Raw genomic sequence first — 57671 nt, forward strand, 5'->3', positions numbered from 1 at the left:
GACCCTTTTGTAAAAGGGTCCCTCCCCCACGCCCCCACCCCCTAAAACTTTTGGAAACGCTCAGTTGTTCCGTTTGGCGGCGTTGCTTCACTTTTTTTGAAACAGTCGAGGACGGAAGAGTCCACTCCTGCTTCAAAAAAAGATTGGCCTTGCCAAACGGAACAACTGCGCGTTTCCAAGAGGCTCTCCAATCTGTATTTTCTTTTATTCCTGTTTCAGCCTCTTGCGGCGCCACACTGCCGCAACGTGTCCCAACTGCCTAAAATTCCCAGAGCGCCTTCACTGGCGCTGCTGTCACCTTTTGTAAAACTCCCCAGATTATCAGCGGTTTTTTTCGTTTTCCTGCGGGAAAGAAAACTGCTGGAAATCATTCTTAAAATATGTTCCCATACTAAAAAACTATGAAAATATGCGGGCGCATCCCGCATCCACTACACACTGCCACGGAGAAGACATGCGTCACCCCCACACCATAGGATACTCTGCCGCCAAGGCCATACCACTGCCCTTTGACCGCCAAATTCGCGCCCTGATTCTGACGGCCCTTGCCCTTTGCTGTGCGCTCTTTGCCTCCCCTGTCCATGCCGGGCCTTTCGACAGCCTCTTCAGCAAGGAAACTGTGCTGGAAGTAAAGGACGGGGCCGTTTCTCTGCCCGTATCCGGCGTGAGCGCCAAGGCTTCTTTCTACAAAGTTAAAATTGACGGAACCGACGTAATCTTTTTTGCCCTGCTGGATTCCGCCGGGAAAGTGCGCGTGGCTCTGGATGCCTGCGACTCCTGCTGGCAATCGGGCAAGGGGTATAAACAGCAGGGCGATTCAATGATCTGCCAGAACTGCGGCATGGCCTTCCACTCCGACCGCATCGCCATGCGCAAGGGGGGCTGCAATCCGCACCCCGTGACCTACAGCCTTTCAGACACTACCGTCGTCATTCCGCTGGCGGAACTGCAGGCTGGCGTCAGGTTTTTCGGGTCCCGGTAGCACATGAATATCATAACCATTCCCTTACGCTGCCTGCGGCAGAAATGGGGGCGTTCCGCCGCGCTGCTGTCGGTCTTTCTGCTCGGCGTGGCGGCCATTACCGCCCTCAACAACGTGTCTTCGTCCGTGGCCGAGGGTTTTGAAAAAAAACTCAGCGCCTTCGGCGCCAACATCGCCATTACCCCCAAGAGGGAAACCCTCCAGATTTCCTATGGCGGCATCCCTCTTGGCAACGCCACAGTGGACAACGGCTATATTCCCCTGGCCGAAACCCTGCGCGCCATTGAGGGCATCCCCCTGCGGGACAGAATATCCGTGGTGGCTCCCAAGCTCGCGGGTCTCGTGGCCTTTGCCGCAAAGCCAGGCGACGCCACGGTGCTTGTGCCCCTTGTGGGCGTCGACTTTGAGTCCGAAGTGGAGTTGAAGCAGTTCTGGCATGTGCGGGGTTCCATACCCGGCGTTGCAACCATGCTGGCCCCCGACCCGCTCATGCAGCGCCTGGAAGAACAGCACGCCAAACACGCCAGCCAGGCAGGGCAAAACGACCAGACGGGCACAGCAGGCAACATGGGCCAGTCAGCCAGCGCCCCACAGGAACACGCGGGCAATTCCACCATGCTGGGCTCTGCACAAGGTGACGGGCAGGACATCGACCATACCGCACCCAACGCACAGCACGCCGCGCCAAACGGCGGGCAGCATGCCGCATCGCAGCACCCGGATCAGGGGCTTACGCCCGAACGCAGCCTGCTGGCCGGAGCAACCGTGGCGGAGCGCCTCAAGCTCAACCCTGGGCAGGCGATCTGGCTCAATGGCGGGCAGTATCTGGTGGAGGGCGTGCTGCAGCCCACGGGCAGCGATGACGACAGCGTTCTTTTCGCCCATATGCCCGAAGCGCAGAAACTGTTTCACGCGCCCGACGCAGCCAGCTTTATTGAAGTGGCCGCGCTCTGCTCCGGCTGCCCCATTGAGGATATTGTCAGCGAACTGGGCGCGGGCCTGCCCGGCCAGGACATCCGGGCCTTGCGGCAGGTGGTGGCCCAACGCATGTACTCCATTTCCTTTGCGCAGAACATGGCCCTCGTGGTTACGGTGGTCATCCTGTTTTCCGCATGCGTTATGGTGGTCATGTCCATGCTGGTTTCGGTCAACGAACGCCGCAAGGAAATTGGCCTGCTGCGTGCTGTGGGATTTTCACGGCGGGCGGTCTTCTTCATCTTTGCCGCCGAAGCCCTTGTTATTGGCTTTCTGGCAGGCATGGCGGGCTACGCGGCGGGATACTTCGCGGGCAGCAAGGTGCTTGTGGCCATGCAGATAGAGGCCGCGGCCTACCCGGCCTTTTCCTTCGCGGCCCTGTTCGGCTACGGACTGATGGCAAGCGCTCTGGCGGTGCTCGCCGCCGCTTTTCCCGCGTGCAAGGCGGCGCGCGCCAATCCGGCGGAAGCGCTCACTTCGCTGTAGCCATAAGGATACATATATGCTTGAAGCAATTGATATAGTTAAATCCTACCGGGCTGGCGGTCAGGCAGCGCCAGTGCTGCGCGGCGTAAACCTGCGCATTGAAGAAGGCGAGTTTGTGGCGGTGACGGGCCGCTCCGGGTCCGGGAAGTCCACCATGCTCAATGTGCTCTCCACTCTTACGGAACCGGACAGCGGCCAAGTGCTGTTTCAGGGGGCCGACCTTGCCTCCATGCGCGAGCACGAGCGCGACCGCCTGCGCAACAGAGCCTTTGCCATGATTTTTCAGGCCCACCACCTCATGCCCTACCTTTCGGTGCTGGAAAATGTCCTGCTGCCGGGGGCCCACGGCTTTCGTGGCATAAACGGCCAGCAACGCCAAAGGGCCATAAGCTGCCTTGAGCGCGTGGGCTTGGGGCACAAGAAAAACAGTCTGCCTTCCGAGCTTTCGGGCGGCGAACAGCAACGGGTGGCCATTGCCCGAGGCCTCGCATCCGACCCGCGCATGCTTTTTGCCGATGAGCCCACGGGCAGCCTGGACATGGCCACCGGCGACTCCATCATGCAGCTTTTACGGGAACTCAATGGCGAAGGGTTGACCATCGTCATGGTCACGCACAATCCCGACTATGCAGCACTGGCAGGGCGCTGCGTCCAGATGCGCGAAGGACGCGTGCTGCCGGACGGCACTCCGGCATAGGCGGCATCACCCGAGAGGCCAAATCGGTTGGGAAGCCCAAAAAGATATACGCACGCTGGCAAACACGCGCGCCTTGCCCGCGTGCGGGGCATGCCCCATGCGCGCCCGAGCCAGCGCACCCCCTGCGGCAAGGTATTGCCTGTTGACAGACGCGCCCCTGTGGGTAATGGAAGAACGAGTCTTTCACCAAGGGAGTTTTCATGAAGAAAGTTCTTGTTCTCTGTTGCCTGCTGCTGGGCCTGCCTGTGGCGGCTCAGGCCGCCAACGACAAAATCGCGCCCAATAGCTTTATTTGCGCCGAGCTTGTGACCATGCCCATGACGGACGGCGGCCAGCCGCCCATATTTGAAGCGCTTCAGATCGACGGCTACGTCAGCGCCGGCATAGGCGACGCCGTGGCCCATCCCGACATCATGGCCACGCTGCTTACCGAAGTATACACCTACTGCCAGAGCCACCCCACTGACAAGGTCGCCGACGTATGGGCCAAAGCGCGCAAGGCCCAGACCATGCCCCAAGGCGATGTCTGGCAGGCTGACAAAACCAAGTGCAGCGACTACAACGCCGACCCCGACAACGGCAGCGGCTTTGTGATCTGGCTGGACGGCTACAATCGCGGCAAAAACAAGACCGAAGCCTCTGTGCTTGAAAGCGACGCCACCATCAAGTCATTTCTGGATGCCTGCGTCAAACAGCCGGACGCCCTTATGCTGGACGTAATGGCCAAGAGCGCCAAGTAGCTCACACAAAGAATTCTTTGTCGCCTACAGGCGCGGCGTCAGCGCCAGCCCTGTGCGCAGTCTAAAAAAAACAGCCGTCTCTCTGGAGACGGCTGTTTTTTTATGTATTCGCGCTGACTTGGCGTTTTTTACGCCTGGAGCAGATTCACTTTGAAATATTCACGCTTCAATTTGTCACTCTGCCGACAGTGCGATTTGCGGCAGAATCCACGCCACGTTTGGGCGCGCTGCGCTCTCGTGCAGCGTTGGAGCATTCAACTTTTTACAAAGTTACAATGCTCTCAAATGCCATAAAGGTTTTAGGGGGTGGGGGCGTGGGGGAGGAGACCCTTTTGCAAAAGGGTCTCCTCCCCCACAAAGCAGTTCAAAATGGCATTGCTCTACCCTGTCGTGCCTCCGTAAGGCGTCGGAGCTTCCCGTGCGCGGCGAGCATGGCCGCATCACAAAATGGTCATGTACAGGGGCACAGTAAATATGCAGAGCAAGGTGGACACGGTCACGGCCTGCGCGCCGAACTCCGCGTCCGTGTGGTAATAGGCGCTCAGAATGGCCGCCTGGGCCATTACCGGCAGCGAGGACTGCATGATGAAGACCTTTCCCATAAGCCCGCCCACGGGAAAGAAGGTCAGCAGCGTGTACATGACCAGCGGGCCAAGCAGTATGCGGCCCGACAGGGCCAGGGCCATGTCGCGCGTGATCTTGATGCCGCGCAGGCCCATATCGTGCATGGTGATGCCTATGAATATGAGCGCCAGGGGCGTGGTCATGTTGCCGAGATAGCGGGCCGCGTCCTGGATGAAGAGGGGCAGTTCCACATTGCAGAGTATCAGCAGCACACCGGTCAGAAAGCCCAGCAGGGGCGGCGAAAATATCTGCATAACGCGGCTGCGCAGGGGAATCAGCCGTGCTTCGCCCTCGATGTCCCGCGTGATGGCATACTGCCCCACTGTCCAAAAAAATACGGTGCTGGCAAAATAGTACAGCAGCACATAGGGCACGGCCCCTTCGCCAAACAGGGCCAGATTGACGGGAATACCCACAAAGATGGTGTTGGAATTGGCCACACTGGCGCAGAAAAGGCCAAAATGCTGCTTCTTCACCCTGGCGATCTTGCCAATAATGATCGCCAGCACAAAGGTCAGCGCCACCGAGGCCAGGGGCAGCAGCGCCCCCTGCATGAAATCCAGCAGGCCGTCGCGGCGGAAGGACCGCATGATGGTGGACATAAGATAGGGCGGCAGAGCCACATAGGTAATAAGCCGAGGCAGCAGGATGCGGGTTTCGGGGCCAAACCACCCCTTGCCCGCAAGCACATAGCCCACCATGCCCATAAGAATGAGGCCGAAAACGCCCCCCATTGCATGCAAAAAAGCCATGACGCACTCCGTAAAAGATCTTTTGGGCGGAGCCATCCGCCCAACTCAAAACACCCTGGCAGATGCACCGAGCCGTTTCAGGCCGTCCTCCTCGAGGTCTTCCAGGGGAGCGCGGTCATAAAACCCCACGGGCATGACAGCTCGTGGGGTCAGCAACTTAAGGCTACGGGCGCAGTGTCCACGTGGGCGCATTTGCCGGGGAACACATTGCCTCAAAAGCGCCCTTTGCGCCCCGGCCCGCAGTTTTGCTTCGGCAGGCGGCATTCACCGCGCCGCCCGAAGCAAAACAAAAAGCATCGAGCCGGAACACAAAGGAACCCTTAAAAACCTATAGTGCAGAGTAACTTTGAAGTGTGAAGCATTTCAAAGTTATTCTGCGCTAGATATCCTGGTATCTCGCACCATTGGCCGCAGAGCTCACAAGGTGGGCGTAGCGGCGCAGTACGGGATAGGGGCTGCGTTTTTCCACAGGTTTGTGCCCGGCGCTGCGGCGTTCCAGTTCGGCGGCGTCAACCATGAGGTCAAGCTTGCGGTTGGGGATGTCGATATGGATCATATCCCCTTCCTGCACCAGGCCGATAATGCCGCCGTCCGCCGCTTCAGGCGAAATGTGGCCGATGGCCGCGCCGTTGGTGCCGCCGGAGAAACGTCCGTCCGTCAGCAGGGCCACGTCCTTGCCAAGGCCCATGCCCGTGATGGCCGCTGTGGGCGAAAGCATTTCACGCATGCCGGGGCCGCCGCGCGGACCTTCGTAGCGGATGACAACTCCGTCGCCGGGCTTGATCTTGCCGTCAAGAATGGCCTTCATGGCGTCTTCTTCAGACTCGAACACCCGTGCGCGCACGTCGCGGCACATCATCTCCGGCGCAACGGCGGACTGCTTGACCACCGCTCCGCCCGGGGCAAGGCTGCCCCGCAGGATGGCAATACCCCCCTGTTTGGAATAGGGGTTGTCCACACTGTGGATGACGTCGCTGTCCAGCACGCGTGCGTCGCGCAGATTTTCGCCCACGGTCTTGCCGGTGACCGTCATGCAGTCTTTATTGATAAGGTTCAGCTTGTCCAGTTCCGTCATGACAGCGGGGATGCCGCCCGCATTGTCCAGATCCACCATGTAATGCTTGCCCGCCGGGGAAAGCTTGCACAGGTTGGGGCTCTTGCGGCTTACCTCGTCAAAAATTTCCAGGCCAAGGTCAAGCCCGGCCTCGCCGAACACGGCGGGCAGGTGCAGCACCGTATTGGTGGAGCAGCCGAGGGCCATGTCCACGGCCACAGCGTTGGCCACGGCCTTGGGGGTGACGATGTCTCTGGGCTTGATGCCGCACTCGAGCATATCCATAACGCGCATGCCAGCCGTTTTGGCCAGACGGATGCGCGCGCCGCTCACGGCGGGTATGGTGCCGTTGCCGGGCAGGGCCACGCCGATGGTTTCGGCCATGCAGTTCATCGAGTTGGCCGTGAACATGCCCGCGCAGGCTCCGCAGCCGGGACAGGCGCGCTCGGCCATGTATTCCAGTTCCTCTTCGGTGATGGCGCCGCTGCGCACCTTGCCCACAGCCTCAAACACGGTGATGAGGTCGCCGCGCTGTTTCGGGCCGATGTTGCCGGGCAGCATGGGGCCGCCGGAAACCATCACGGAGGGAATGTTCAGGCGCATCATGGCCATGAGCATGCCGGGCACGCACTTGTCGCAGTTGGGTATGAACACCAGGGCGTCAAAGGCGTGTCCACGGGCCATGATTTCGATGGAATCCGCAATAAATTCGCGTGACGGCAGCGAAAAACGCATGCCTTCGTGGTTCATGGCCAGGCCGTCGCACACGGCAATGGCAGGAAACTGCAAGGGCGTGCCGCCAGCCATGCGTACACCGGCCTTGACCGCGTCTGCCAGAGCATTTAGGTGCAAATGCCCCGGAACCACTTCACTGGCGGCATTGACCACGCCAACCAGCGGGCGGTCCATTTCCTCTCTGGTCAGACCCAGAGCATAAAGCAGGGAACGGTGGGGGGCTTTTTCAAGGCCGGATTTCATCTTTTTACTGCGGCTCTCATCCATGACGGCATCCTTACGTTGTGATAACAAACTCTCCCGCCGCCACATCCGGCGTGCGGGCAACGGTCAAGTCATACGGCAAAAGATTACGCTCGTAAACAATATCGGTTCCTGTCGGCCCGCCGGGACGCAGGCCCAAGGATGGACAGATCGCCTTCAAAAATAAATAATCCTTACGGTTACGACACGCCTGTCGCGGGCCGTAACAGCGCAGGCAAACGGGATTGCGCCCTTACGGCGAACGGCTGCCCACGGTCCACTTTTTTTGCTACAGAGGGCTGCCCGCTATTGAGGGCCGTAAGGAAGTGGGGTAGTTTCCGGGCATGCAAAGCTCCACCCCGACGCTGGCGCGCCGCTACATCTTCAAGCTTCTGGCAAACATCGCCACTGTACCCGTCTACCTGGTCATGGAGGCGATTCTTCCGCGTGCTCTGGGCCCGCACATGTACGGCAACTACAGCTTTGCCACCAACCTTTTCCAGCAGCTTACGGGCTTTCTGGATATGGGCACTTCCACCTGCTTTTACAACGCCCTGTCCCGCCGACAGAACGAAACCGGGCTCGTGGGATTCTACGCCCGCGTGACCGCGCTGGTGTTCGGCATCATCCTGCTGGCGGCGCTGGCCCTGCAAGCGCCTGCACTGGGTGATCTGCTCATGCCGGACGTGCCCCTGTGGCTGGCTCCCCTGGCCGCCCTGTGGGCCTTTCTTACCTGGTGGGGTCGGGTGCTGCGCTCAATGAACGACGCCGTGGGGGCCACTGTGGCCTCGGAAATGGTGCGCACGGTGGTCTCACTGTTCATGGTGGCCCTTCTGGGCCTCATGTTCTGGCAGGACTGGCTGAACATCCACACCCTTTTTGCGCAGCAGTACCTTATGCTTGGGCTTATGGCCCTTGGCTACTGGCTGGTGACGCGCCGCCACTGGCGCAGCCGCGAGGTGGCCCTGGCGTTCCGCCTGCCTGAAGGGCAGAGCAAGGCGTACCGCCGCGAATTTTTCAATTACAGCCATCCGCTTTTTGTGCAGGCCCTGCTTTCGTTCCTGCTGCTCACCGCCGAGCGCTGGCTCTTGCAGTGGTTTGACGGCAGCGTGCAGCAGGGCTTTTTCGCCCTGTCGCAAAAAGTCAGCATGGCCTGTTTTCTTTTTGTCTCGGCCATGACGCCGCTGATCATGCGCGAGCTTTCCATAGCCTGGGGGCACAATGACCGTGAGGCCATGGGTCGGCTGCTCACGCGCTTCGCCCCCCTGCTCTATGTGGTGGCGGCCTATTTTTCCTGTTTCACGCTGGTGGAAGGCTCCGCCCTGGTGGATTTTTTTGGCGGGGCGGAATTTGCCGCCGCCACACTGCCCGTGCAGATCATGGCTCTTTATCCGCTGCATCAGGCTTACGGCCAGCTGGCCGGATCGGTCTTTCACGCCACGGGGCGCACGCGCGTACTGCGCAACATGGCGGCCCTTGAGTGTGTTTATGGCTTTACCACCGCATGGTTTCTGCTGGCCCCGCCGGAATATCTGGGCCTGAACCTGGGAGCCGTCGGCCTTGCCATCAAAACCGTGGCCGTGCAGATCATCACGGTCAACGTATACTTGTGGCTGGCTTCACGCTTTCTGCCCCTGAGCTTCTGGCGCAATTTCGCCCATCAGATATGGAGCCTCGCCGTTCTGCTCACCCTGGCGTGGCTGTGCCGTGAAGGGACCATCATGATCGGTCTGGGCGACCTCAACACCATTTCCCGCTTTCTTATCTCCGGCGTGCTGTACAGCATTGGGGCCGGGGTGGTCTGCGTGGCCATGCCCGCCCTGCTCGGACTTTCACGGCAGGACGTGCGGGAGCTTGTGACCCGCTTCAGAAAGTCCCGTCAAAAGACCGGGGAGTAGGCTGCGCCGTTGATGTTGTTTGCGCTGCGCGCGGCGCGGGGCGAGAACTCGCGTGGCCGGTACTCTGGAGCGCGTTAAAACCGGGTCTGTCCTTTGAGAGGAAGCCTCTGCGCCCTGCGGGCACGGGGGCTTTTCTTTTTCTGCTGTTTGGGCTGCCTGCGCAGCATGCGGCTGAGTGTGGGCTGCGGCTGATGCTTTGAAGAAAGCAAAGCAGGGCTTGTCCTTTGCGAGGTGGCTTCTGCACCCTGCGGGCACGGGGGCTTTTCCTTTATTTAGTTTGGGCCGCCTGCGCGGCGCGCGGCAGATGGGGGCCTGTTAGGGGCTGCCGCCCCTCCGAGGCCCCCTCTGCACTCCCCCCGGACGACCCCGCTGGGTTTGTCGTACATCCCACACTCCCACGGACTAGCCTTAAAGGGCCGTCCATATCCCACCATTCTGCGAGGGCTGCGCGGCCTCTGCTTCGGGAGCTTCCCTCCCTCTGGTCGGGTGATATCCCTGCGCGCCGCGCAATGCCAGCATGCGCCTTCGCGTTGAATGGGATATCGGTGAGGACGTCTTGTTAACGACAGACTGCCTCAAAAATGGCGCTAGATTGTTAAGGGCAAGCCCAGTGTTACTCTCCCTGAAACACCAACTGCGCAAGCCACTTCGCACGCCGCGCAGGCGGCCAAAACTAAATAAAAAAAAGCCCCCGTGCCCGCAGGGCGCAGAAGACACCTCTCAAAGGACAGGCCCTGCTTCATTGCCTCTGCCGCACCGCTACGTAAGCTCCAACACCCGGACCCGAAGTGCAGATCCTGCGTCACAACGAGCCCTCCCGTAACAACCGGCCGCCATTTCTGGGACTCCATACAGCTAGCACGACGGCCCCGGCCTCTCATTCAGCGCGAAGGCGCACGCTGGCATTGCGCGGCGCGTAGGGAGATCACCGAGCGCAGCGAGGAAGCTCCCGAAGCAAAAGCCGTGCAGCCCTCGTCAAATCACGGTAACGGGAAAGCCCCAGCAGGGTGCTTCGGGGGGGATGCAAGGGGGGCCGAGAAGGGGGCGCAGCCCCATAACCGGCCCCGCCTTGCCGCACGCCGCGCAGGCGGCCAAAACTAAATAAAAAAAGCCCCCGTGCCCGCAGGGCGCAGAAGACACCTCTCAAAGGACAGGCCCTGCTTCATTGCCTCTGCCGCACCGCTACGTAAGCTCCAACACCCGCAGAGCATTGCCCACGCGTCTCAAAGACCAGACCCGAAGTGCAGATCCTGCGTCACAACGAGCCCTCCCGTAACAACCGGCCGCCATTTCTGGGGCTCCATACAGCTAGCACGACGGCCCCGGCCTCTCATTCAGCGCGAAGGCGCACGCTGGCATTGCGCGGCGCGTAGGGAGATCACCGAGCGCAGCGAGGAAGCTCCCGGACCAAAAGCCGTGCAGACCTCGTCAAATCACGGTAACGGAAAAGCCCAGGCAGGGTGCTTCGGGGGGATGCAAGGAGGGCCGAGAAGGGGGCGCAGCCCCATAACCGGTCCCGCCTTGCCGCACGCCGCGCAGGCGGCCAAAACTTGATAAAAGAAAAGCCCCCGTGCCCGCAGGGCACAGAAACTTGCTTTCGAAGGACAGGCTTGTTTTTAACTCGCCCCGGGGTTTCCGCCGCACAAACTTTCCCGTCTTGCCGCCGCCGAGCAGCCCCCCCAACGCTTTGAAATGACTCCCCCCAGGACGCAACCAAACCGCTTTTTAACGCAAAAGGCCCCGCCGAACAGCGGGGCCTTTCGCAGTATCCAAAAATCAAACTACAGCACAAGCCCTACCCATTCGCGCTCAGGCTCGTGATGAGCCTTTCCAGTTCATTCGCCTGTCTGGACAGGTCCGCAATGGCGGTACTGCACTGCGCCATGCCCTGATCCGTGGCGTCGGCTATGCTGCTGATGGAGATGATGGCCTTATTGATTTCTTCTGACGTGGCGGACTGCTCCTCAGCCGCAGTGGCGATGGAATGCACCTGATCCCCGGCAGCTTCCACCATGCGCACCACCTGGGCAATGGCCTCGCCAGAGCGTTGCGCCAGACTGGTGGCCTCGGCCACGCGCTGCACCGCAGCTTCCATCTGGGTTACGGCGTCCTTGGTTCCGTCCTGAATGCCACCGACCGCATGGCGCACTTCCGTAGTGGCCTGAGCGGTTTTTTCCGCCAATTTGCGTACTTCGTCCGCCACCACGGCAAAGCCCCGCCCGGCGTCGCCCGCGCGGGCGGCCTCAATGGCGGCGTTAAGCGCCAGCAGATTTGTCTGGTCGGCAATGTCGGAAATGACGCCCATAATGGCCCCAATCCCCCGTGCCTGCTCGCCAAGATTGTCCATTATACTGGTCAGACGCGAAGCTTCATCGTGGATGGACTGCACTGCAGCCGTTACCTCGGTCACCAGATGCGCCCCGCTTTGCGCCTCGGCTTTGGCAACGTCCGCGCTTTGCGAAGTGGCGGCGGCATTCTGCGCCACCTCCATAATGGTGGCGTTCATTTCTTCCACCGCCGTGGCGGTCTGGGCTACGCGGGAGCTTTGCTCACGCGCCCCCTGGCTTGAGTGCCCGATCTGGTCGGAAAGCTGTTTCGAGGCGTCGGCCATATGCTCAACCACCCGCGAAGCCTCATGGGCCGCCTGGGCAATGGCCGCGTTCTGGGCTTCAATACGGCTCTTCTGGTTATATATCTCGGTCAGATCATTCCAGAAAGCTATGGAGCCAAGAAGGGTGCCGTCAAGGTTGTAAAAAGGCGTGGACCGCGCGGTTATGCGCAGTTGGCGGCCCGAAGCCGTGATGTAGTCGAATTCCAACGAAAGAGCCTTGCGCTCCCTGATGGCCTGATCCGACAAAGTTTCGTGCGACGCGTCATTCTGGAAAAACAGGCCGGAACGCTGCCCGACGTAGGATTCACGCGGCTCTGTTTTTTCAAGCATCTGACATATTTCGTCATTGACCCAGATCATATTGAAATCCGGGCCCACAATGCCGCAAGGCGTGGGGATGCCGTCCAGCACTCCCTGCGAAAAGCCAAGGCGCTTCTTGAGTTCCTCCACCATAGTGTGCAGGTACCCGGCAAATGTGGCCATTTCAGCCCTGAACTGGCCGTGCATGGCAGCCTTGAGGTCACCCGCCGCCACCCTGGCGGTAAAGTCAGACAAGGCGCGCAAAGGCCTGAACACCAGGCGCTGATTGATCACGGTCAGCAGCACGGCCAGAAACACAATGGCCACAAGGCCCACGCCGCACAACACCATGCGCTGGGTCAGGGCGGGCGCCGCCAGCTCTGCGTCATAGGCGCTCATGCACACGAGCCAGCCCGTGGCCGCAATGGGCGCCACGGTCATAAATTTTTTCTCGCCTTCCCAGGGATATTCGATAATGCCCTTCTGGGCCTTCAAGGCTTTCTTGATAAAGTCCTGTCCAGAAAGATCGGTCAGCAACAGCTTTTTATTGGTTCCGTGGGCGATAATGCGCCCCGTAGCATCCAGGGCGAAACCGTAGCCCCGCTGCCCAAGCCGAATGGGATCGATGGTTTTGGCGGTAAAGTCGCTCCAGCGCGGACATACGGCCACGGCTCCCACCAGGGTGCCGTCAGCGGCGTATACCGCCTTGGCGACAACATATATGAGCATGCTCGCATCCGTGGTGGCCGTCATGACGCTGCTGCTGAAGGCCAGACTTTTGCCGCTGAAAATGGCCTTGCTGTAGTCGCGGTCAAAACGGTCGCCGCCCGTCATGTCCTTGAGATCGGCATTAAGTCCGGCCACGATGCGGCCCCTGACATCAAACACAAAAAAAGACCAGTACGCCGGAAAGGCTTTTACATAGGTATGCAAAAGCTGCTGCGCGTCCTGCGCCGCCAGGGTCGAGCCGTCCAGCGCATCACGGATAACTTCCTGCCCAGCCAGGGACGAGGCCACGCCGACGGACTGCTCGATATAGTTCTCAGCGGACTGGGCCACGATCATGGCCGTCTGGTCCAGAGCCTTGCTCTGCACACCAGAGACCATCTGGTAGGACGATGAGGACACATAGGCGATCAGAACCGCTATGATGACAAAAATGGATGCTGTTATGGAAACGGTGCAAATGGTATTTATGCGAAGCTGCCGCATTGTGCGCCCCCGACGCTAAAGTGAATCAGAACCCCGCATGTATGCCAAGCTGACAGCATTGACAACTGCTTTTCTTTTGGAAAAGGTCTGCCCGCCGTGGTCGCGCCGAACAGCATACGGTATGGACGCCCCAAAATAAGAAACCAGAACGTTCCCGGTTTCGCCTACCGGGTGTGCGTTTGATTATGAACCTGATAAGGAGTTAAATCGTTAAAGCGCGAAAAAACATTAGCGTTTGTAAAAATTATTCCTGACAGGCAAGCTCGCCCCCTGACCGCCGGTTTTTTATATGGCATTAACCATAGTTTCATGATTATATGGGGTGGCTTGCAAAGACGTGCCAAGGGTAACGTATGACGACATAAATTAAGGAGGGGGCATGAGTACGCATGTAACGTGGGCGCTGGTGGGTTTTGGCATCGCCCTGCTTTTTGTGTGGGTGTACCAGATGCTCAAGCGTCGCAATTTCAAATTTTTCTGGTACCATCCGCTCTTTACGGGCCTCTTTTTGCTCTTTCTTCTTTATCTGCTTGAACGCATGTTTGCCGACCTGTCAGACTTTGAAGTGCAGGAAAGCTGGAACATGCTGACCTATCTGGGTATTCCGCTGGCCGCAGCAGCCATTTTTTTTCTGTTCTGGGGCTTCAAGTCCAAAAAAAAATAGCGCGCGCCTGCGGGCGGCGTTCTTTTTCATTGCCGGACAAACCGGCACAACCGCTGGAAGCGCAGGGTCACCACCCTGCTCTTCTTTTTTTCGGCATAACACTTGCAAAAAACCTTTCAGGAAAGACGTTCGCCGCAACGCAACCTTCCTTGGTTAACACTGCTGGCCGGGACGTGTTTCTGCCCATCCGCCAGGCTTCAGGCAACCTGCCGCCCCATAAGGAGATGTGAGAACCATGCTGGCGCGACATCCCCCCGCTCTTCGAACCCGCCCCGCCCGAACCTTTGGCCAAAGTGGGGGAAAAATATGTTGCGCCCAAAAATCAACTGTTTTGTAGAAATAGCATTATGGACCTAATCTCATAAATTATAAACGCTTTTTAACAAAAATTCACAGTTCCATTTTTTTCTGCACGAAATTTCCTACATAAATGTAAATACTTTTTTGCCCTCTTGCAAAGTCCGTATAAATGTAAACACTTAATGATTTTAGCTGGTTGTATACTCATACAGCCTCAAAATGGCGCTGTTTCGCCACACAAGGCAGATCAATTTTGTCTTGATTATTTTATTTAATAAAATTATACAGTTGAATATATTTGTTTGTTATTTCACAATGTTTTCCTCTCTGTCCATAAAAACACTCCTTGCTCTTCCGCCACAAATTCTGTCGAAATTCACACCATTTCTACACTTTAGTAGAAACAAAATAAGGCAAACTACGGTTCTGTAGGTTTATTTTTTGGTCTTCAGATATTTATTATATAAATACAGATGATTGCAACAATGGAACTCTTTTTGCTTATATGCTTTTCATGGGTCGAGATTTTTCAATCCCGCACGTAAACCACTGGGAGGCTTTCATGAAATTGTTCAAGTTGGCGACTGCTTGTGCTCTCACACTCTTTATGGGGCAGGCGGCCCTTGCGGCGGAACAGCCCATCAAGATAGGCTTCCCCATTCCCCTTACCGGCGAAATCCCCAAAGTAGGCGAAGGCTCAAAATTTGCTGCCGAAATGCTGAAGGAAGAAATCAACGCCAAGGGCGGCCTCAAGGTGGGCGACAAACTCTATCCGCTTGAATTCATCTATGAAGATAACGAATCCAAGCCCGAATCCGCAGTCAACGTCACCCTCAAGCTGATCGAGCGCGACAAGGTTCACGCCATTGTGGGCCCGCAGTCTTCACGTCAGGCCGTCCCCGCTGGCGGCGTGGCCAATGACGAAGAAGTGCCGCTGATCACTCCCTGGTCCACCAACCCCGACGCCACCAACGGACGCCCCTGGGTGTTCCGCGGCGCATTTCTTGACCCCTTCCAGGCTCCTGTAGCAGTGGACTTTGCCAGCAAGCAGTTCAAGGCCAAGAAGGCCGCTGTGCTCTTTGAAGTGTCCAACGACTACTCCAAGGGCCTGGCCGACAACTTCAAGGCAGCTTTTGAAAAAGTGCACGGCAAGGGCTCCGTGGTCGCTATGGAATCCCACGGCCCCAAGGATCAGGACTTTTCAGCCCAGCTGACCAAGATCATCGCGGCCAAACCCGACTTTATCTTTGTGCCTGAAAACTACAGCTTTGCGGCGCTTATCGTGCCTCAGGCGCGCGATCTTGGCTACAAGGGCCCCTTCATGGGTTCCGACGCCTGGGGTTCCGCCGAGCTGTTCAACCTTTGCGGCAAGGACTGCGTGGGCCAGTACTTCTCCACCCACTACACGGCTGAAGGCGCAACAGGCAAGACCAAGGAATTCATCGACAAGTACAAGGCCAAGTACGGCTATGTGCCCGACGACGTCGCCGCCCTTACCTGGGACTCCATCAACATCGTGCTCACGGCCATTCAGAACGCTGGCAAGGTCGATCCCGACCTCAAGAAAGAGCGTACGATTATCCGCGACAACATGGCTTCTCTTGCAAACTTTGACGGCATTACCGGCAGCATGAAGTTCGACGCTAACCACGACCCCATCAAATGCGCCGTCATCGTGCGCGTTACTGATAGTGGCAGCTTCGCCTTCGTTGAATCCGTCTGCCCGAAATAGCCAAACCTGCTGACAAGCCTGGGATGGCAGGCCGTGTGCGCCCGCGGGGGGCGGACGCACACGGCGCACACTGCCCGAGGGTTTTTTTGGCGCATGTCGCGCATATGGGCCACGGCCCATCCCCTCTGTGCGACCTGAAGCCGAAAAAAACCCCAACTGCTGATACCGAATCGGGTGCCCTATGGACTTTTTTTTGCAGCAGATGCTCAACGCACTGCAATGGGGAAGTTTTTACGCGCTTATAGCCTTGGGTTACACCTTGGTTTACGGCGTTCTTCGGCTCATCAACTTTGCCCATGGCGATATTTTCATGGTGGGCGCATACATAGCGTTTTTTGTCTCAACCTGGCTCATTTCCGGTGATGGGCTCGGACTGCCGCAGCAAGCCGTGCTCTGGCTCACCATTCCCCTGACCATGATTCTTACGGCCTTTGTGGGCGTGACCATCGAGCGCGTGGCCTACCGGCCGCTGCGACGCAAGGGCGCGCACCGCCTGTACGTGGTCATCACGGCCCTTATGTGCGGCCTTATTCTTGAAAACGGCAACCTTGCCCTTTTGGGCGCCACCAAGCGCAAGCTTCCCGAGTTGGTCGACAAGGCCGTCTATTCCATCGGCCCCCTGGTCATCACCAACCTGAAGCTCTGGGTCATTGCGGCGGCCATTCTTGTTTTCATCGCCTTACAGACCATCGTCACGCGCACCAAGGTGGGCATGGCCATGCGCGCCGTGTCCTGGGACCGCTTCGCCCTGCCCCTTATGGGCATACCGCTGGACAGCGTCATTGTGGTCACCTTTATTCTCGGCTCAGGCATTGCCGGGCTGGGGGGCATGCTCTTTGCCATGTGCTATCCCACACTTGAACCCTACATGGGGGCCATGATCGGCTGGAAAGCCTTTATCGCCGCCGTGGTGGGCGGCATTGGCGACATACGTGGAGCATTTGTGGGCGGCTTTTTGCTGGCGTTTGTGGAGATTATGGTGGTGGCTTTTCTGCCTTCAACCTATATGGACCTGTTCTCCTTCACCATCCTGCTGCTCATTCTGTGGATGCGGCCCACAGGCATTTTCGGAACCCCCCAAACGACCAAAATCTAGCCGGAGTCTGAGATGCTCACCATTGTGCAAACATTACTTGCGGTCCTCGCCCTGCTCTGCTTCGGTTATGCCATAAAACGTGTCGTCAGCCAGAAAAAGATCGACTGCCTGCTGTTCCTGATTCTCGGCGTGGCGCTCATCTGTGCCGAGCACTTCGCGTGGCTGGACGGCTATTGGCTTTCAGTACTCAAATTTATGGGCATCAACATCGTCTTTGCCTCCAGCCTCAACCTGGTCAACGGCTACATGGGCGAGTTTTCCTGTGGTCACGCAGGCTTCATGTGCGTTGGGGCCTACGTGGGCGGCCTTATTTCCATCATCCTGTTTACGCAGAACAAGCTGCTCGGCGCACCGCTGCTGCCGCCCGAACTGGCGCCGCTGCTCTTTCCCCTGATCGTCCTGGTGGCGGGCTGCGCGGCGGCCATTTTCGGCCTGCTGGTGGCCCTGCCCTCGTTCAAGACTCGTGACGACTACCTGGCCATCATCACCATCGCGGCCAACTACATCATCATCGCCGTAATCATCAATATCGACGTTGTGGGCGGCCCGCGCGGCCTTTCGGGCATGCGCGCCACGGTTCGCGCCATGGAACGGGTGGCCGACGTGCCCTGGATGATGATCTGGGTCGTGCTGCTTGTTATGGTGTCTGTCATGATGCTCTTCAGGCTGGTCAACAGCACCCTGGGCAAAGGCATCCCCGCCGTTTGCCAGAACGAAGTCGCCGCAGAAATCATGAGCGTCAACACCAAGAAGGTCAAACTTGTGGCCTTTATGGTTTCGGCAGGCATCGCGGGCATGGCGGGCGCGGTATACGCCCACATGTTCAGCTCCATTTACGCCAACAGTTTCGGCATCATGAAGTCCACGGAAGCCATGGTTATGGTTTATCTCGGCGGCATGGGCTCGCTTTCCGGCTCCGTGATGGCGGCCATCCTCTTTACCCTGCTCATCGAGGTGCTGCGCTTTGCGCTGCCCGCCCTGAGCGACCTCATGCACAACCTGCCCTTTGTGCCCGACAGCTTCATGATCAGCCAGGAATGGAAGTGGGTGCTTATTCCCCTTATCCTCATCCTGCTTATGCAGTTCCGTCCTGAAGGGCTTTTGGGCAACCGCGAACTTACCCAGGTCTTTCCCCGGCTGAAAAGACTGCTCACCACCGCCCGCGTAGAATAACCGGCGGCGGCAAATCATGGTTGTACGGACAAAATCCTTGATGACCGACAACATACTGGGGGCAAACCTTGGCACTGCTTGAAATGAACGACGTGACGCAACGCTTCGGCGGACTTATAGCGCTGTCATGCTTCAACATACGGATTGAGGAAAACAGCCTGACGGGTCTTATCGGGCCCAACGGCGCTGGCAAAACTACTGTGTTCAACCTGGCTTCGGGATTTTATCATGCCACCGAGGGCGGCATTATCTTTGACGGCTACAAGTACCATTCCAAACTTGAGCCACATGAGGTCACAAATCTGGGCATGGCCCGCACCTTCCAGAACATCCGCCTGTGGAGCGACATGACGGTTCTGGACAATATCTGCGTGTCGCAATACAGCCGCCTTGGCTATGGCCTGCTGGACGCATGGTTCAATACGGGCCGCTACGGCCGCGAAGAAAAACGCGTAAAAGACAAGGCCTCCCATATTCTGGAAGTAATGGAACTCAGCGACGTGGCGGAGGAGATGCCCAAAAACCTGCCCTACGGCCTGCAACGCCGTGTGGAGCTGGCCCGCGCCCTTTCCACAGACCCCAAGCTCCTCTTGCTGGACGAACCGGCGGCCGGGCTCAACTCCTCGGACGTAGACGGCCTGATCAAACACATCGGCTGGATTTACGACCAGTTCAAAATCGCCATCTGGATGATCGAACACCAGATGAAGGTGGTCATGTCGCTTTGTCAGCACATCACCGTGATGGAGTTCGGGCAGATTATCGCCAGCGGCACGCCACAGGAAATCCAAAGCAACCCGGATGTCATCAAGGCATATCTGGGCGACGAAAACGTGTAAGGGGGCGACATGTTGCTGGAAGTTGAAAATCTCTACGCGGGATACGGCAAGATTGAAGCCCTGCACGGCATCTCCTTTAATGTGAACGAAGGCGAGATTGTCACGCTTATCGGGGCCAACGGCGCGGGCAAGTCCACTACGCTCAAGGCAATCATGCGGCTTGCGCCGCCGGAATCTCCCACGGTGTTCAGCGGCGACATCCGCTTCAAGGGCAAATCCATCCTCAAGACCGAAGCGCACAACGTGGTGGCCCATCTGAAAATGGACCTTGTGCCCGAAGGCAGGCACATTTTCGGCAACCTCACCGTGCATGAAAACCTCAAGCTCGCCACATGGACACGCAAGGGCACTGGTATTGAAAAGGACATGAACAGGGTTTTTGACCTGTTCCCCCGCCTCCAGGAGCGCATGCACCAGCGCAGCGACACCCTCTCTGGCGGCGAACAGCAGATGCTGGCCGTTGGCCGGGCGCTCATGACGGACTGCTCGGTCATTCTTCTGGACGAACCTTCCATGGGGCTTTCGCCCCTGCTCATGTACGACATGTTCCGCACATTCAAAAAGCTCAACAGCGAAGGACTCACCGTTGTCGTTGTGGAGCAGAACGCCCGTCTGGCCCTTCAAGTGGCAGACCGGGGGTATGTGCTGGACACAGGGGGCATCGTGGCCCAGGGCACGGCGGCGGAACTGGCCGACACGCCTGAAATAAAGGCGGCCTATCTGGGCGCGTAACAACAGGTACAACTGCCGGCCGTCGTCCTACCTTTCGCGGCGTCCCGGCAATAACAGCCAAGCGGAGCCAGCATCCCTCCGCCCCACAAGAAGCCATGGCTTCCTATACAGGGGCGGAACAAAGGGGTATGCTGGCTCTGCTGCTTTTTTGTATCGGAGCATTTTACCATTGAAAAAGATCGCATGCTCTACTACTGCACAAGAGTGCAGCCCGCCGCAACCTGGCGCAGATTCCGCCGCAAATCACATTCCGGCAGAATGACAAATTGAAATGTGGAGCATTTCAGCATTACTCTGATCTGTTCTGACATATATGTGCCCCAAAACGCCTACCCTGCCACGGCAATGGCAACGCACACGGAGGAAGCATGAATCAAGAACACTGCCCCAGTCCGGCCCTGACCCAGCTTACCCAATGGCTGCGCCAACGCCACGCTCAGGTGATGCAGGCCGAGGCAAAAGCCCTGCAATATCTTGATGATGGAGACGCCCCCAACCACAATGCCTGCATGCGCCAGAAGGCCGAACTGCTGTCCACCATGGCTGAAGACGCCAAGCCCATGCTTGAATTTCTGCCCGGCGAACTGCGCTTCAATCTGGCCATGGCTCTGGAAAAATTTTCCTCCAGCGCCCGCATGGCCCTGCGGCTCAATTCCATCTTCTACATGGGCGCCCTGCTTTACCCGGACGACCACCAAAAAGGCGAGCCAGACAACCTGATTCTGTGCATTGACCGCATTGAAAAACAGGGCGAAGACTTCCACCACGACTAGAGCATGTTGCCATCGCAAAAGGTACATGTTCTACGCTGCGCGGGAGCGTAGCGCACCACAACATGACGTGATCCTAGCGAGAACCGCTTTTTTGCAGAATGACAAATTGAAATGTGAAGCATTCCATCGTTACGCTGTCCCTGGGGCGTTGGCAGTTTGCAACGCCCCGACGGCTACGTGGGCAGATGCCGGACATGACGCGCAGGCCCGGCTTCAGCCTTATCCCAATGCCTACGTATACAAGGCGCGCCGCCTGCATCTGCGCCCCAGGCGGGCCATGGGTACGCCGAACTGTTGAAAATGCCTGCTTTCAAATGTACGCTATTCTGATCTGCCCAGGCAGTACGCCGCAGACCGACGCCACGTACCGGGAGGCGTCAGGCCTGCCGCCGGGGTCCCCGGCCCGGGCAGGCGCACCGCACCGTGACACGCAGGCTTGAAAACCTGCCTACGCGGATGGGCAAAACAGCTGAAGTACGGAACACTTGTCAAAGGTATTTGTGAACTTATTTCAAATTTACACGCTGCCCGCAGGGCGGCGCAACCAGCATACAGCACCGCCCGGCATGGGGCCGCGCGGCTTCAGAACCTCCAAGGAGTACAGCATGACGCGCACCCTAGATTTGCCCGACATTTCGGCCATACTGAAAATATCTCTGCTTCCTCTTCTGGCGGCCCTCATTCTTATGGCATCCCCCGTCCACGCCATGCCCGGCATGGGCGGCGGCGAAGGCGGCGGCATGGGCGACAAGTTCAGCCAGATGGATACCAATAAAGACGGCAAGGTCAGCCGTGAAGAATTCAAGGCGCTCTTTCCCAACATGAGGGAAGAAGCCTTTGTGGCCATAGACAAGGACGGCGACGGCTTCATTTCCGTTGACGAATGGAATGCCTTTATGAAGGACCACTCTTCCGGCATGCGTCCCAACACCATGAATAATGGCCCCATGCCCACCGTTCCTGGCAACCCGATGATGCCTAACCCCGGCAGCCCAGAACTGCCGCTGGTCACGCCGCCCAATGGCAACTAAGCGCTCTGGACCGGCCTTTTCCGAGCCCCGGCGTTCCACTGCGAATGCCGGGGCCGCTTCTGTTTCCGGGCCACAGCCCGGGGCCAAGCCCAAGGCTCAGTCCAGATCGCTGGCCGAGCCTCAGCCTGGCGTTCTGACCGGGCCGCTGCCCCATAAGGAACAGCCCCTCTTTGTACCCATGAGCGCAGCTGAAATGCACGCGCTTGACTGGGACAGTCTGGACGTGCTCTTTGTCACCGGCGACGCTTACGTGGACCACCCCTCGTTCGGCAGCGTTCTGCTGGCCCGCTGGCTGATCCACCACGGCTACCGTGCGGGCATTGTGGCCCAGCCGCAGTGGGAAAACCCCGACGACCTGCTGGTCATGGGCAGGCCCCGCCTGTTCGCTGGCGTCAGCGCTGGCGCGCTGGATTCCCTGCTGGCCCACTACACGGCCTTTCGCAAAAAGCGCCATGACGACGCCTACACCCCTGGCGGTCAAGCTGGCGCGCGCCCCAACAGGGCTTGCCTGGTATACGCCAATCTGGCCCGTCGGGCCTTTCCCGGTCTGCCTCTGGTGCTTGGCGGCATCGAGGGCAGTCTGCGGCGCGTAAGCCATTACGACTTTTGGACAGACTCGCTGCGCAAGCCCATTCTTATGGACGCCAAGGCTGACCTGCTCATCTGGGGTATGGGCGAGCGCGCCACCCTGGAATGCGCCCAACGGCTGGACGCCGGAGAAGATTTGCGCGGCATACCCGGCACGGCCTGGCTGGACAAGCTGGAGCAGACCGCCGACGGCCCGCGCCCGGCCAATCTGCCGCCAGAAATGGCCCAGGCCCCCTGCGTGCCCCTGCCCACGCACGAAAAAATTTTGGCTGATCCCGTAAAACTGCTGACCATGACGCAGGAACTGGAGCGCCAGGTGCACAGGCTGGACGCCTGGGCCTTTCAGCCCGTTGGCGACCGCGCCGTAGTGCTGGCCCGCCCGGCCCCACCACTGACCACGCAGGAAATGGATGCCCTGTACGAAATCCCCTTTACCCGGCGGCCCCACCCCAGCTACAGGGAGGCCATCCCGGCGGCGGAAATGATGCGCACCAGCATTACCAGCCATCGCGGCTGCGGCGGCGGCTGCTCCTTCTGCTCGCTGGCCCTGCATCAGGGTCGTCGCATCAGTTCCCGTTCTGAAGATTCCGTGCTGGATGAAGCCCGCAGACTTGGTCAGGAAAACATGGCCCGAGGCAAGGGGCCAGTAGCCATCTCAGACGTGGGCGGCCCCACGGCCAACATGTGGCAGGGCTATTGCGCCCTTGACCGCGCGGAAATCACCCGCGAGGGGCATGCGCCATCCGCTGACATCTCCACGGAACAAAGCTCCAAACAGCACAGCGCGGCCCACGCCCCGGCAGACGCGCCGGCCAAGAGCCGCTGCCGTCGGGCAAGCTGCTGTTACCCTACCGTATGCAAGTTTTTCACAACACCGCAAAACAGGCATGTGGGGCTGCTGCGCAAGGTTGCGGCCCTGCCCGAAGTCAAACAGGCGCGCGTTGCCAGCGGCGTTCGCGCCGACCTTGCCCTGCGTGACGCCGCCGCCCTGGCGGCCTACACGGGCGAGTTCACGGGCGGGCAACTCAAGGTCGCGCCCGAACACTGCGCCACCGGCGTGCTCTCGCTCATGCGCAAGCCGCCTCTGGAAGTCTTTGAAGCCTTTCTGGCCAGCTTTGTGCGCCAGAGCAAGGCAGCAGGACGCGAACAGTACGTTGTCCCCTACCTTATGAGCGGCTTCCCGGGTTGTACGGACGACGACATGCGCACCCTCGCCAACTGGCTGCGCCAGCGCAACTGGAACCCACGCCAGACCCAGTGCTTTATCCCTACGCCCGGCACCATCGCCACGGCCATGTTTTATTGCGGCAAAAATGAGGCCGGGGAAGACATCTATGTGGCCCGGACCGACGCCCAGCGCCTGCGCCAGCACGGTCTGCTCATGCCAGGCAGAAAACCGGGGGACGAGGACGGCAACCGCCCGCGACGCGGCAATGAAGGGCATGCCCGCAAAGTCGATGCAAATGCCCGTCGCCACGCGCCGAGCGGCAGGCAAGGTCGTGATGCCCGGCCCGATACCCGACGTGACGCCCGGTCCGATATCCGGCATGACGCGGACGCGACCCAGTCGAGGCCCCCGGAAAAGACAGGGCACAAGCCCGGCAGACAGGGCAACCGCCATAAAGAACACGGGGCGGACAGCCGCAGGCTTCCGGCACCCGGACGCCGCGCCTGACAGCAGGAGGACCTATGTCACACAGCATTGAAGACCGCCTTACCCGTCTTGAAGAACTGACTTTTTTTCAGGAAGAACGCATTGAAAAACTCGACGCGGCCCTTATGGCCCAGCAAGGCCAACTTGACGCCGTGGAGCAGGAACTGGCCAGCGCCCGCACAGTCATTCGCGCCTTGCGCGACAAGCTGGCCGATCAGCCGGAAAACGGCCTCCCGCCGCACTCTATGCCTGAACGCTGGTGATATGAAATCGCTGTTGGGGGAGAAAATGCTCTGTGGGGGAGGGACCCTTTTGTAAAAGGGTCCCTCCCCCACGCCCCCTCCACCCAAAACTTTTATTTGCAAATGAGTCAACGCTGAAAGATGGCCGTGGCTGAAGCAAATTTTCAGCGGTCGCGTCTTCCAGCGTCACGCGATTTCAAAGAAAGTCAGCTTCACTGAAAGAGTCCCCCGGCCCAACTTCACGAAAGCCGATCGCTCCAGCGTTCCGAAGCCGCGAAAGGCTTACAATTTTCGGCGCTGCTGCCTACATTACAGCAAGAGGCCCGCACTTCGAAGAAGTGCGGGCCTCTTTACGCATAAAAACTGGCTGCTATTGCGACGCCTCCGTCAGGTCAGGGAGCGTGCAGCAACAGCATAAACCAAGATAAAAGTTTAGAGTAATTTCACTTTGAGATTGCTCCGACGGATGTGGGAGTCTTGGAAGCATTGAGGATGCTTTAGACAGGGTCGCACGAGATGAATTTCCTGTCATATCAAGGAGAACGAGCCTTTTATGCAGGGAGTGTACTCTGATGGCACTCGACCGGAATAAAAGGCGAAGTTCGACGCAGAAATAACTGGAAAGGCGCTCGTGGCGGCACTGTCTAGGGGTGGGGGCGTGGGGGAGGGACCCTTTTACAAAAGGGTCCCTCCCCCACAGAGCTCTCTACCCCACAGAACTCTTCACTCAAAAAAGCTCTGACCTAGAAGCCGAAACCGTCAGAACTCGCGCCGGAAGCACCGAAGCCGAAATCATCGGGCACGGCGTTTTCGTCAAGAGCTTCAGCCACGGCTTCGTCGCCGGAGGCGGCCAGGGCCGCGCCAGCGCCGCCAGCCATGACCATGCCCTTAAGGCCGTCCTTGATGGCGTCTTTGATATTCATGAGCAGGTCGTCGTGGTTGACGGCGATCTTGCCCTGGTATTCGGCCGTCTGACGGCGCAGGCCGCCGATATCGGCGTTCAGGGTCTTGATCTTGGCTTCCAGTTCGTCAACCTTCTTGGACAGGGCTTCGGCTCGGGCTTCCGTGGGCTCAAGGGCGCGCACGCGCTCTTCAAGGGCCGTGGCGGCGGAAGTCTGGGCAACCATGCTGTCATAGACTTCGCTGAGGAAGTCCAGCACCTTGTCTACCATGGCCTTGGTGTGACCGTCCATGGCGGGGAGGGAAACGTTGTCGCCAAGCAGGCTTCTGCCGTTGCTCACAAAGGCGTCCCAGGACTGGCCTTCTTTCCATTCCAGTTCCAGAAACTTGGGGAAGCAACGGGCCAGCCAGGTGGCGGCGAAGGGGCCCACGGCCTTGGCGCAAGTGTCACAGACAACGGTGCGCCCGGCCACAAAACCGGCGATTTCCTTTACGTCCACGCCATCCTTGCCCACCACCAGGGCAAGCACGGACTCCACAGGAAAAACTTTGCGAGATGTATCGGACATGGCGGCCTCCTCCTCGGAGATCGTATTTTTATTCATGAAAACTCTGTTCCAACAGTCCAAACTTTGGCGTCGCCCCGGCTGGCATGAGAGCCAGCCGGGGTCCGTCAGCTAGCTCCTGCCGTACATGCGGGCGTACAGCAGCGCCACAGTGCGGTATAAAATATGCCCGAGCTTGGACCAGGGCAGGTAGGCGAAAAGCATCCATACACATACCAGGTGCAGGTAATACACGACGAAGGCAGGCACAATGGCGTCCGCCAGGCGGAAGCCCTGAGCCATCACGCCCGTGAGCGCGATTACCCATATGATGCCCAGCAGGTACCAGTCGTACCAGCTTGAGCCCTGGAACTTGGGATTCAGACGCAGACGGCGAACCGTCAGCAGGCCCAGGCCCAGCAGCAGCATGAACGCGCCGATGTTGGCCAGAATCTTCACCGGGAAGGTCAGCGGCATGGGCGTTTCAATCTTGATGAGCGGAATGACCTTGCCGCCCCAGTGGCCCAAAGCCACCACAGCCGTCACAAAGGCCAGGATGGCGAAGCTCCACACCAGAAGGAAGTGACCGTTTTTACGGCTGGGCGTTTCCTTGCCGGTGACGGGGCCGTCTTCGCAATCGTCGAACTTGCGGTGGGTGATGATTTCATCCCACAGCACGTCCCACAGATGCCATACCCAGCATTTGGTCTTGCCGATAACGGTCATCGAGCCTTCAGGCTTGAATTGCGCCCATAACTTCATGGCCCCCCGCGCCAGTATGAACAGCGCGGTGAAGAAGGTCAGCATGAAGATGGGGTCAATGGTATAGTCGCCGTAGAATATCTGACCGAAGACGATACGGCCGTCGGCGGCGCGGGGGAACCACTGCCCGCCGTTGAAACCGGCGCGGATCCACCACACCACAAGCCAGAGCACCGCAGGGATGGCGAAGAGAATGGGCAGGCCGGAGGGCTTGCTCATCCACTTGCCCACGATGGAGGGCTCAGTCAGATCTTTATAGATGACGTTGCGTGCCGCGCCCATGAGGTCTGCGGGCTTGGCGCCGCGCGGACACAGGTCGGAGCAGTTGCCGCAGTTGTGGCAGAGCCACAGGTCTATATCAGCGCGCAGTTTGTCCTTGAGGCCCCAGGAGGCCCACACCATTTCTTTGCGCGGATAGGGCGCATTGGCAGGAGCCAGGGGGCAGGCCACGGAACACGTGGCGCACTGGTAGCACTTCTTGAGGGACTCGCCCCCCGCCTCTTCCAGCGCCCTGGCAAACTCCAGGTCAGGTTTGATTGTAATTTGTGCCATTGCTGCCTTCCTCCTACATGCCCTTGAACGGGTTGGGGCCCATTGCCATGATGCGGTCCACAAAACCGTCGATCAGGTTGGGAACCTTGTCGTATTCATCAATGGCCACTTCAAGCAGTTCCACCCGTTCAGGCTGCACGCCCAGACGGTTGAGAGTCTCGGCTATGTTGTCCTTGCGCTTGGCGCAGATTTCGGAGCCTTTCACAAAGTGGCACTGGTAATCGTCACCATATTTGCAGCCCAGCAGCATCACGCCGTCATAGCCTTTGCTCATGGCGTCGGACACCCAAATGGCGTTCACCGAACCGAGGCAGCGCACGGGAATGATGCGGCAGTAGGGGCTCCAGGGCTTGTGGCGCTCACCGGCCATATCCAGGGCGGGGTAGGCGTCGTTTTCGCAAGCCAGGATCAGCACGCGGGGGCCGTCTTTCTTGAAGTCCTTGGGCACCTGCACTTCACGGATCATAGAGCCGATCTGGTCAATATTGTAGTTCGCGAAGGAGATGACGCGCTCGGGGCATGCGCCAAAACAGGTGCCGCAGCGGCGGCAGCGCGTGGGGTTGAGCCTGGGCGTACCCTTTTCATCATCGTCCAGCGCGCCGAAGGGACATTCCTCGGTGCAGCGCTTGCACTGGGTGCAGCGGACCATGTTGAACAGCGGGTAGGACAGGTCGCCCGAACGCGGGTGCACGGCCACGCCGTGGCTTGACGCCTCAATGCACTGCACGGCTTTGAGCACCGCGCCCTTGGCGTCTTCTTCGCAGGCGTCCATGGTCAGGGGCTGACGCACGCAGCCTGCCGCGTACACGCCGGTGCGGCGCGTTTCGTAGGGGAAGCAGATGTAGTTTGAGTCGGCAAAACCGTCAAACAGCGCCAGATCGGGAAAATCCGGACCCTGGCGATAATCGAAATGGATGGTCACGTCCTTGGCCGTGGTGGGCACAAGGCCCGTAGGCAGAACAACCATGTCCACATCAAGGTCAAAGTCCATGCCCAGCAGGGTGTTTTTGCACTCCACGACCATGTGGTTGCCAGCTTCGCGGATATCCGTGACGTCGGCCTTGGTCATCATGACGCCCAGGCGTTCCTGCATCTTCTTGTAGAAGCGCTCCAGAATGCCGGGAACGGTCATGTCCTTGTAAAGGATGAAGGTCTGGCAGGCGTCGTCGGTCTTTTCACAGACGGTGTTGGCCAGACGCAGCATGCCCACGCTGTTGACGGCGTTGGAGTACGCCAGATGGCGGATGCTTTCGAGGTCTTCTTTCACAAAGACTTCTTCGCCTTCGGCGGCGGGAGCTGCGGCGGGGGCTTCAGCCGGGGCTTCCCCATCAAGGGGGCAGCCTTCCACAGCTTCGGTCACGGCCTTTTCAGCCATGGTGGTATCAAGCACAAAGGCTATGCGGTTGGCCTTGACCTGGTCGGCGACCAGCATCTTGCCAAAGGTGGCGGCGTCCACCACCATGGGGCTTTTGCCAAGGCCCATGGGCGCGAGGAACTTCTGGTCCAGGGCCACCCAGCCCGTGGCCAGCACAACTGCGCCCACTTCCACTTCCACCGTGCCGGAGGCTGTGGCGATGGCGGCCTTGAATTCGCCCGGCTGGCCTTCCAGCTTCTGCATCTGGGCGCTTGTGTAAATCTTGATCTTGGGGCTGCCCATGGCCTCGCTGACCTTGGCCACGAGGTTGGTGGGCTGCTTGTTTTCCCAGGGAGAAGCCAGAGGTGAGGCCATGGGAATGTTGTTGGCCGCGCCGCCGAGCTTGTCGCTCTTTTCCACCAGCACCACTTCATAGCCGGTGGCCGCAGCTTCAAGGGCCGCCGTAAGGCCGGTCCAGCCGCCGCCAATAACCAGAATGCGCTGTACGCCCGGCACCGAAGCGGCTTCGGGAGCTTCGCTCTTCTGCAGTTTCACCACGCCCATGTTCACGTAGTCACGGGCCATGAGCTGCAACAGTTCCGGCGCGCCGCTGGTTGTGTCCACAGGGCTTCTGTCGGGATTTTTGTATGCCTGCACGCATTGTTCGCGCAGGTTCACGTGCTCGACCAGCACGGGCAGGCGATAGAGTTCGCCGTCCACACGCGGCGAAGAGCCGCAAAGCAGCACGCCGTCAAGGCCCTGGGCCTCGATGTCGGCCTTGATTTCATCCAGGGCCACTGCCAGCACAGGAACGACCTTGACCACGGCAGTGAGATCGCCCCACTTTTCCGCGGTTTGGGCGGCAAGCGCCTCTACGTCGAGGCCGCCGCCGATATTCTGCTGGTCAAAATAGACGCCAATCTTACCGGCCATGCCGCCTACCTCCCTTTCACCGTTTGTACCGCCTTCAGGGCGGCGGCTGTGCCGGACTGAGCCGAGCGCATCACATCCAGAGGCATGCGTGCGCAACCGGCTGCAAAAATACCGGCCTCTTCACCGCCCGCCACAAAGCCTTCTTCGTCAAGAGGCAGGGGCAGAGGCGCATCTTCACCGGCCAGCGAGGGCTGCATGCCCGTGGCCAGTACAACAAGGTCATAATCAAGGGTGAGTTTTTCACCGCTCACGGCGTCTTCAGCAGTCAGGCGAACCTTGTCGCCTTCGGCCTGCACGGCGTCAGCCACTTTGCCCTTGACAAAATGCACATTGGGCATGGCCTTGACCTTTTCAAGCACCTTCACGTAGCGGCCAGGAGCGCGCAGGTCGATGTAGTACACCGTGATCTGCGTTTCAGGGCTTTGCTCGGCCAGATACTGGCACTGCTTGAGCGTGGCCATACAGCAGATGTAGGAACAGTAGTTCAGGTGGTTCTGGTCGCGCGAACCCGCACACTGCACAAAGGCCACATGGTGCGGCCTGCGCCCGTCAGTGGGACGCACGATGCGCCCGCCGGTGGGCCCGCTGGGGGCGGCAAGGCGCTCAAGCTGCATGTTGGAAATGCAGTTTTTCACGGCGCCGGCGCCAAGGTTGGTGAGGCGGGTCACGTCATAGGGCTTCCAGCCGGTGGCGACGACCACCGCGCCCACGCTGAGCTCGATTTCGCGAGGCTCTTCATTCACGTCCAGAAACTGGTTGCCCGCAACGCGGGCCGCGTCGGCCTTGGAAAGACCCTTCAGATCCAGCGTGTAACGGCTGGGGAAGGCAAAGGGCATGGCCTTGAAGAGGGCCTTGCGCTTGGAAAGGCCAAGGTCAAATTCGCTGGGGGTTTCACCGTCCAGACTGGAAGCCAGCAGGCTGAAATCCACATTGTGGGGCGCCGTGTGGCGCGGTTCGATGCGCACCTTCACGGTGTAGTCGCCCTTGACCCCGCGAAAGCCGACGACTTCAGCCTGGGTAAAGAACTTCACACGGGGATTTTTCCTGATACGCTGGAACTGAATTTCCAGGCCGCAGGAGGGAGGACAGAGTTTTGGGAAATATTTGTTGAGCTGAGCCACGCGGCCCCCGAGCCAGGGCGACTTTTCGACGATATAGACGTCGTGGCCCAGTTCCGCCGCTTCAATGGCGGCTGTAAGGCCTGCAAAGCCGCCGCCCACGACGAGAATGGCATTGGACATCCTGGATATCCTCCTGCGTTGTTGCATAGCGGCTAAAGAAGCGCCAACGGGCTTCCGCCGCGGAAAAAAGGGTGGCCGCATCCGGCCTGTCTTTACGGGCTCCGGCTCTCAACCGGCTGCCGACAATCAATCGCCCTGCCTGAGTGCGATGATCCTGAGCCGTTCACGCGCCCTTAAGACACTGCCTCCCCATAACCGGCAAAAACTCCCGCCGACGGTCTGCCGTCCAGCGGGGAGCGTGAGGACCAAACATGCCATGAAGCAGTTGGTTTGGCATCCGGGCTGCCTGCCTGGGTCGGGCCATTGCCGCTGCTTCAGCGGCGGCTGCCCTGACTTCACGCTCTCTGTGTTTCTTCGCGCAACCCTTGACTGAACATGCGTACAGCCAAGGGGGCGGCCTTACGGCCGCCCCTTTAGTGCTGCAATGCCGCCGACTAGTCGGGGATGATCTGGTAATAGGGCTTCTTGAAGATCTTGGTCTCGCCAGTGGCGGGATCGTACTTGGAGTTCACGAAGCACTTCCACTTGGTGTCGTCCAGGGCCATGAAGTCCGCACGATAGTAGAAGCCGGGATAACGGGATTCTTCGCGGAAGGAGATGTGCTGCATGTGCAGGCGCACCGTCCACAGGCGATGGTAGTTTTCCCAGCAGCGCAGCAGTTCGTGCAGGTCACGGGAGGCCAGCTTGAGGGAGTCTTCTTCCATCATGCCAAGCAGGTTGAAGCCCGTGTCGAGCAGAGCCTTGGAGGTGGTGTAGTAGGTGCTCACGCCGCCGCCGTATTCGTCGGTGCACTTCACAAGACGCATCATGAAGTTCTTGGGCGTGATGTAGTTGGGGTTGACCACGGGGTCGGTGGAGGCGCCCTTGCCAGCAAGGAAGTTGTAGTAAGGACGGTAGATCAGCTTCTTCAGTTCGTCGGCGGTTTCCTTGAACTCGGGCTTGAAGTCCTTGTGGTCAAGGCACCAGCGCACCATCTGCTTGCCGGCGATGCGGCCTTCAGCATGGGAACCGGAAGAGAACTTGTGGCCGGAAGCGCCCACGCCGTCGGCGCAGGTGAACAGACCTTCAACGGTGGTCATGCGGTTGTAGACTTTGCCGTTGGAAGCGCGAACTTTGTAGTCTTCGGGCACCCAGGCTTCGTCGGGACCGGACACCCAGATGCCGCAGCAACCGGAGTGGGAGCCGAGCAGGTAGGGTTCGGTGGGCATGATTTCGGAACCGCGTTCTTCAGGAGCGGTATTGGTGCAGGCCCACAGGTTGGCCTGGCCAACGCACATGTCGAGGAAGTCTTCCCAAGCTTCGGACTCAAGTTCCTTCTGCTGCTCTTCATTCAGAGTGGCGAAGGTGGTCTGCAGGGCAGTCTTGGTGTCCATGTAGATGGGGCCGCGACCTTCGCGCATTTCGCGAAGCATCATGTGGTTACGCAGGCAGGTCGGGATGACATGGCCCTTGGCGTAGCCGCGGTCTTCGTAGGGCTTCAGCATGGCACGGTTGGTCACGCAGTAGTCTTCGCCCTTGCTGTTGGTGGCTTTGGCCTTGAACAGAAGGAACCACGCGCCCACGGGGCCGTAACCGTCCTTGAAGCGGGCGGGCACGAAGCGGTTTTCCATCATGGTCATTTCAGCGCCAACCTGAGCGCACATGGTGTAGGTGGAGCCGGAGTTCCACACGGGATACCAAGCGCGGCCCATGCCTTCACCGGTGGAGCGGGGACGGTACACGTTCACCGCGCCGCCAGCGGCCACCATGATGGTGTTGGCTTTGAAAATGTGCACTTCGTTGGCGCGCAGGTTGAAGCCTACGGCACCGGCGATGCGGTTGGGGGTATTTTTGTCGAGCAGCAGCTTCACGATGAAGATGCGTTCCATGATGCGGTCTTCACCCAGGGCATTCTTGGCGGCTTCGGCCACGATGCACTTGTAGGATTCACCGTTGATCATGATCTGCCAGCGGCCGGAACGCACGGGGGCGTCGCCCTTACGCAGGCTCTTGCCGGCGGCCTTGGCGGCGGCGCCGTTCATGTTGTGGCCGTCTTCACCCTTGATCCAGCAGGGCAGGCCCCAATCTTCGAACAGATGCACGGAGTCGTCAACGTGACGGCCGCAGTCGAAGATAAGGTCTTCGCGGACCAGACCCATAAGGTCGGTGCGGACCATGCGCACGTAGTCGTCGGCGCTGTTGTCACCCAGGTAGGTGTTGATGGCGGAAAGGCCCTGGGCCACGGCGCCGGAACGCTCGAGGGAAGCCTTGTCGCAAAGCATAATTTTCAGGCCATGCTTGTCGCCCCAGCGCACTGCTTCAAAAGCGGTGCCGCAGGAACCCATGCCGCCGCCCACGATGAGCAGGTCAACCGCATGTTCTTTCACTTCGGGTTCGGCAATGGCTACGCCCTTGGTCGCTTCCTTGACGGGAATCATAGGCATAATGGTATCTCCTTATCGCACTAGCGGTTGCAAAAGCCTAGCGGCCGAGTTCCATGCAAGTAAGAGCCTTATCGGCTTCCAACATTTCGAACTTCTTGCCGAGAGCTTCCTTGGGGGCAACCAGGGCAGTTTCGGTGAAGAGCAGTTCGTCTTCAATGTTGGCGCCTTCGGGGTGACCTTCAAAAGGCTTGATGGAACCTTCCGGCGTGGTGCGAATGGGGAACTTGAAACGCTTGACATTGCCGTTCCGGAACTGAACCGTCCACATGATCGAGTCGGCCGAGCGCATGGGGATACAGGTTCCGCCCATGGGAGCGAAGTCAGCGTAGGGGCGAGCCGTAATGGCGCCCTGGGGGCAGATCTTCACGCAGGAATAGCATTCCCAGCAGGCATCGGGTTCCTGGTTGTAGGCCTTCATTTCCTCTGCATCGAGGATCATGAGGTCGTTGGGGCAAATGTACATGCAGGCCGTCTTTTCGCCACCCTTGCAGCCGTCACATTTGGACGGATCGACATAAGTCGGCATACGTATCCTCCAACTCTTTAAAAGTGTTTGAAAACCCACCGGGTTCGGCGTGGCGTGGCGGCAGATTCCGACACGCCGGGGTTAGCCGAGCGCTTTCGCAACAAACGTTGGGCGAATGGCTTGCGCAATTAGTAACAAGCACTTAGCGTCCGAGTCAAGCCCCCTCTGCAAAAATTCGTGGAAAGTCCACAGCGCCAAACCACAATTCTTCTTAAATTCAAGCATGTTAACCGTCTTGTGAAAAAAAATCTAATCCCCGTATCCAACCATCCCCCGCAGAGTCCTCGCGAGCCGACCCTTGCAAGAGAAGCCATTTCAAGCTAACACGCATGCGCAGAGAAAGGAAGACTGTGACACTAAATTGTTACATATTTCTGCCAACCCTCTGTTATTCCATACAACGTACAAGCATTTGCCATATCCCTTCCATTTTTCCCACAGGAAAGAGCATGACTGACCATTCCAACGATTCACGCGGCCCCCGCCCTTTTCGAGACGCCCGCGATGCCCGCGACGCCCGCGACTCTCGCGGTTCCCGCACTCCTCGTGACGCACGCGATGCCCGTGACGCACGCGGGCCACGTCCCCCCCGGGATGCCCGTGATTCACGCGATGCACGCGGCCGTGATGACGCGCCTGTGCGCCGCCCCCTGCGCGAAACTGTTTGCGAAATCGACCGCGACATTCTGCGCCTTTTGCTGCGCCGCCATAACATTCTGGCGCGCATGCGCGGCGACAAGTCGCATCTTGACTCCGCCGAAGAAAAACAGCTGCGCGAATCGTGGGAAGGCGCAGTGGCCCGCATCAGCCGCGACGCCCGCCTTTCGGGACATTTTTTTTCTCTGATGCAGGAAGTGGAATTTCTGCCCCGCCCCGTGAGCGAACGCTCCTCTGAAAGCGGCGAGGGCCAGGACTCAGCCGAAGGCCGCACGGGCGAAGGCTCCGCCGTGCAGGAAGGGCCGGACAAGCGCATTGCCTTCAACCTCGCCCCGCCTGCAAAGCCCGTTCGGCTGCGCATGCAGGCCCCCCTGGCCTGCCGCGCCACCCGCGCGTGGCTTATGCTGGCCGCTGCCACGGGCCAGCCCACGCGCGTAAGCCCCTGCCTCATGAACGACCCTATCGTGGACTGCGTAAAGATGCTCATCCAGATCGGGGCCTCCCTTACCCGTGAGGACGACGGCGTCACCGCGCGGCCCTCCGTGCCTGTGAGCGCGCCCGACAAGGTGCTGTACGTAGGCGACAGCGCATGGAACTTCTTTTTGCTGCTGGGGCACTACCTGGGGCGTCCCTCGCGCGCAAAATTCATGGGCGAAACAAGCCTGAAGCTGGCCGACCTTTCCGCAGTGCGCCATTTTCTGCCCGCCATGGGCGCGCGCCTTGTGCACGTGGTGCCCAAAAGCGACGGACTGCCCGCCCGTCTGGAGTGCTCCGGCATTATCCCCGATGCGGTGGTCATGCCCGCCGATACGCCCGCAGAACTGGCCGAGGGCATACTGCTGGCAGCGCCGGGCTACGAACACAGCCTTATGATGGATTTGACGGGGCACCCCGCCCAGAAGACCATTTTTGCCCGCACCCTGCCCATACTTCGGGCCGCAGGAGCCGAGGTGAGCGTGGACGGCGGCGTGGTGCGCATTCATCCCACCAAGCTGGAAATTCCCGCTCTGCCCGACCTGCCTATGGAGCCTGAGCTGGCGCTCTTTTTGCTGTCCCTGCCCCTGGCCATGGGCGGCGAAACCCGCCTTGCCGGCCGCTGGCCCCAGTGCCCCGCAGCCGAGGCAGGCTGGGACCTTCTGCACGGCCTGGGCCTTGACCTGCGCCAGAAAAATGGTGCGGAAGGCGCAGAAGTGACCGCCAGCAGCGCGGCCCCCCTCAAGAACTTCTCTCTTGCCTCCCTGCCCGGAAGCCTGCCTTCAGACTGGGCTCCGCTGGCCCTTGGCCTTGCAGCCTGTGCCGCTCTGCGCGGCGCGCAGGTCAGCCTGCCCGCGCTTTCGCAGGGGACGGACGTGCATGAAGTGGAAAGTTTCCTCCACGCCCTTGGTCTGGAACAGAATAATGAGGGCAGATTGTGTAAAAATGAACAATCTGGCGTCAAGGCGGGCTGGAACGCCCCCTCTCCTGTCTGGGCCATGGCCTTTGCCCTTGCGGCCTGCGCCAAGCAGCATCAGAAACTTGGCAACCCCGGCGTCATGACGGGCCTGTACCCGGCTTTCTGGGCCCTGTACAATGCTCTGCCCGAACCGCCGCAGCGCCGCGCCGCAGCCGAGGCCGCCCCGGCCGCCCCGGCCCGCCGCCGCATTATCACCTCTGTTGTGGCCGTGCCGCCGGAACTCAAGGAAGATGAAGACTTCTAGAGCATTTTAACTTTGAAAAAGTGCAAATGCTCTAACGCTGCACAAAAGTGCAGCGCGCCACAATGTGGCGCGGATTCAGCCGAAAATCGTATCTTTCGGCTGAATGAAAACTTTGAAATGTGAAGCATTTCAAAGTTAATCTGCCCTAGATCAGGATTTCCTGATTGCTGACAAGAGCGGGCCGCCCCACCCGGGGCGGCCCGCTTGCGTTTGACGCCCTCCCCGCATTAGCGCAGAATAGTTAGAATATGCGTTTTTCGCAGGTATTTTTTGTATTTTGTGGGGGAGGGACCCTTTTGCAAAAGGGTCTCCTCCCCCACGCCCCCACCCCCTAAAACTCTTATGGCGTTTTGGTAGAGTGCAAAGTGGTTACTGTGTTGAGGCGTGGACTCCAGCAGCGTCTTCACGGCGTCACACTGCACAATGTTTATCTGTCAAGCGCCCGCCCCGCAGATGCCAGACCATGCCGCCGCACGACCACGCTGCCGCAGACCACTGGCAATGTGAAAAGACCTGTACCGCGAGCCCCTTTTCCGCCATGCCGCCTGTACGCCTTGATGAAAACCAGTCCGGGCCGCTACGACCAAACACAGGAGAATGCCCACCATGCCCCGCAATCCATTACGGATCATCCTCCAGCCCCTGATGTCAGTTCTGGTGTGTTTTCTGCTTGCCGCGCCCACTGCGCGGGCCTGCACCCTGTGGGCCGCAGCCGGAGACGCCGTCCAGGGAGGCGGCGCCATCATCGTAAAAAACAGAGACTGGACGCCGGGGGAAAGCCAGCGCATCGAAACTTTCAGACCAGCGGGCGGGTATGCCTACGCGGCGCTCATGGCCACACGTGAGGCCTCAAAAAGCGCCGGCGTGCAGGTGGAGATCGACCGCCCGGTGGCGGGGGTCAATGAAAAGGGGCTTACGGTTATCAGCGCGGCGGCGAGCAGCCTTCCACGCAGAGACAGGCAGGCGTCCACAGCCAACCGAAAGCTTATGGCCCAGATACTCACCCTTTGCGCCTCGGTGGATGAAGCCAGAGCTCTGGACCAGTCCCGGTTTCGCGGGCCGCTCTTTCTGATGCTGGCGGACAGGGATAAAATAGCGGTTGTTGAAATCGGACTGGAAGGAATGGTGGCCTGGCGCACGCAGACCAACGGAGTGCTGTACCATACGAACCACTATCTTGAACCGGCCCTGCAACGCTTCAACAGAAAACTTGGCGAAAGCAGCACCGCTCGGTACGCGCGCATTGCCCATCTGCTGCAAAGCAGCCCCAAACCCTACACCTTTGACAGCCTGCTGGCCTTCACCCGCGATCACGCTGCCGGGCCGGACGACAGCATCATGCGCACGGGTTCTACGCCGACCTCAACGCGAACCGTGGCAGTATTCGCCGTATCCCTGCCAGGATCAGGTGAAGCCGAGGTCTATGTGCGCCTGCTTCAGGAGGGTAAACCCGAACATGAGGAAACGAATACACTGGATTCGTTGCTGACGCCCGCCGCCAAAGGCCGGTAGCTGCGGCAGGGATGGCTATGCCTCTTTGCTGAAGATTCCCCTCTGCGTCTTCTTTCTGGTACTTGTTCTCGCTCCCACTATTTTGACGTTACTGCTTTTCATTTTCGGCATGTGAGGCGACGCCCGCTGAAGGGCGGATATTTTCCGCCCTTCAGCAGATCAACTACGGAAGCACCAGTGAACGGAAGCACCAGTGATTTGCTGGCGGTTTCGCATTCTTGTGTTTTTTGTAGAATTACAGCACAGTAATGCTAACAATTGTGGCAAGGAAACAAGGTTGCCATAAAAGTACCGCATCAAAGCGAACTACCGCAATAAGGGGGGATTATGACGCTGGAAGGTGTGGACGCATCAGCAAGAGCCTTCATACGCGGCGCATGGCCCCTGTGCCTTATCGCCATGCTCAGCTTGCTGGCAATGGGCATCATCTGTGGCTCATACATGCTCTTTTCCATCCTGTACGGCCTTGCAGGCTGCCTGATTTTTGTGCGCGGCTTCGGCCTTGCCACCTCCTTGCCCATATACTGCCTGGCCTTTGCGGCCTTTCTTAGCGCAGACCCTTCACCCAATGAAATAACACAGATACAGAGTATGCTACGTCTTGAGCATATGGACCATATCTACCTGTGGGACCTCGTCACCGCCTTCAAGTCGGCGCTGATGGCCCTGCCTTTTTCCCTGTTCTTTTTCGACCGCATGGGCGGCTATGTCGCTTTGCTGAAGATTCCCCTCTGCGTCTTCTTTCTGGTACTTGTTCTCGCACCTACCCTTTTAATTCTGTTGCTCGCGATGTTCGGCATGTGAGGCAACGTCTGTTTTTCCGCCCTTCAGCAGATCAGCTACGGAAGCACCAGCGATTTGCTGGCGGCTTCGCATTCTTGTGTTTTTTGTAGAATTACAGCACAGTAATGCTAACAATTGTGGCAAGGAAACAAGGTTGCCATAAAAGTACCGCATCAAAGCGAACTACCGCAATAAGGGGGGATTATGACGCTGGAAGGTGTGGACGCATCAGCAAGGGCCTTCATACGCGGCGCATGGCCCCTGTGCCTTATTGCAATGCTCAACGTACTGGTTATGGCCGCCATCTGTGAACCATACATGCTCTTTTCCAGCCTGTACGGCCTTGCAGGCTGCCTGATTTTTATACGCGGCTTTGGCCTTGCCACTTCCTGGCCCATATACTGTCTGGCCGTTGCGACCTTCTTTACCGCAACTCCAACACTCAATGAAATAGCACAGATACAGAGTATGCTGCACCTTGAGCATATGGACCGTAGCTACCTGTGGGACCTCGTCACAGCCTTCAAGTCGGCCCTGATGGCTCTGCCTTTTTCCCTGTTTTTTTTCGACCGTATGGGCGGCTATGCCGCGTTAGTAAAGATTCCCCTCTGCGTCTTCTTTCTGGTGCTTGTTCTTGAGCCCACTATTTTCACCCTGCTGCTTTTCATTTTCGGCATGTGAGGCAACGTTTGGTGCAGGGCGGAAAATATCCGCCCTGCACCAGACAGCTAAGGAAGCACCAGGGGTTTATCTATGGTCTCATATTCCTGTGCTTTTTGCATAATTGCAGCAAAATAGTGTTGGCAGTTATATGTTCTTATATTGTATCGTTGCACTTCGAAATCCATCGCCTGATATGCTTCTGTCAGTTGCTTATTCCACTCCGCATCAAGAGCCTGTCTGGCGCGGTCAACATATTCTTTTCTGTATTTGGGCGCTTCGACTTCATAGGTGAAAAGCGTTTTCATATCCTCCACAAGCAAGCCCTCTCCCTTGGACAAACCGAAATTGCTGCCGTCGCTGCCCACAAACTGCATATGCTCGTAGTGTTGTTGCTTGTCCCTCCCTACTCCTTTTCCATACTTTTCTTTACCCCAGTCCCCCAAATCCAACGGCCGCACCCCCATCTGATAGTAGGGAATCTCCGCTTCGGGGTTTAACCGAAAGGGCTTCAGGTCATGCGTTTTCGCGGCATGCCGCGCCACTACGTCGGACATGCTTTCAGCGTACATGCGCTCTTGCAGCGGCGCGTCCGGCGACACGGGCAAGGGCTGTGTCAGCGGGTCTTTTTTCGCCCCGTACATTCTGTCCGCCAGTGACTGCTGCGTCCGTTCGTTCCCCTGACCCGCCACAGGCGTGCCGTGCCTGGCCCCGAAAGGATGACTGATGCCCAGATGTCCATTGCTTTTACCGGTAGTTGCCATATGCCCTCCTGTTTGCGCAGTTGTGAAACTGCGCGGTTTGAGGAGAGCATAGCGCGGGCGATGATTTCTGTAAGACTGAACTGGTTCAGTCATGCCCAACGCCCGGCTGGCGCGGGTTTTATAAAATCAGAGGGGCCAACTGGTATAAAAATGAAAAAATAAATCCTGCAAAATAGCTGTGTTATAAATATTTTTACCTGTGTAAAAAGCAAAAAAAACATTTTATTCAAGGCTATTACTGCAAAATAACACCTCCCGTACATGCCGTACAAATGCAGCAAGCCCGGCATGTCCAAAAACATGCCGGGCTTGTAAATCAACAGCCGCAACAAAAAGGCGCTATTTTTTCGGCGCGGTCTTTTTTTGCCATATGGCAAAATGGGCCAGAGCCATGCCGCCGTGCCCAACCAGATACAGGGCCAGGGACCAGGCAAAAAACTTGTGCACGCTGTAGGCCGTCAGCAATGAGCGGTGGTTGCTCCAGTTGTCAAACCACCACAGGCCGGAAGCAACCGTCAGCAGCAGGGCCCACATGCCAAGGCCCTGCACACAGGCGGGCAGGCCTTTGGGCCGGGGGCCGACAACCTTGAACTGCGCAGCCGCGCGCACGTCCTTGATCAGTTGATCGTTATCGCCCCAGAGGTAGGGAAAGAAATTGCGCAGACCGCGCTTTTTGATGCTGAGAACAACAAGGGTTACGCCGAAAACACACAGGAACATGCCCAGGATGATATGTATCCATGCCAGGGCCGAGGGGCCGGATGGCAGTACAACCATGCCGAAGCTGAGCAAGATTTGCAGCAATACCAGTACGATGACGCTGGCATGAATACAGCGCAGCAAGGGTGGCTGAAAAAAACCCAAAAATTTCCACAGCAATGCACCCTGGGCCACAACTTTTTCCTTCACGGTCATGCAGTCGCTCCTGAAGTCCGGGCCCGGTTTCATGCCGATGTCAGCCCGCTGTTTCCAATCGCGGCATGACGAGCGTGTCGCAAGAAAAGTCCGGGCCAGATTAGTAAAAGGCAATCCTCCATTATGACGCCATGAAAACACGCTCCCGGCGGGATTTTTCACCCCGCCGGGGGCAATACTCATTTTTCGGGAATACTCAGGGCGGACGCGCCGCGAGGGTGTCCCGACCCCGGGACACCCTCGCCAAAGCTGCCCTAATGGCTGCACGAGCAGTGCAGCATATGTTCCATTTTTTCTTTCTTGGTGCGCAGGTAGTATTCGTTTTCGGGGCAGGCTTCCATCTCGATGGGCACACGCTCGACAATTTCGATGCCGTAGCCCGAAAGCCCCACGATCTTCTTGGGGTTATTGGTCAAAAGCCGTATTTTATGAATGCCGAGGTCAACGAGTATCTGCGCGCCGGTGCCGTAGTCGCGCAGGTCCGGGGGGAAGCCCAGCTTGCGGTTGGCCTCCACCGTGTCATAGCCCTGATCCTGCAGGGCATAGGCGCGGATTTTGTTGGCAAGGCCGATGCCGCGCCCTTCCTGCCGCATGTACAGCAGCGCGCCGCGCCCTGCTTTTTCAATCTGGCGCAGGGCTGCGCCAAGCTGGCCGCCGCAGTCGCAGCGCAGGGAGCCCAGGGCGTCACCCGTGAGGCACTCGCTGTGCACGCGCGTGAGTACGGGTTCCGGCCCGCTGAGGTCGCCCTTGACCAGGGCCAGATGCGTGCCCTGATCGGTTTCGCTCTCATAGGCGTACACGGTAAAGTCGCCAAACCTGGTCGGCAGGTGGGCCTTGTCCACATTGCGCACGGAAACCTGACCGCGGTTCAGACGGTGGCGGATAATATCCTTGACAGCCGCTATCTTGAGGTCGTGTTCTTCGGCAAAGGCTTCGAGATCGGGCATGCGCGCCATGGTTCCGTCATCGCGCATGATCTCGCAAATAACCGAGGCAGGCTTGAGCCCTGCGAGCTTTGAAAGATCCACGCCGCCTTCGGTCTGCCCGGCGCGAGAAAGCACCCCCCCCGCCTTGGCGCGCAGGGGAAATACGTGCCCCGGCGTCACGAGGTCTTCGGGGCGCACGTTGTCGGCCACTGCCGCCAGAATGGTAGTGGCGCGGTCAGCGGCGGAAATGCCGGTGGTGACGCCCTCGCGGGCTTCGATGGATATGGTGAAATTGGTGCCGAAGCGTGAACCGTTGCGCTGCGTCATAAGGGGCAGGTCAAGACGGTCGATAAGTTCCGGAGCCATAGGCAGACAGATCAGTCCCCGCCCGTACTTGGCCATGAAATTGATGGCCTCCGGAGTAACAAATTCGGCGGCCATGGTCAGGTCGCCTTCATTTTCCCTACCCTCGTCGTCCACAAGAATGACCATCTTGCCCTGCCTGATATCGGCAATGGCTTCCTCAATGCTGCACAGTGGCATGATGCTTCCTTCGTTTGGCCCGCATGCGGGCTGTGAATATTATAATTAGTATAACTATGGCTGGCGCGTCCTTCTGTCAACCGCGCAGGCTGCTCAAACCTCGTCAGCGGCAATGGGCCTGAGGCCGACTTCGACCAACAGGTCGCGCAACGGACGGCCCAGAAGGAAGGGCAGGATGGCTGCGGGCACGCCCGCGCGTTCCACGCACAACTGGCGGAACGCAGCCTCGGTGCGCACGGTCTCGCCCAGATGGGCAAGCAGGGTCTGGCGTTCTTCCGCGTCCATTGCGCCAGCGTCGTGAACCTGCACGCCCTGCGGGGCAAAGCCCAGTCTGGCGGCGGTTTCCAGCACAGGGGCTGCGGGGCTCTGTTCTTCATGCGCGGCCATAAGGTCTGGCAAAAGCGAGCGTGTTCCTGCGTCCAGAGAGGGAAAACCGGGCAACTGCGCTTCGCTGGCCAGAATTCTGAACGCTTCTGCCCGGTCCATCAGCGGAGTGCCGGACAAAAGGTCTTCCAGCGGGGACGTGTCCATGCAAAACAGCGCGGAGCACTGCACAGGCCGCTGGGCATAGATGGCGCAGCCAGAACCGTCGCGGTAATAGCGGCAGCGCCAGGGGTGCGCCTGCCCGCCAAGACCGGCCACCTTGATATGCTCCTTTTCCAGAGGCCGCAGACCGCCGCGCACATCATCGCGCGCCCACTCCCCTATTCTCAGACAAACCAGACTATCCAGGGTCAGAGCGCCGCTCAAGAGCCGCGAGGCGTCGTCCACCATGAGGGTGGGGCCGCCGCGCAGACAGCACATGCCGCAGCGTCGGCAAACGGGCGCCTCTAGGGGCGAAGACATATCCTGTGAAATCATGGTGCCTCCGGAACCGGCATGCCCGCCGGGGTTTGGAATCCTGGCGCATGCCTGTGGCTAGATCATATTCATATTGAAATGCTGCACATTTCAATTTGTCATTCTGTCGAAAAATGCGATTTGCGGTAGCCGTTAGCGGGCTTTACCGCTTACGGATAGCGGCGGCCATCGTAGACTTTCCGTTCAATTAACCAATTGCTGTCTTTGTCCGTAGCTTCCTTCGTCGCAACGGCTAAAGCAGCGGCGGCCATCGTAGACTTTCCGTTCAATTAACCAATTGCTGTCTTTGTCCGTAGCTTCCTTCGTCGCAACGGCTAAAGCAGCGGCGGCCATCGTAGACTTTCCGTTCAATTAACCAATTGCTGTCTTTGTCCGTAGCTTCCTTCGTCGCAACGGCTAAAGCAGCGGCGGCCATCGTAGACTTTCCGTTCAATTAACCAATTGCTGTCTTTGTCCGTAGCTTCCTTCGTCGCAACGGCTAAAGCTCGGCAGAATCCACGCTGCGCCGCGCTGCATTCTCGCGCAGAGTCAAAGCATGTGCTATTTTAAAGGTAAAACGCTCTGGCCGATTTGCGCGGCAAATTTCAGAGAGGCTCACCTTGAAAGGCCCTGGCAGGTGCGCGGCCAAACGTTTTTCAGGCCAGCCGACGTGGCCGCAACCATGGCCTGAATGTCCGCAGGGCCGCTGGTGCGGCCTGCCGTCATCGCGACGGGCCGTAACGGTATAAATACACACATGCGCGCGTTGCGCCAACGGCGTAGAGCCCTCTACCCCAGATTGTGCGGCAAGCCCCTGGCGGCCCTGGCTTTATGGAGGGCGTCAGATCCGGCCAAGGCGCCAGGCCCGTCTTATGCGGCCGTGCCGCCCGCCTCTGCCCTGGCAGTGCCGCCGCCTGTGCCAGCCCCTACTCCGCCAGTCTTCGCGTTCTTATGAAACCGTCCGCCCCAACGTTTGCCAAGGGCGCGCGAGAGCTTTTCCATATAGTAATAGTAAACGGGCGTAATGTAGAGCGTCACAATCTGCGAAAAACACAATCCCCCCACCACGGCCATGCCAAGGGGCCGCCGGGCCTCGGCCCCGGCGCCCACGCCGATGGCAATGGGCAGAGCGCCCATCAGCGCCGCCACCGTGGTCATCATGATGGGCCGAAAACGCACATGACAGCCCCGCGTGATGGCCTCCAACGGTTCCATGTCCGGATTATGGCGCTGCGCCTCAAGGGCGAAGTCCAGCATCATGATGGCGTTCTTCTTCACGATGCCAAGCAGCATGATCACGCCCACAAAGCCATAGAGGTTCAGGTCCATGCCGAACAGCCAGAGCGTGCCCAGCGCGCCGAAGCCCGCCGAGGGCAGGCCGGAAAGAATGGTCAGCGGATGGATGAAGCTTTCGTACAAGATGCCCAGCACCAGATAGATGACCACGATGGCCAGCACCAGCAGCCAGCCCATGCCCGTCAGCGAGCTTTGAAAAGCCTGGGCCGTGCCCTGGGATTCGGCGCTCACCGTGTCGGGCAGCAGCGGCTGGGCGGCGGCCTCGACTGCGGCGACCCCCTGCCCCAGCGACACGCCGGGGCGCAGATTGTACGAAATGGTCACCGAGGGGAACTGGCCGTTGTGGTTCACGGCAATGGGCCCCACGCCCGGCTCCATTTTGACCAGGGTGTCCAGAGGCACAAGATTGCCGTTGGCGGCGCGCACATAGAGGCGCGACAGGGCCGAACTGTCCTGCTGAAATTTTTTCTGCAACTCCACAAAAACCGTGTAGTCGTTAGTGGGCGCGTAGATGGTGGATATTTCACGCGAGCCGTAGGCCGACTGAAGCGCCAGATCTATCTGATGCGGGCTGACGCCAAGAGCCGCCGCGCGGTTACGGTCAATGGAAACGCGCAGTTCGGGGTTTTTCAGCTGCAGATCGCTGTTCACGTCCTGTATTTGCGGCAGGGCGCGCAGGGCGTTTTCTATTTTCTGGGCGCTGTCATAGAGGTCCTCCATATCCGGGCCGGAAAGCGTGTACTGATACAGCGCCTTGGACGAACGCCCGCCCAGGTTGATGGCCGGGGGCACCCGCACAAATACCCGCATGGAGGGCGAGATATTGAGTTCGCGCCGCAACTGCTCCGCCACCTGCTCGATGCCGGGCCGCTGGTCGTGGGGCTTGAGGGGCATAAGCAAGATGCCGTTGTTCATGCTGGGGCTGCCGCCCACAATGCCCACAATGGAATTGTACATGGACAGGTTGGGGTTTTTCTCCAGCAAGGGGTCAAGGCTGCGCTGCGCGCTGACCATGCCCTCGTAGGATACGCCCTGCTCCGCCTCGGTGCTGGCCACAAGCATGCCCAGGTCTTCCACGGGCAGAAAGCCCTTGGGCATGGCCATGCCGATCCAGACCGTGAGCGCCAGCAGAACCAGCGAGGCCATCAGCGTTTTCAGGCGGTGGTGCAGCACAACGTCCAGAGAACGGGCATACAGAAGGTTCAGGCGGTCAAAACCGCGCTCAAGCCAGCCATACAGGCCCTGCCCCGCGCTGGGGCCAGCCTTGTGCACGCCGTGCGCCTTGAGAAAGTAGGCGCAGAGCATGGGCGTCAGCGTGAGCGACACCACGCCCGAAGCCAGAATGGCCGCGATGATGACCACGGCGAACTCCCTGAACAAACGCCCCACGATGCCGCCCATAAAGAGTACAGGGATAAAAACCGCAGCCAGGGAAACCGTCATGGACACGATGGTAAAGCCGATTTCCGCCGAGCCGTCGTAGGCCGCAGTGAGCGGGTCCTTGCCCATCTCCTGGTGGCGCACGATGTTTTCCAGCATGACGATGGCGTCGTCCACCACAAAGCCCACGGCCAGGGTAAGCGCCATGAGCGAGAGGTTGTCCAGGCTGTAGCCAAGTACCGCCATGACCGCAAAGGTGGATATGACCGACATGGGCAGGGCGAGGCTGGGAATAACCGTGGCGGGCAGGTTGCGCAGAAAAACAAAGATCACGAGCACAACCAGAAAAACGGTGAGCACCAGCGTAAACTTAACATCCGCCACGGAGTGACGGATGGATTCTGAACGGTCGTAAAAAATTTCCAGCGATACGGACGGCGGCAGCTGGCGCTCAAGGCCCGGCATCAACGCGCGGATGGCTTCCACCACCTGCACGGTATTGGTGCCTGGCTGGCGTTCCACGGCCAGGGTAATGCCCGGCGCGCCGCCGTTGCCCCAGGTGATCTGCTTGTCCTGCTTGACGCTGTCCACCACCTGCCCGATATCGCTCAGCCGTACGGGCGCGCCGTTGCGATAGGCCACCACCGTATCCTGAAAGGCGCGGGCGTTGAGCAGCTGCCCGGAGGACTTGATGGCGCTGGCTCTCTGCTCGCCCTCCAGCGCGCCCGTGGGCAGCATGCTGTTGGCGGCGGCCACGGCGTCGGCTACTTCGTCAATGCCAAGCCCGCGCGAGGCCATCTCGTCCGGGTCAAGCTGCACGCGCACGGCGTACTTTTTCTGCCCGTACACCACCACCTGGGCCACGCCCTCCACCATTGAGAGCCTTTGCCCTATGAGCGTGTCGGCATATTCGTTGAGGGCGTACAGGGGCAGGGTTGAAGACGAAACCCGCAGGTACAGTATGGGCATGTCTGCCGGGTTGACCTTGCGAAAGCTGGGCGGCGTGGTCATGCTGGCGGGCATGCGCCGCTGGGCGAGACCGATGGCCGACTGCACGTCCAGAGCCGCCGCGTCGATATTGCGGTCAAGGGCAAACTGTATGGTGACGCGGGTTCGGCCCGTGGAGTTGACCGAAGAAATGGAATCAATGCCCGCAATGGTGAAGAATTCCTTTTCCAGCGGAGTGGCCACGGACGCCGCCATGGTTTCCGGGTCAGCTCCTGCCAGGTCTGCCATGACCTGAATGGTGGGAAAATCCACATTGGGCAGATGGTTGACGGGCAAGTTTTTGTAGCCCGTCATGCCGAAAAATAGCATGCCGAGCATAAGCAGCACCGTGGCTACGGGGCGGCGGATGAATATGGCGGCGATATTCATAATTTTTCCTACGTCAACTGAGCAGCAGGCGCAAGAGCAAAAACAGCCCGAGCCCGCAGCACAGGCCGCCAATGAGCTTGCGCAGCACCTCTGTGGGGATGCGCCTGGTCACGGCTATCCCCGCGAAGAGTCCCACGAGGGCCATAAGGCAGATATACGGCAGTATGGCAAAATCCACATGGCCGTCGGTCACGTTGCCAATGGTGCCGAAAAGGGCCGTAGTCACCTGGTAGGGCATGGCAAGCCCCACTGCCGTCATGGGTGAAACCCCGGCTATGATCATCCAGGGGATGGACACCACGGGGCCGCCAGCGCCGGTCAGGCCAGCCAGCAGGGCCGTTATGGCCCCGATGCAGAAAAAGCCCTTGCCGCTCTGCCAGAACACGCTGCCGCTTCCCGGCTTTGGGGGACGCAGGGCGCACAGTCCGGCAAACATGATGATGCAGGCCAACATGGCCACCAGAGGCCCGGCGGGCAGCATGGCGTTGAGCAGGGCTCCGGGCCATGCGGCCAGACTGCCCGCCATATAGGGCAGGGCCTTGTACCAGTCGATATGCCCCAGGCGGCGGTACATGACCGTACCCACCACGCCTACGGGCAAAAATGACGCCAGGGCCGTGCCCATGGCCATGTGGGTTTCCTGCCCGCTGAACAGGATAAGAGCAGGCGGAATAAGTATGCCCCCGACCCCGGTTATGCCCACCAGAAAACCCACCAACAACGACACCAAATACAGAACGATTGTAAGCATGAACAGAGCCTCAGAAAATAAGAAGGCACACAAGGGTCAGGGCCCACAGAACCAGACCGCCATAAAGAGCACTTTGCCGCAAGAGATCGCACAAGGCCAGCAGGCGTGGGGCGTCCCACACGGCGTAAGACGCGCCGGGCTGCTCCCCATCCGGAGGCGGCCCGAGCCACGGCTTGTCGACCAGTTCACCAAAATAGACTGAAGGCCCGGCCATACGCGCCCCGCACAACCATGCGCAGGCCGTCATGGGCCAACCCGAATTGGGGCTGGGCATGCCCGAAGCCTGACGGGCCACCACGGCCAGGCCAGGCCAGTGACCGGACCAACGGCCGGGGCAGTATCTGGCCCAGGACGTGACCAAACATGCGGCCCTGCATGAGGACAGGCATGAGGACAGGCGCGCTCGCGCCCGTACCAGAACAACCGCGCACGGTGCGGCGGCGCTTTTTTGCGGCTGCCCGGCGCTGCGGCCCGTGCCGCTTGCTCCCTCACGCGCCGCGCCACCCCTTATGTCGGTCGGCTTGCCATCACGGCCACTTTCACGGGCACCATCTGGGCCACCCGCAGGGGCACCATCGCGGGCACCCGCAGGGCATGCCGCCTCAAGCCTTTGCCGCAGCAAAAAAAGAGCGTGAACCAGCGCCGCGCTCAGGGCAGCCAGACGCGCGGGAACAAAGGCCAGCCCATCGTCGGCCCGCGCCCCGGCCCAGCCGAGCCAGCGCCACTTTTCCGTCACATAGCCCCACATGGAATCCGTGGTGCTCACGGCCTTGTAACACCAGAGCGCCACAGGCCCGCCTGCCAGCAGCCAGAAAAACGGCGCGGTAAAGGCATCCGTAAGATTTTCAGAAAGCGTGTCGGCCAGCGTTTTGCGCATGAGCGGGCGATCCATGGCGCTGGTGTCCCTGCTCACCAGCCATGAAAGCGCTTGGCGGGCCTCGGCTTCAGAAGCCCTCTCCACCCTTTCCAGCACACGTTCCCCCGTTTGCAGCAGACTGCCCATGGCAAGCCCGGCCCAGGCCAGATAGACGGCAGCCAGCAGGCCCGCTATGGGCAAAGACACAGCCGCCCAGACGGCAAATCCCGTGCAGGCGACCAGCGCCAGCAGGGCCAGCGCTCCGGCCAGTCTGCCCCGGCCACGTTCGTGCCCGGCCCCTTGCGCCAGCATAAAGCGCCGCGCGGGGCGCTCCAGCCAGTCGAGCGCTTTGCCCACAAGGCAGACAGGATGCCGCCAGGGCAGGGCGGGATCGCCGAGCCATAAATCCAGAACAAGGGCCACAGGGGCCAGCCACCAGCACTCCCACACGGACCAGGGGAAAACAAGGGCCAGCCCGTGGGGCAGGCTCACGTCCAGTTCTCCATAAGGTTCGCGCGGGCCAGAGCCGCATACAGCACAATGCCCGCAGATGTGGACAGGTTGATGCTGCGCACGCGCCCTTCCAGCATGGGAATGCGCACGCGGTATGGCGAAAGGGCCAGAATGTCCTGCGGCAGCCCGCGTGTTTCAGGCCCGAAAACCAAAAAATCGTCAGGCTCGAAGGCAAAATGGTGCACAGCCGCGCTCTTTTCAGAAGCCTTGGCCGAGGTGAACACCAGCCGCCCGCCCGCGCCGCCTGCGCCGGATTTTTCCGCAAAGGTCCGCCAGTCGGGCCAGACGTTCAGGCGCACATTGGGCCAGTAGTCCAGCCCCGCGCGTTTGAGGTAGCGGTCTTCAAGCTTGAACCCCAGGGGTTCAATCAGGTTGAGCGTCACGCCGGTGGCGGCGCAGAGCCGGGCGACATTTCCCGTGTTGGGGGGAATTTCCGGCTCATAAAGAACTATCTGCATGACATTGGCACTCGCACGCCCGGCGGGCATGGCCCCGGGCAAATTTCTTTGGAGCGCGATAGTATGGCGTATATGGATGCTTTTCAAGGGGCGGTTGGCGGGGCTCCGTCAGTGCCCGACATGCCCGGCCCTGCGGGGGCGGTTAGGCCTGCCGCAGGATTACGCCGTCGTTGCCATGCCGCAGCGTCTCCACTCCCAATCAAACATTCGTCGTACCATACTAAAATACCATAAAAGTTTTAGGGGGTGGGGCCGTGGGGGAGGAGACCTTTTTTAAAAGTATTTAACCTTTGAATAACGTTAAATGCTTTAACGCTGCACGAGAGCGCAGCGCGCCACAACGTGGCGTGGATTCTGCCGAGCTTTAGCCGTTGCGACGAAGGAAGCTACGGACAAAGACAGCAATTGGTTAATTGAACGGAAAGTCTACGATGGCCATCGCTATCCGTAAGCGGTAAAGACTCGCTAACGGCTACCGCAAATCGCATTTTCGGCAGAATGACACCTTTGAAATGTGAAACATTTCAAAGGTAATCTGGTCTAAAGAGGGTTCCTCCCCCACAAAGCGTTTCAAATTTCAAAGTCCGACGCAGAAATAACTGGAAAGGCCCTCGTGACGGCACTGTCTAGCCCGATACCAGCCCCGCCAGACCGGGCACAGCCTGACACACGACGCGCATGTCCCTGCTGCCGAAGCCGTTGTCGTCCAGCGTGGCGAAGCTCTCGGCCTCGGTGATTTCCACGGCGGCCCCTTCCGCCCCTGCCTGCTCCAGCCTTTGGAGCAAAAGCTCCCTGGCCCGCTCGCCAAGGGCGTCAAGGCTGCATCCCTTACGGACTCTTTCCGTCAGATCCAGCGCCGGGGCCCGCAAAAGGCCGGAACCCGTGTCGGCGTAAACTTCCACGGCGTCGGTGGGCAGGGTCAGGGCCGCGCCCACGGCATTGGCCACAGCCGTATGGGGCGGGCAGTCCACGGGCATGCCCAGAGCCGCGGGCAGATGCGGCCCCATGCAGGCCGCCGGGCCGCCCACCAGCCAGGCGCGAACAGGTCGCGCCTCCTCCAAGGCCCGCAGACCCGCTAGCGTATAAATGGGCCGGGCGTTCACGGCCTCCGCCAGTGCATCGGCGGCGCGGCGGATCTGATCCAGGGCGTTGTCCACAGCCTTGCGGGCCAGAACGCAGGGCTCGAGGCCGCACTGCCGCGCCAGCGCCTCCATGCCGGACAGGGAGGCCCCCACGTTTCCGGCCAGCGTGCCAGCCAGTTCGTCAGCCATATTTCCAGCCATACCTGGGGACATATCCGTGGCCAGTTCGCCAGCCGCTTTACCAGCCACTTTGCCAGCCAGTTCGTCAGTCCGCCCGTCATGTAGTTCTTGCGCCAGAGAGCTGGTCTGGGCATCCCCCATAACCGCGCCTGTTCCGAGTCCTGACGCATGCGGGGCGCTGTGCAGTGTATTGAGCGCGTCCAGCAGGGTCGGACTCGTGCCGCCAAAAGCCATGGCTGGCCCCTGACGCAGCGGCCCCACCCGTACCGAGGCTGCAGCTCCGTGACCGTCCACAGACACAAGGGAGTCGCCGCCCACGCCGATGGAAACCGAGGCAAGGGCGCGCACCAGAGTTCGCCGTCCCTGAAGGATCATGCCCTCCCTGTCCACCACGGGAGATCCGTCCACCGCCAGGGCCATGTCCGTAGTGGTGCCGCCTATGTCCAGCAGCAGAGCGCAGCCTTCACGGGCGGCCGGGCACAGGGCCAGCACGCCCATAACGCTGGCGGCCGGGCCGGAAAGAACCGACTGCACGGGCTCACGCCGTGAAAGGCTCAGGGGCACCGCCCCGCCGTCAGCCTTGAGCAGACGCACGGCGGCGCGCACTCCGGACTCTGCCAGCGCGCTTTCCACAGCGTCCAGAAAGTTGGAGTGCAGACGCTGCACGGCGGCATTGAAATAGGCCGTGGCGATGCGGCGGGGAAAATTGAGCCGCCCAGAAAGCTTGTGCCCCAGGGTGACGGAAAAAGACGCGCCAGGCGTTACATCTGGCGCTTCAGTTAGTGCGTCGTTTGACGCGACATTGGGGCTGTTTGTGGCGGACGCGGCGCTCTCGCGGCTCAGGGCCTGCGCCATCCTCTGCTCATGCGCCGGATTGCGCGGCGAGAATTTGCCCACGCAGGCCACGGCGGTGACGCCCTCTGCGCTCCAGCGGGCAGCCTGCGCCTCAAGGCCGCTGACATCGAGCGGGCTGACTTCCGTGCCCCTGTGATCGAGCCCGCCGGGAACAACATATACATGCCGCCCCAGGGCAAAACGCCGGGGATCAAGCCCCGGCCCGGCGGAAAGGGCAAGGGCCACAACATCGGCCTTGTCCTGCACAAGCGCGTTGACCGCCAGCGTGGCCCCAAGGGTGACGCGGCTGACGCAGCCCAAAAGGCTCGCCCCCCCAAGGGCGCGGGCGGCGGCATCGTCATCCAGGGCACGGGCCAGGGCGTGCAGCACCTCGCGCACCGAAGCGGGCAAATCATCATGCTTGGTGCGCGTTTTGGCCGCAGCCAGCAGGCGCACGCGCGGCAGCCTAGCCGTTGGGTCAGCCTTTGCCTGCGACGAAGGCGAAGCCGCGTGGTCTTCAGATGCGTCCGGGCATTGCACAAGAAGAACCGCGTCGGTATGGGTTCCTCCGGCATCTATGCCCAGCAAAAAAACCTGCCCTGCGGGCGCGTTTGCGCCATACTTCTGATTCATGTCGTGTCATTCCTTTAGAGCATTTTCGCATTGAGAATATCCATTCTCAATGCTTCCAAGACACCCGCTACGGCGCTTAACCGCGCAAATAAATAGCGTTTGCGCCTCTGCGGCGGGCGTCTGCTCGCGCAGCCGCTAGGGCAATTTCAAAGTGAAATTGCCCTAACGCCAAAAGGCCGGGGCCAGCATACGGCATGCCTTGTCGCAGGGCCAGAGCTTTCGCCAGCGGCCCCGCGCTGGCTGTTTTGAAACCTGTGCCACCCTGGCCTACTGCTTGCCATACGCGACGCTTTACAGTAAATTTTTGCTCTTGCGGCCTCAGGCAGCCACGTGCGCCGCCAATGGGACCGCCCTACAAAGAGGCTTGCGGAGGACAGCATGCAAAAGATGAAGTACATCTGGGTTGATGGCAAAATGGTTCCCTGGGATCAGGCTCAGGTTCACGTGCTCACCCATGCCCTGCACTATGGCAGCGCCATTTTCGAGGGCATCCGGGCTTACGCCTGTGCCGACGGCACTTCCGCCGTATTCCGCCTTGAAGACCATTGCAAGCGCATGCTCAACTCCGCCAAGATTCTACGCATGAACCTTTCCCTCACCGCCGAGGAACTGGTAGCCGCCTGTGTCGAAACCCTCGAAGCCAACGAACTGAAAGAAGGCTACGTGCGTCCGCTCTCCTTTGTGGGCTACGGCGAAATGGGCGTCTACCCCGGCAACAATCCGGTGCAGACCATTGTGGCCGTCTGGCCCTGGGGAGCCTACCTTGGCGCTGAAGCCCTTGAAAAGGGCATCCGCATCAAGACCAGCACCTTTGCCCGCAGCCATGTGAACACCACCATGTCCAAGGCCAAGGCCTCCGGCAACTATATCAACTCCATCCTCGCCAAGGTGGAAGCCAAGGACGAAGGCTATGACGAAGCCGTCATGCTGGACACCAACGGCTACGTTTCCGAAGCCACTGGCGAAAATATTTTTATCGTGCGCGACGGCGTCATCAAGACCACGCCCTGGACGTCCATTCTCGGCGGCATCACCCGTGATTCCGTCATGAAGCTGGCCAGGGATCTCGGGTATGTGGTGGAAGAACAGCAGTTCACCCGCGATGAACTGTACATCGCCGACGAGGCCTTCTTTACCGGCACTGCGGCTGAACTCACCCCCATTCGCGAACTGGACCACCGCCAGATCGGCGTGGGTCACGCCGGGCCTGTGACCAAGCACCTGCAGACCGAGTACTTCAAGATCGTCAAGGGCGAAAATCCCAAGTACGCCAGCTGGCTGCACCACTATAAAGTCTAGGTATCACGGCGCGCCCGGCCCTGCCGGGCGCGCCCGCAAAAACTCATGAAGCATCTTTCCCTCGCATCGCGCTACCGCCCCCAGACCTTTGCCCAGGTGGCGGGACAGGACATGGTCAAGGCCGTCCTTTCTCGCGCCGCAGCCGAGGACAGGCCTGCCGCCGCCTATCTTCTGAGCGGCACTCGCGGCGTGGGCAAGACCACCATAGCCCGCATTTTCGCCAAGGCCCTCAATTGCGAGCACGCGCCCGGCCCGGAACCCTGCAATGAGTGCGCCCAGTGCCGCAAAATCACGCAGGGCATCCATGTGGACGTCACCGAAATCGACGGCGCTTCCAACAACAGCGTCGAAGACGCCCGCTCCCTGCGCGAAACCATCGGCTACGCCGCCATGGAAGGCCGCTACAAGGTCTTCATCATCGACGAAGCCCACATGCTCACGCGCAACGCCTTCAACGCCCTGCTCAAAACGCTGGAAGAGCCGCCGGAGCGCGTGGTCTTCATCTTCGCCACCACGGAAGCGCACAAATTCCCCATCACCATCGTGAGCCGCTGCCAGCATTTTGTTTTTCGCCATCTGGGCGAAGACGCGCTGGTGGAGCATCTTTCTGGCGTGCTGCGCAAAGAAGGCGTCAACTTTGAAGAAAGCGCCGTGCGCCTGCTGGCCCGCCGTGCCGCTGGCAGCGTGCGCGACAGCATGTCCTTGCTGGACCAGACCCTGGCCCTGGGTGGGGCGGAACTGACGGCAGCCGCCACACGGCAGGTGCTCGGTCTGGCCGGGCAGGAAATGTTCGGCAATCTTTTTTCGGCCCTGCACGCGCAGGACTGCGCAGCCGTGACCGACCTCTGCGGCCAGATATTGCAGCAGGGCGTGGACATAGGATTTTTCATCCGCGAACTGGCGGGCAACCTGCGCAATCTTTTTCTTTTGCGCCAGGGCGGCGAGGCCATGCTGCCGAGCCTACGCCTGCCCGCTGACGAAGCCGCCCAGTGGCAAAGCATTGCGCCGCGTTTTTCCACCGCGCACCTGCACGCCGCATGGCAAATGACGCTCGATTCGCAGCGCGGCATTGTGCAAAGCCCGGAACCGGCGGCGGCCCTTGAATTGTTGCTGCTCAATCTGGCCTTGCTGCCGCAGCTGCTGCCCGTGGGCCAATTGACGCCCGCGCAGATGACGCCCGCGCAAATGTCTGGCCAGACTTCAGGGCAATCATCGGGCCAGACATCGGGCCAGACTTCAGGTCAGGCATTGGGCCACGCATCGGGCCAGCCGTCCGGGGAGCCCGCAGGCCAGGCGCAAGCCGCAGCCACGGCGTCCCGCGCCGCCAGTCAGCAGCCTGCAAGCCAGCCTGTCGGACACGCGGCATCGCAGCCGCCCCATGCCGGGGGCGAAGCTTCCCGCAACGGCTACGCCGCGCAGAACGCGGGCAGAAGCCCGGCGCGCCCGCGTGACGCTGCCACGGCGCCCGGCCCTGCCGCTGACGGGGATGAGGCCGAAGGCTCTGATCCTGCCGCAGGCAGCCCTTCACAGAGCAACGTTTTTAGCAATGGCAAAGGCAGCGCCTCAGGCGCGCCAAACAGCACGGCCCCAACGCCGAACCAGTCCGCCGCCCCGGAGGAAGACGACGCCCCGTGGGGTGACGACGCCGACGGCGCATGGGGCGTTCCGCCCTATACGGATGCGGATATTGAGGCGGATATTGGCAGTGCAGCCGGGGCTGGCTCCTCCGGCGGGATTCCCTGGGACAGCGCCGGGCACGCCGGCGAAACTGCAACTCCAGCGGCTCCTGCGCCCAAGTCGGCAAATGGCGCCAGCCGCAACTGGCAGGATTTTTATGAATTCTGCATTGCAGAACAGGCAGCCGCCCGTCCCGCTCCTGCGCCGTATACCCTTCGCGGAATCGGCGTGCAGTGGCAGGACGACACGCTACGGTTGCAACCGAGGACAGAAACCCAGCTGAACCAGCTTGAAAAACAGGGCAAAGCGCTGTATGCGGCATTGGCTGCATTTGGCGCGGCGGATACGCGGGTGGAAATCGTGCCGCCCAAGCCGCACCGGCCCGAAGCCGAGCTTATCGCGGAATTCAGCCGTAAAGAGGCCCTGCAACCCTGCCTTGAGGTGCTCAACGCTTCATTGAAGGGCTGCCGCCCCATAGAATAGTGATATTGGCAGGCATGCGACGCAGCCCTCAACGGCGGCTGCAACGTTTCGGAATTTTTCTCAGGCTTTGCCCCGGCTGTCGCACGCTGCTGGGCCACATACGGCAATGACGCCGCCTCGTCGCGACTACCCGCTGCAAAGATAGACGGCGAAAGCATACGGGGCAGCCATCAAGCAGATGCTGCCTTGCTCGTGGAGCAGACGGACATCTTGCTTGTATACAACATAGCTCAGGAGACGGCATGAACAACATAAGCCCATTCTGTTCGTGCAAAAAAATGGACTGCCCCCTGCATCCCACCAAACACGATAAAGGGTGCGCGCCATGTATCAGCAAAAACCTCAAGTCAAGAGAGATCCCCAACTGTTTTTTCGACCTGTTGCCGGGTTCGGAATCCAGAAGCGGAGATTTTTTTGAGGATTTTGCAAAGCAGGTTTTTGCTTCCAGAGCAGATAGAGGTTGAAATGCTGTGCGGTTCAAAACCAGCCCCCGGCCAAGCGCGGGTTTCGGTGGAACCCATGAAATATTGCGACAGACGGCACAGTCTGCCCGTCGCGGGCATATTGACGTAAAAACCGTCAACATGCCTTGAGTTATCACGATGTTCAGCAGCCCGTCCGGCGAAACCCAGCAGCCTGCCCTGCAAGGCGGCAGCACCGTGCGCCGGACTTCAGCGCCACCATATTAGGCCTTAACCACTTGAATATTTAAGGAGAATCTCATGCGCAACATGAATGACATCCTGCGCCAGGCGCAGGTCATGCAGAATAAGATCGCCAAACTCCAGCAGGAACTGGGCGAACACAGCTATGAGGCCACCAGCGGCGGCGGCATGGTCAAGGCCGAGGTCTCCGGCAAGCAGGAACTGCGCAAGATCACCATTGACCCCAAGGCTCTGGAAGGCGGCGATGTGGAAATGCTGCAGGACCTCATCCTTGCGGCTGTCAACGAGGCCGGACGCATTGCCCGTGAGACCATGGACCGCGAAATGAGCAACATTTCCGGCGGCATCAAGCTGCCCGGTCTTTTCTAGGTTCATGAACAAACGCATTCCAGAACCGCTCAAGGCCCTGGTAGAGCAGCTTGCGCGCCTGCCGGGCCTTGGCCCCAAATCCGCCATGCGCGCGGCCATGGTGCTGCTCAAGTGGCCTGAGGCCGAAACGCGCCGCCTTGGCCGGGGCATTCACGATTTGCGTGACAATCTGCACCTGTGTTCGCGCTGCGGGGGCCTCTCGTCCACAGACCCCTGCCCCGTCTGCGCCGATGCCGAGCGCACCCGCGACACGCTTTGCCTTGTCACCGAGTGGGACAGCATGCTGACCATTGACGAGGGCGGATTCTACCGGGGCCAGTACATGATCCTGGGGGGGCTGCTGGCCCCGCTGGACCGTGTGGATTCTGAAAGCCTTGATACCGACAGGCTGGTGCGCCGCCTTGAAGAAGGCGAGATTACGGAACTGATCCTGGCCCTCGGCGCGACCCTTGAGGCCGAGAACACGGCCACCTTCATACGGCAGATGGTGTCCAAGCGCTTTCCGCAGGTGCGGATTTCGCGCCTCGCCCAGGGCATCCCCCTGGGAGCCGAGGTAAAGTATATGGACAAGGAAACCCTGCGGCAGTCCCTGCAGTACCGCCAGGACCTTACGTAAAGCCTCGCGTAAAGACCTTACCGTAAAGCCTCGCGCAAAGGCCTCGCACAGAACCCGCGCAGAGGGCTTCACAGAGAGGCTCTCGCACAGTCCTGGGCAGGACGCTTTGACACTACGCGCCCTTGCGGCGCTCCGATTGCGACGTGCAGATTTCGATAGCGGGATGCGGCGCGTGGCCGCGCCAGCGCCCGGCGACACTTTTTTTCGGCAGCCAGCGGCAAGCCTGAGAATGGCGGCGGCGGCAGCCCAGATGGCGACAGACCGAAGACGGCATATTGACGGCAACAGTCCCGTGGCCATCAGCACAGATGACGACAAGACCGCAGGCGGAAACGCCTGGTGACATTACCCCGGTAAAAAGGCTCTGACATCTCCAACTTCTCGCGCTTCGGCGTTCGCCCGCAGCGTTCCTTCCAAAAATATCTTCTCGACAATCGGGAGGTCCAGATGGAACTGGCCAGCTCTTCCGTTCAATCCATTATTCTGCACCCATTGGCGCAAGCCCTTGTGGCGGGCATCTTCTCCTGGCTTTCGGT

Annotated in this window: 44 protein-coding genes (1 of these 44 running past the window's edge); 25 read left to right on the forward strand and 19 right to left on the reverse strand. The window is 59.8% G+C overall.

The annotated features are described in order from the left end of the window. A partial coding sequence (locus tag BCS36_RS13710; protein WP_291303402.1) for a hypothetical protein occupies nucleotides 1-235 on the reverse strand: 235 nt, incomplete at its 3' end. A gap of 219 nt (nucleotides 236-454) precedes the next feature. On the opposite strand from BCS36_RS13710, the gene BCS36_RS13715 reads away from it, so the two are divergent. The 4 genes from BCS36_RS13715 to BCS36_RS13730 all read left to right on the forward strand — a co-directional run bounded on the left by BCS36_RS13715 (nucleotide 455) and on the right by BCS36_RS13730 (nucleotide 3880). Then, nucleotides 455-982, forward strand: a complete 528-nt coding sequence (locus BCS36_RS13715) for a DUF2318 domain-containing protein (protein WP_291303403.1) — start codon at nucleotides 455-457, stop codon at nucleotides 980-982. Between the two features lie 3 nt (nucleotides 983-985). Further along, nucleotides 986-2443, forward strand: a complete 1458-nt coding sequence (locus tag BCS36_RS13720; RefSeq protein ID WP_291303404.1) for an ABC transporter permease — start codon at nucleotides 986-988, stop codon at nucleotides 2441-2443. A 16-nt stretch (nucleotides 2444-2459) separates the two neighbouring features. Next, on the forward strand, nucleotides 2460-3140 hold the full coding sequence (locus BCS36_RS13725) for an ABC transporter ATP-binding protein (protein WP_291303405.1): 681 nt from the start codon (nucleotides 2460-2462) through the stop codon (nucleotides 3138-3140). A gap of 200 nt (nucleotides 3141-3340) precedes the next feature. Continuing rightward, on the forward strand, nucleotides 3341-3880 hold the full coding sequence (locus BCS36_RS13730) for an HdeA/HdeB family chaperone (RefSeq protein WP_291303406.1): 540 nt from the start codon (nucleotides 3341-3343) through the stop codon (nucleotides 3878-3880). A 440-nt stretch (nucleotides 3881-4320) separates the two neighbouring features. On the opposite strand, the gene BCS36_RS13735 is transcribed toward BCS36_RS13730, so the two are convergent. Together BCS36_RS13735 and ilvD are read right to left on the reverse strand one after the other, a co-directional pair. Further along, nucleotides 4321-5256, reverse strand: a complete 936-nt coding sequence (locus tag BCS36_RS13735; protein ID WP_291303407.1) for an AEC family transporter — start codon at nucleotides 5254-5256, stop codon at nucleotides 4321-4323. A 379-nt stretch (nucleotides 5257-5635) separates the two neighbouring features. After that, nucleotides 5636-7312 (reverse strand): dihydroxy-acid dehydratase, encoded by a 1677-nt coding sequence (gene ilvD / locus BCS36_RS13740; protein ID WP_291303408.1) that lies wholly within the window; start codon nucleotides 7310-7312, stop codon nucleotides 5636-5638. A 320-nt stretch (nucleotides 7313-7632) separates the two neighbouring features. Between ilvD and BCS36_RS13745 the strand changes: the two genes are divergently transcribed. Then, a complete protein-coding gene (locus BCS36_RS13745) occupies nucleotides 7633-9186 on the forward strand; it encodes a lipopolysaccharide biosynthesis protein (RefSeq protein WP_291303409.1) in 1554 nt (517 codons plus the stop codon). A 1795-nt stretch (nucleotides 9187-10981) separates the two neighbouring features. On the opposite strand, the gene BCS36_RS13750 is transcribed toward BCS36_RS13745, so the two are convergent. Then, nucleotides 10982-13309 carry a methyl-accepting chemotaxis protein gene (locus tag BCS36_RS13750; protein WP_291303410.1) on the reverse strand — a complete coding sequence of 776 codons (2328 nt, stop codon included), beginning with the start codon at nucleotides 13307-13309 and terminating at the stop codon, nucleotides 10982-10984. A gap of 379 nt (nucleotides 13310-13688) precedes the next feature. Between BCS36_RS13750 and BCS36_RS13755 the strand changes: the two genes are divergently transcribed. From BCS36_RS13755 to BCS36_RS13800, 10 genes are all read left to right on the forward strand, one after another. Further along, complete coding sequence (locus BCS36_RS13755) at nucleotides 13689-13973, forward strand: hypothetical protein (RefSeq protein ID WP_291303411.1); 285 nt, start codon at nucleotides 13689-13691, stop codon at nucleotides 13971-13973. An 862-nt stretch (nucleotides 13974-14835) separates the two neighbouring features. Continuing rightward, nucleotides 14836-16005, forward strand: a complete 1170-nt coding sequence (locus tag BCS36_RS13760; protein ID WP_291303412.1) for an ABC transporter substrate-binding protein — start codon at nucleotides 14836-14838, stop codon at nucleotides 16003-16005. A 181-nt stretch (nucleotides 16006-16186) separates the two neighbouring features. Then, nucleotides 16187-17101 (forward strand): branched-chain amino acid ABC transporter permease, encoded by a 915-nt coding sequence (locus tag BCS36_RS13765; RefSeq protein WP_291303413.1) that lies wholly within the window; start codon nucleotides 16187-16189, stop codon nucleotides 17099-17101. A 12-nt stretch (nucleotides 17102-17113) separates the two neighbouring features. Beyond that, complete coding sequence (locus BCS36_RS13770; RefSeq protein WP_291303414.1) at nucleotides 17114-18274, forward strand: branched-chain amino acid ABC transporter permease; 1161 nt, start codon at nucleotides 17114-17116, stop codon at nucleotides 18272-18274. A gap of 68 nt (nucleotides 18275-18342) precedes the next feature. After that, nucleotides 18343-19113: an ABC transporter ATP-binding protein gene (locus tag BCS36_RS13775; RefSeq protein ID WP_291303415.1), complete on the forward strand. Its 771-nt coding sequence runs from the start codon at nucleotides 18343-18345 to the stop codon at nucleotides 19111-19113. Nucleotides 19114-19122: 9 nt separating this feature from the next. Next, nucleotides 19123-19845, forward strand: coding sequence for an ABC transporter ATP-binding protein (locus tag BCS36_RS13780; protein ID WP_291303416.1), 723 nt, complete (start codon nucleotides 19123-19125; stop codon nucleotides 19843-19845). 368 nt (nucleotides 19846-20213) lie between these two features. Continuing rightward, nucleotides 20214-20618 (forward strand): hypothetical protein, encoded by a 405-nt coding sequence (locus BCS36_RS13785; protein WP_291303417.1) that lies wholly within the window; start codon nucleotides 20214-20216, stop codon nucleotides 20616-20618. A 605-nt stretch (nucleotides 20619-21223) separates the two neighbouring features. After that, on the forward strand, nucleotides 21224-21649 hold the full coding sequence (locus tag BCS36_RS13790; protein ID WP_291303418.1) for a calcium-binding protein: 426 nt from the start codon (nucleotides 21224-21226) through the stop codon (nucleotides 21647-21649). Then, a complete protein-coding gene (locus BCS36_RS13795) occupies nucleotides 21639-23912 on the forward strand; it encodes a YgiQ family radical SAM protein (RefSeq protein ID WP_367209516.1) in 2274 nt (757 codons plus the stop codon). Before BCS36_RS13790 ends, BCS36_RS13795 begins: the two co-directional genes overlap by 11 nt. A gap of 14 nt (nucleotides 23913-23926) precedes the next feature. Further along, a complete protein-coding gene (locus BCS36_RS13800; RefSeq protein WP_291303419.1) occupies nucleotides 23927-24154 on the forward strand; it encodes a SlyX family protein in 228 nt (75 codons plus the stop codon). Nucleotides 24155-24876: 722 nt separating this feature from the next. Here the strand turns inward: BCS36_RS13800 and BCS36_RS13805 are convergent. The 6 genes from BCS36_RS13805 to aprB all read right to left on the reverse strand — a co-directional run bounded on the left by BCS36_RS13805 (nucleotide 24877) and on the right by aprB (nucleotide 33369). Beyond that, nucleotides 24877-25602: a hypothetical protein gene (locus BCS36_RS13805; protein WP_291303420.1), complete on the reverse strand. Its 726-nt coding sequence runs from the start codon at nucleotides 25600-25602 to the stop codon at nucleotides 24877-24879. A 108-nt stretch (nucleotides 25603-25710) separates the two neighbouring features. Beyond that, nucleotides 25711-26892: a quinone-interacting membrane-bound oxidoreductase complex subunit QmoC gene (gene qmoC, locus BCS36_RS13810; protein ID WP_291303421.1), complete on the reverse strand. Its 1182-nt coding sequence runs from the start codon at nucleotides 26890-26892 to the stop codon at nucleotides 25711-25713. Between the two features lie 13 nt (nucleotides 26893-26905). Then, the gene (locus BCS36_RS13815) at nucleotides 26906-29179 is read right to left on the reverse strand and encodes an FAD-dependent oxidoreductase (protein ID WP_291303422.1); all 2274 of its coding nucleotides are present in this window, start codon (nucleotides 29177-29179) and stop codon (nucleotides 26906-26908) included. 5 nt (nucleotides 29180-29184) lie between these two features. Further along, nucleotides 29185-30447 carry a CoB--CoM heterodisulfide reductase iron-sulfur subunit A family protein gene (locus tag BCS36_RS13820; RefSeq protein WP_367209518.1) on the reverse strand — a complete coding sequence of 421 codons (1263 nt, stop codon included), beginning with the start codon at nucleotides 30445-30447 and terminating at the stop codon, nucleotides 29185-29187. Between the two features lie 407 nt (nucleotides 30448-30854). Continuing rightward, complete coding sequence (gene aprA, locus BCS36_RS13825; protein ID WP_291303424.1) at nucleotides 30855-32843, reverse strand: adenylyl-sulfate reductase subunit alpha; 1989 nt, start codon at nucleotides 32841-32843, stop codon at nucleotides 30855-30857. A 37-nt stretch (nucleotides 32844-32880) separates the two neighbouring features. Further along, a complete protein-coding gene (gene aprB, locus BCS36_RS13830; protein WP_291303425.1) occupies nucleotides 32881-33369 on the reverse strand; it encodes an adenylyl-sulfate reductase subunit beta in 489 nt (162 codons plus the stop codon). Between the two features lie 449 nt (nucleotides 33370-33818). On the opposite strand from aprB, the gene BCS36_RS13835 reads away from it, so the two are divergent. The 4 genes from BCS36_RS13835 (at nucleotide 33819) to BCS36_RS13850 (ending at nucleotide 38699) form a co-directional block, all read left to right on the forward strand. Further along, nucleotides 33819-35723, forward strand: a complete 1905-nt coding sequence (locus BCS36_RS13835; RefSeq protein ID WP_291303426.1) for a 3-phosphoshikimate 1-carboxyvinyltransferase — start codon at nucleotides 33819-33821, stop codon at nucleotides 35721-35723. 606 nt (nucleotides 35724-36329) lie between these two features. Next, complete coding sequence (locus BCS36_RS13840; RefSeq protein ID WP_291303427.1) at nucleotides 36330-37235, forward strand: carcinine hydrolase/isopenicillin-N N-acyltransferase family protein; 906 nt, start codon at nucleotides 36330-36332, stop codon at nucleotides 37233-37235. 327 nt (nucleotides 37236-37562) lie between these two features. Further along, nucleotides 37563-38039 carry a hypothetical protein gene (locus BCS36_RS13845; RefSeq protein WP_291303428.1) on the forward strand — a complete coding sequence of 159 codons (477 nt, stop codon included), beginning with the start codon at nucleotides 37563-37565 and terminating at the stop codon, nucleotides 38037-38039. Nucleotides 38040-38222: 183 nt separating this feature from the next. Further along, nucleotides 38223-38699: a hypothetical protein gene (locus BCS36_RS13850; RefSeq protein ID WP_291303429.1), complete on the forward strand. Its 477-nt coding sequence runs from the start codon at nucleotides 38223-38225 to the stop codon at nucleotides 38697-38699. 47 nt (nucleotides 38700-38746) lie between these two features. On the opposite strand, the gene BCS36_RS13855 is transcribed toward BCS36_RS13850, so the two are convergent. The 9 genes from BCS36_RS13855 to BCS36_RS13895 all read right to left on the reverse strand — a co-directional run bounded on the left by BCS36_RS13855 (nucleotide 38747) and on the right by BCS36_RS13895 (nucleotide 52026). Continuing rightward, nucleotides 38747-39442 (reverse strand): hypothetical protein, encoded by a 696-nt coding sequence (locus BCS36_RS13855; protein ID WP_291303430.1) that lies wholly within the window; start codon nucleotides 39440-39442, stop codon nucleotides 38747-38749. A gap of 339 nt (nucleotides 39443-39781) precedes the next feature. After that, nucleotides 39782-40357, reverse strand: a complete 576-nt coding sequence (locus BCS36_RS13860; protein ID WP_291303431.1) for a cytochrome b/b6 domain-containing protein — start codon at nucleotides 40355-40357, stop codon at nucleotides 39782-39784. 254 nt (nucleotides 40358-40611) lie between these two features. Beyond that, nucleotides 40612-41826: a bifunctional 3,4-dihydroxy-2-butanone-4-phosphate synthase/GTP cyclohydrolase II gene (locus BCS36_RS13865; protein WP_291303432.1), complete on the reverse strand. Its 1215-nt coding sequence runs from the start codon at nucleotides 41824-41826 to the stop codon at nucleotides 40612-40614. 93 nt (nucleotides 41827-41919) lie between these two features. Beyond that, on the reverse strand, nucleotides 41920-42687 hold the full coding sequence (locus BCS36_RS13870; RefSeq protein ID WP_291303433.1) for a YkgJ family cysteine cluster protein: 768 nt from the start codon (nucleotides 42685-42687) through the stop codon (nucleotides 41920-41922). Nucleotides 42688-43536: 849 nt separating this feature from the next. Continuing rightward, nucleotides 43537-46719 (reverse strand): efflux RND transporter permease subunit, encoded by a 3183-nt coding sequence (locus BCS36_RS13875; protein ID WP_291303434.1) that lies wholly within the window; start codon nucleotides 46717-46719, stop codon nucleotides 43537-43539. 13 nt (nucleotides 46720-46732) lie between these two features. Next, nucleotides 46733-47470, reverse strand: a complete 738-nt coding sequence (locus BCS36_RS13880; protein WP_291303435.1) for a sulfite exporter TauE/SafE family protein — start codon at nucleotides 47468-47470, stop codon at nucleotides 46733-46735. Between the two features lie 10 nt (nucleotides 47471-47480). Further along, on the reverse strand, nucleotides 47481-48818 hold the full coding sequence (locus BCS36_RS13885; protein ID WP_291303436.1) for a CobD/CbiB family cobalamin biosynthesis protein: 1338 nt from the start codon (nucleotides 48816-48818) through the stop codon (nucleotides 47481-47483). Next, complete coding sequence (locus BCS36_RS13890; protein ID WP_291303437.1) at nucleotides 48815-49297, reverse strand: tRNA (cytidine(34)-2'-O)-methyltransferase; 483 nt, start codon at nucleotides 49295-49297, stop codon at nucleotides 48815-48817. Before BCS36_RS13890 ends, BCS36_RS13885 begins: the two co-directional genes overlap by 4 nt. Nucleotides 49298-49923: 626 nt before the next feature. After that, nucleotides 49924-52026 (reverse strand): hydantoinase/oxoprolinase family protein, encoded by a 2103-nt coding sequence (locus BCS36_RS13895; protein ID WP_291303438.1) that lies wholly within the window; start codon nucleotides 52024-52026, stop codon nucleotides 49924-49926. Between the two features lie 378 nt (nucleotides 52027-52404). Between BCS36_RS13895 and BCS36_RS13900 the strand changes: the two genes are divergently transcribed. The 6 genes from BCS36_RS13900 to BCS36_RS13925 all read left to right on the forward strand — a co-directional run. Further along, nucleotides 52405-53325 (forward strand): branched-chain amino acid transaminase, encoded by a 921-nt coding sequence (locus BCS36_RS13900; protein WP_291303439.1) that lies wholly within the window; start codon nucleotides 52405-52407, stop codon nucleotides 53323-53325. Nucleotides 53326-53370: 45 nt separating this feature from the next. Next, entirely contained in the window at nucleotides 53371-55485 is a 2115-nt protein-coding gene (gene dnaX, locus BCS36_RS13905) for a DNA polymerase III subunit gamma/tau (protein ID WP_291303440.1), read from the forward strand. A 242-nt stretch (nucleotides 55486-55727) separates the two neighbouring features. After that, nucleotides 55728-55949: a DUF6485 family protein gene (locus tag BCS36_RS13910; RefSeq protein WP_291303441.1), complete on the forward strand. Its 222-nt coding sequence runs from the start codon at nucleotides 55728-55730 to the stop codon at nucleotides 55947-55949. A gap of 258 nt (nucleotides 55950-56207) precedes the next feature. Further along, entirely contained in the window at nucleotides 56208-56519 is a 312-nt protein-coding gene (locus tag BCS36_RS13915; RefSeq protein WP_291303442.1) for a YbaB/EbfC family nucleoid-associated protein, read from the forward strand. A gap of 4 nt (nucleotides 56520-56523) precedes the next feature. Next, nucleotides 56524-57135, forward strand: a complete 612-nt coding sequence (recR, locus tag BCS36_RS13920; RefSeq protein WP_291303443.1) for a recombination mediator RecR — start codon at nucleotides 56524-56526, stop codon at nucleotides 57133-57135. 447 nt (nucleotides 57136-57582) lie between these two features. Then, nucleotides 57583-57671: the 5' portion of a ZIP family metal transporter gene (locus tag BCS36_RS13925; protein WP_291303444.1), read on the forward strand. The gene runs 751 nt beyond the window's last position; the window shows 89 of its 840 coding nt (coding positions 1-89); it begins with the start codon at nucleotides 57583-57585; its stop codon lies beyond the right edge, outside the window.

Origin of the sequence: Desulfovibrio sp. MES5, from assembly GCF_002237645.1 — a bacterium.
Taxonomy (GTDB): domain Bacteria; phylum Desulfobacterota; class Desulfovibrionia; order Desulfovibrionales; family Desulfovibrionaceae; genus Desulfovibrio.

Excerpts from the sequence above, each read along its gene's own strand:
- BCS36_RS13715 (WP_291303403.1), top strand. The coding sequence starts at position 455 with ATGCGTCACCCCCACACCATAGGATACTCTGCCGCCAAGGCCATACCA.
- BCS36_RS13720 (WP_291303404.1), top strand. The coding sequence starts at position 986 with ATGAATATCATAACCATTCCCTTACGCTGCCTGCGGCAGAAATGGGGG.
- BCS36_RS13725 (WP_291303405.1), top strand. The coding sequence starts at position 2,460 with ATGCTTGAAGCAATTGATATAGTTAAATCCTACCGGGCTGGCGGTCAG.
- BCS36_RS13730 (WP_291303406.1), top strand. The coding sequence starts at position 3,341 with ATGAAGAAAGTTCTTGTTCTCTGTTGCCTGCTGCTGGGCCTGCCTGTG.
- BCS36_RS13735 (WP_291303407.1), bottom strand. The coding sequence starts at position 5,256 with ATGGCTTTTTTGCATGCAATGGGGGGCGTTTTCGGCCTCATTCTTATG.
- ilvD (WP_291303408.1), bottom strand. The coding sequence starts at position 7,312 with ATGGATGAGAGCCGCAGTAAAAAGATGAAATCCGGCCTTGAAAAAGCC.
- BCS36_RS13745 (WP_291303409.1), top strand. The coding sequence starts at position 7,633 with ATGCAAAGCTCCACCCCGACGCTGGCGCGCCGCTACATCTTCAAGCTT.
- BCS36_RS13750 (WP_291303410.1), bottom strand. The coding sequence starts at position 13,309 with ATGCGGCAGCTTCGCATAAATACCATTTGCACCGTTTCCATAACAGCA.
- BCS36_RS13755 (WP_291303411.1), top strand. The coding sequence starts at position 13,689 with ATGAGTACGCATGTAACGTGGGCGCTGGTGGGTTTTGGCATCGCCCTG.
- BCS36_RS13760 (WP_291303412.1), top strand. The coding sequence starts at position 14,836 with ATGAAATTGTTCAAGTTGGCGACTGCTTGTGCTCTCACACTCTTTATG.
- BCS36_RS13765 (WP_291303413.1), top strand. The coding sequence starts at position 16,187 with ATGGACTTTTTTTTGCAGCAGATGCTCAACGCACTGCAATGGGGAAGT.
- BCS36_RS13770 (WP_291303414.1), top strand. The coding sequence starts at position 17,114 with ATGCTCACCATTGTGCAAACATTACTTGCGGTCCTCGCCCTGCTCTGC.
- BCS36_RS13780 (WP_291303416.1), top strand. The coding sequence starts at position 19,123 with ATGTTGCTGGAAGTTGAAAATCTCTACGCGGGATACGGCAAGATTGAA.
- BCS36_RS13785 (WP_291303417.1), top strand. The coding sequence starts at position 20,214 with ATGAATCAAGAACACTGCCCCAGTCCGGCCCTGACCCAGCTTACCCAA.
- BCS36_RS13790 (WP_291303418.1), top strand. The coding sequence starts at position 21,224 with ATGACGCGCACCCTAGATTTGCCCGACATTTCGGCCATACTGAAAATA.
- BCS36_RS13795 (WP_367209516.1), top strand. The coding sequence starts at position 21,639 with ATGGCAACTAAGCGCTCTGGACCGGCCTTTTCCGAGCCCCGGCGTTCC.
- BCS36_RS13800 (WP_291303419.1), top strand. The coding sequence starts at position 23,927 with ATGTCACACAGCATTGAAGACCGCCTTACCCGTCTTGAAGAACTGACT.
- BCS36_RS13805 (WP_291303420.1), bottom strand. The coding sequence starts at position 25,602 with ATGTCCGATACATCTCGCAAAGTTTTTCCTGTGGAGTCCGTGCTTGCC.
- qmoC (WP_291303421.1), bottom strand. The coding sequence starts at position 26,892 with ATGGCACAAATTACAATCAAACCTGACCTGGAGTTTGCCAGGGCGCTG.
- BCS36_RS13815 (WP_291303422.1), bottom strand. The coding sequence starts at position 29,179 with ATGGCCGGTAAGATTGGCGTCTATTTTGACCAGCAGAATATCGGCGGC.
- BCS36_RS13820 (WP_367209518.1), bottom strand. The coding sequence starts at position 30,447 with ATGCAACAACGCAGGAGGATATCCAGGATGTCCAATGCCATTCTCGTC.
- aprA (WP_291303424.1), bottom strand. The coding sequence starts at position 32,843 with ATGCCTATGATTCCCGTCAAGGAAGCGACCAAGGGCGTAGCCATTGCC.
- aprB (WP_291303425.1), bottom strand. The coding sequence starts at position 33,369 with ATGCCGACTTATGTCGATCCGTCCAAATGTGACGGCTGCAAGGGTGGC.
- BCS36_RS13835 (WP_291303426.1), top strand. The coding sequence starts at position 33,819 with ATGACTGACCATTCCAACGATTCACGCGGCCCCCGCCCTTTTCGAGAC.
- BCS36_RS13840 (WP_291303427.1), top strand. The coding sequence starts at position 36,330 with ATGCCCCGCAATCCATTACGGATCATCCTCCAGCCCCTGATGTCAGTT.
- BCS36_RS13845 (WP_291303428.1), top strand. The coding sequence starts at position 37,563 with ATGACGCTGGAAGGTGTGGACGCATCAGCAAGAGCCTTCATACGCGGC.
- BCS36_RS13850 (WP_291303429.1), top strand. The coding sequence starts at position 38,223 with ATGACGCTGGAAGGTGTGGACGCATCAGCAAGGGCCTTCATACGCGGC.
- BCS36_RS13855 (WP_291303430.1), bottom strand. The coding sequence starts at position 39,442 with ATGGCAACTACCGGTAAAAGCAATGGACATCTGGGCATCAGTCATCCT.
- BCS36_RS13860 (WP_291303431.1), bottom strand. The coding sequence starts at position 40,357 with ATGACCGTGAAGGAAAAAGTTGTGGCCCAGGGTGCATTGCTGTGGAAA.
- BCS36_RS13865 (WP_291303432.1), bottom strand. The coding sequence starts at position 41,826 with ATGCCACTGTGCAGCATTGAGGAAGCCATTGCCGATATCAGGCAGGGC.
- BCS36_RS13870 (WP_291303433.1), bottom strand. The coding sequence starts at position 42,687 with ATGATTTCACAGGATATGTCTTCGCCCCTAGAGGCGCCCGTTTGCCGA.
- BCS36_RS13875 (WP_291303434.1), bottom strand. The coding sequence starts at position 46,719 with ATGAATATCGCCGCCATATTCATCCGCCGCCCCGTAGCCACGGTGCTG.
- BCS36_RS13880 (WP_291303435.1), bottom strand. The coding sequence starts at position 47,470 with ATGCTTACAATCGTTCTGTATTTGGTGTCGTTGTTGGTGGGTTTTCTG.
- BCS36_RS13890 (WP_291303437.1), bottom strand. The coding sequence starts at position 49,297 with ATGCAGATAGTTCTTTATGAGCCGGAAATTCCCCCCAACACGGGAAAT.
- BCS36_RS13895 (WP_291303438.1), bottom strand. The coding sequence starts at position 52,026 with ATGAATCAGAAGTATGGCGCAAACGCGCCCGCAGGGCAGGTTTTTTTG.
- BCS36_RS13900 (WP_291303439.1), top strand. The coding sequence starts at position 52,405 with ATGCAAAAGATGAAGTACATCTGGGTTGATGGCAAAATGGTTCCCTGG.
- dnaX (WP_291303440.1), top strand. The coding sequence starts at position 53,371 with ATGAAGCATCTTTCCCTCGCATCGCGCTACCGCCCCCAGACCTTTGCC.
- BCS36_RS13910 (WP_291303441.1), top strand. The coding sequence starts at position 55,728 with ATGAACAACATAAGCCCATTCTGTTCGTGCAAAAAAATGGACTGCCCC.
- BCS36_RS13915 (WP_291303442.1), top strand. The coding sequence starts at position 56,208 with ATGCGCAACATGAATGACATCCTGCGCCAGGCGCAGGTCATGCAGAAT.
- recR (WP_291303443.1), top strand. The coding sequence starts at position 56,524 with ATGAACAAACGCATTCCAGAACCGCTCAAGGCCCTGGTAGAGCAGCTT.